The sequence below is a fragment of the Tenacibaculum sp. Cn5-46 genome, from assembly GCF_022347705.1.
GTDB lineage: Bacteria > Bacteroidota > Bacteroidia > Flavobacteriales > Flavobacteriaceae > Polaribacter > Polaribacter aiptasiae.
The window spans coordinates 346,029-403,699 of record NZ_JAKRGD010000002.1 but is presented as its reverse complement, the minus strand read 5'-3'; the positions used below and the strand labels follow the sequence as shown (position 1 = coordinate 403,699).

48 protein-coding genes (1 of these 48 only partly in view) are annotated in these 57,671 nt (G+C 30.1%); 23 read left to right on the top strand and 25 right to left on the bottom strand.

Annotation, left to right across the window (positions count from 1 at the left end; translation table 11 throughout):
• Positions 1-22: 22 nt before the first annotated feature.
• Positions 23-1,315 (bottom strand): tyrosine--tRNA ligase, encoded by a 1,293-nt coding sequence (tyrS, locus tag MHN29_RS05785; protein WP_235274300.1) that lies wholly within the window; start codon positions 1,313-1,315, stop codon positions 23-25.
• Between the two features lie 62 nt (positions 1,316-1,377).
• Here tyrS and MHN29_RS05780 point away from each other — a divergent pair, with 62 nt between their 5' ends.
• Positions 1,378-2,379, top strand: coding sequence for an NAD-dependent epimerase/dehydratase family protein (locus MHN29_RS05780; protein ID WP_235274301.1), 1,002 nt, complete (start codon positions 1,378-1,380; stop codon positions 2,377-2,379).
• Here the strand turns inward: MHN29_RS05780 and MHN29_RS05775 are convergent.
• The 3 genes from MHN29_RS05775 to MHN29_RS05765 are packed head-to-tail and all read right to left on the bottom strand — an operon-like array spanning position 2,369 to position 4,884.
• Positions 2,369-2,824: a DUF4296 domain-containing protein gene (locus MHN29_RS05775; RefSeq protein WP_235274302.1), complete on the bottom strand. Its 456-nt coding sequence runs from the start codon at positions 2,822-2,824 to the stop codon at positions 2,369-2,371. The two genes, MHN29_RS05780 and MHN29_RS05775, sit on opposite strands and share 11 nt — an antisense overlap.
• On the bottom strand, positions 2,825-4,159 hold the full coding sequence (locus MHN29_RS05770; RefSeq protein ID WP_235274303.1) for a dihydroorotase: 1,335 nt from the start codon (positions 4,157-4,159) through the stop codon (positions 2,825-2,827).
• 2 nt (positions 4,160-4,161) lie between these two features.
• Positions 4,162-4,884 (bottom strand): polyprenol monophosphomannose synthase, encoded by a 723-nt coding sequence (locus MHN29_RS05765; RefSeq protein WP_235274304.1) that lies wholly within the window; start codon positions 4,882-4,884, stop codon positions 4,162-4,164.
• A gap of 51 nt (positions 4,885-4,935) precedes the next feature.
• Here MHN29_RS05765 and MHN29_RS18335 point away from each other — a divergent pair, with 51 nt between their 5' ends.
• The 6 genes from MHN29_RS18335 to MHN29_RS05740 all read left to right on the top strand — a co-directional run bounded on the left by MHN29_RS18335 (position 4,936) and on the right by MHN29_RS05740 (position 13,459).
• Complete coding sequence (locus MHN29_RS18335) at positions 4,936-5,610, top strand: DUF4271 domain-containing protein (protein ID WP_370630565.1); 675 nt, start codon at positions 4,936-4,938, stop codon at positions 5,608-5,610.
• 12 nt (positions 5,611-5,622) lie between these two features.
• The gene (locus MHN29_RS05760) at positions 5,623-6,369 is read left to right on the top strand and encodes a uroporphyrinogen-III synthase (RefSeq protein WP_150898313.1); all 747 of its coding nucleotides are present in this window, start codon (positions 5,623-5,625) and stop codon (positions 6,367-6,369) included.
• Positions 6,370-6,492: 123 nt separating this feature from the next.
• A complete protein-coding gene (locus tag MHN29_RS05755) occupies positions 6,493-7,173 on the top strand; it encodes a DUF2064 domain-containing protein (RefSeq protein ID WP_235274305.1) in 681 nt (226 codons plus the stop codon).
• Positions 7,174-7,255: 82 nt separating this feature from the next.
• Positions 7,256-10,369 (top strand): carboxypeptidase regulatory-like domain-containing protein, encoded by a 3,114-nt coding sequence (locus MHN29_RS05750; RefSeq protein ID WP_235274306.1) that lies wholly within the window; start codon positions 7,256-7,258, stop codon positions 10,367-10,369.
• Between the two features lie 76 nt (positions 10,370-10,445).
• Positions 10,446-11,330, top strand: a complete 885-nt coding sequence (locus MHN29_RS05745; RefSeq protein ID WP_235274307.1) for a sterol desaturase family protein — start codon at positions 10,446-10,448, stop codon at positions 11,328-11,330.
• 41 nt (positions 11,331-11,371) lie between these two features.
• Positions 11,372-13,459, top strand: coding sequence for a S46 family peptidase (locus tag MHN29_RS05740; RefSeq protein WP_235274308.1), 2,088 nt, complete (start codon positions 11,372-11,374; stop codon positions 13,457-13,459).
• Between the two features lie 62 nt (positions 13,460-13,521).
• Here the strand turns inward: MHN29_RS05740 and MHN29_RS05735 are convergent, their stop codons facing one another.
• The 4 genes from MHN29_RS05735 to MHN29_RS05720 all read right to left on the bottom strand — a co-directional run bounded on the left by MHN29_RS05735 (position 13,522) and on the right by MHN29_RS05720 (position 17,402).
• The gene (locus tag MHN29_RS05735) at positions 13,522-14,784 is read right to left on the bottom strand and encodes an outer membrane protein assembly factor (RefSeq protein ID WP_235274309.1); all 1,263 of its coding nucleotides are present in this window, start codon (positions 14,782-14,784) and stop codon (positions 13,522-13,524) included.
• Positions 14,784-15,449: a hypothetical protein gene (locus MHN29_RS05730; RefSeq protein ID WP_235274310.1), complete on the bottom strand. Its 666-nt coding sequence runs from the start codon at positions 15,447-15,449 to the stop codon at positions 14,784-14,786. Before MHN29_RS05730 ends, MHN29_RS05735 begins: the two co-directional genes overlap by 1 nt.
• A 64-nt stretch (positions 15,450-15,513) precedes the next feature.
• The gene (locus tag MHN29_RS05725; RefSeq protein WP_235274311.1) at positions 15,514-16,509 is read right to left on the bottom strand and encodes a glycoside hydrolase; all 996 of its coding nucleotides are present in this window, start codon (positions 16,507-16,509) and stop codon (positions 15,514-15,516) included.
• Positions 16,510-16,529: 20 nt separating this feature from the next.
• The gene (locus tag MHN29_RS05720; RefSeq protein ID WP_235274312.1) at positions 16,530-17,402 is read right to left on the bottom strand and encodes a transporter; all 873 of its coding nucleotides are present in this window, start codon (positions 17,400-17,402) and stop codon (positions 16,530-16,532) included.
• A gap of 141 nt (positions 17,403-17,543) precedes the next feature.
• Here MHN29_RS05720 and MHN29_RS05715 point away from each other — a divergent pair, with 141 nt between their 5' ends.
• Genes MHN29_RS05715 through MHN29_RS05690 form a run of 6 tightly spaced genes read left to right on the top strand, consistent with a single transcriptional unit; the run spans position 17,544 to position 24,532 of the window.
• Positions 17,544-18,884: an NAD(P)/FAD-dependent oxidoreductase gene (locus tag MHN29_RS05715; protein WP_235274313.1), complete on the top strand. Its 1,341-nt coding sequence runs from the start codon at positions 17,544-17,546 to the stop codon at positions 18,882-18,884.
• Between the two features lie 6 nt (positions 18,885-18,890).
• Positions 18,891-20,513, top strand: coding sequence for a 4Fe-4S binding protein (locus MHN29_RS05710; RefSeq protein ID WP_235274314.1), 1,623 nt, complete (start codon positions 18,891-18,893; stop codon positions 20,511-20,513).
• The gene (locus MHN29_RS05705; protein WP_239176068.1) at positions 20,503-20,979 is read left to right on the top strand and encodes a toxin-antitoxin system YwqK family antitoxin; all 477 of its coding nucleotides are present in this window, start codon (positions 20,503-20,505) and stop codon (positions 20,977-20,979) included. The genes MHN29_RS05710 and MHN29_RS05705 overlap by 11 nt, the downstream gene beginning before the upstream one ends.
• A gap of 3 nt (positions 20,980-20,982) precedes the next feature.
• Complete coding sequence (locus MHN29_RS05700; protein WP_235274316.1) at positions 20,983-21,675, top strand: glycosyltransferase family 2 protein; 693 nt, start codon at positions 20,983-20,985, stop codon at positions 21,673-21,675.
• Positions 21,675-23,165 (top strand): cellulose synthase family protein, encoded by a 1,491-nt coding sequence (locus tag MHN29_RS05695; RefSeq protein ID WP_235274317.1) that lies wholly within the window; start codon positions 21,675-21,677, stop codon positions 23,163-23,165. The genes MHN29_RS05700 and MHN29_RS05695 overlap by 1 nt, the downstream gene beginning before the upstream one ends.
• Complete coding sequence (locus MHN29_RS05690; protein WP_235274318.1) at positions 23,165-24,532, top strand: mannosyltransferase; 1,368 nt, start codon at positions 23,165-23,167, stop codon at positions 24,530-24,532. Before MHN29_RS05695 ends, MHN29_RS05690 begins: the two co-directional genes overlap by 1 nt.
• A 91-nt stretch (positions 24,533-24,623) precedes the next feature.
• Here MHN29_RS05690 and MHN29_RS05685 read toward each other — a convergent pair whose 3' ends face one another.
• The 8 genes from MHN29_RS05685 to MHN29_RS05650 all read right to left on the bottom strand — a co-directional run bounded on the left by MHN29_RS05685 (position 24,624) and on the right by MHN29_RS05650 (position 37,750).
• Positions 24,624-25,205, bottom strand: coding sequence for an acyltransferase (locus tag MHN29_RS05685; RefSeq protein ID WP_235274319.1), 582 nt, complete (start codon positions 25,203-25,205; stop codon positions 24,624-24,626).
• Positions 25,206-25,251: 46 nt separating this feature from the next.
• Positions 25,252-25,998 (bottom strand): energy transducer TonB, encoded by a 747-nt coding sequence (locus tag MHN29_RS05680; protein ID WP_235274320.1) that lies wholly within the window; start codon positions 25,996-25,998, stop codon positions 25,252-25,254.
• Between the two features lie 108 nt (positions 25,999-26,106).
• Positions 26,107-26,829, bottom strand: a complete 723-nt coding sequence (locus tag MHN29_RS05675) for an energy transducer TonB (protein ID WP_235274321.1) — start codon at positions 26,827-26,829, stop codon at positions 26,107-26,109.
• A 63-nt stretch (positions 26,830-26,892) separates the two neighbouring features.
• Positions 26,893-27,270 carry a VanZ family protein gene (locus MHN29_RS05670; RefSeq protein ID WP_235274322.1) on the bottom strand — a complete coding sequence of 126 codons (378 nt, stop codon included), beginning with the start codon at positions 27,268-27,270 and terminating at the stop codon, positions 26,893-26,895.
• A complete protein-coding gene (gene gcvH / locus MHN29_RS05665; RefSeq protein ID WP_150898294.1) occupies positions 27,236-27,616 on the bottom strand; it encodes a glycine cleavage system protein GcvH in 381 nt (126 codons plus the stop codon). Before gcvH ends, MHN29_RS05670 begins: the two co-directional genes overlap by 35 nt.
• A 24-nt stretch (positions 27,617-27,640) precedes the next feature.
• On the bottom strand, positions 27,641-34,780 hold the full coding sequence (sprA, locus tag MHN29_RS05660) for a cell surface protein SprA (protein ID WP_235274323.1): 7,140 nt from the start codon (positions 34,778-34,780) through the stop codon (positions 27,641-27,643).
• A gap of 21 nt (positions 34,781-34,801) precedes the next feature.
• Complete coding sequence (gene ruvA, locus MHN29_RS05655) at positions 34,802-35,383, bottom strand: Holliday junction branch migration protein RuvA (RefSeq protein ID WP_235274324.1); 582 nt, start codon at positions 35,381-35,383, stop codon at positions 34,802-34,804.
• An 84-nt stretch (positions 35,384-35,467) separates the two neighbouring features.
• Positions 35,468-37,750, bottom strand: a complete 2,283-nt coding sequence (locus MHN29_RS05650) for an NADP-dependent malic enzyme (RefSeq protein ID WP_150898291.1) — start codon at positions 37,748-37,750, stop codon at positions 35,468-35,470.
• 142 nt (positions 37,751-37,892) lie between these two features.
• Between MHN29_RS05650 and MHN29_RS05645 the strand changes: the two genes are divergently transcribed.
• Positions 37,893-38,525, top strand: coding sequence for a PAS domain-containing protein (locus tag MHN29_RS05645; protein ID WP_150898290.1), 633 nt, complete (start codon positions 37,893-37,895; stop codon positions 38,523-38,525).
• A 105-nt stretch (positions 38,526-38,630) separates the two neighbouring features.
• On the top strand, positions 38,631-39,269 hold the full coding sequence (locus MHN29_RS05640; RefSeq protein ID WP_235274325.1) for a PAS domain-containing protein: 639 nt from the start codon (positions 38,631-38,633) through the stop codon (positions 39,267-39,269).
• 44 nt (positions 39,270-39,313) lie between these two features.
• On the opposite strand, the gene queG is transcribed toward MHN29_RS05640, so the two are convergent.
• Entirely contained in the window at positions 39,314-40,240 is a 927-nt protein-coding gene (queG, locus tag MHN29_RS05635; RefSeq protein ID WP_235274326.1) for a tRNA epoxyqueuosine(34) reductase QueG, read from the bottom strand.
• A gap of 118 nt (positions 40,241-40,358) precedes the next feature.
• Here queG and MHN29_RS05630 point away from each other — a divergent pair, with 118 nt between their 5' ends.
• The 3 genes from MHN29_RS05630 to MHN29_RS05620 all read left to right on the top strand — a co-directional run bounded on the left by MHN29_RS05630 (position 40,359) and on the right by MHN29_RS05620 (position 45,799).
• Entirely contained in the window at positions 40,359-42,947 is a 2,589-nt protein-coding gene (locus MHN29_RS05630; RefSeq protein ID WP_235274327.1) for an AsmA family protein, read from the top strand.
• Between the two features lie 134 nt (positions 42,948-43,081).
• Positions 43,082-45,547: a DUF5686 and carboxypeptidase regulatory-like domain-containing protein gene (locus tag MHN29_RS05625; protein ID WP_235274328.1), complete on the top strand. Its 2,466-nt coding sequence runs from the start codon at positions 43,082-43,084 to the stop codon at positions 45,545-45,547.
• Positions 45,548-45,556: 9 nt separating this feature from the next.
• On the top strand, positions 45,557-45,799 hold the full coding sequence (locus MHN29_RS05620) for a MoaD/ThiS family protein (protein ID WP_235274329.1): 243 nt from the start codon (positions 45,557-45,559) through the stop codon (positions 45,797-45,799).
• Positions 45,800-45,809: 10 nt separating this feature from the next.
• Here the strand turns inward: MHN29_RS05620 and MHN29_RS05615 are convergent, their stop codons facing one another.
• The 3 genes from MHN29_RS05615 to recO are packed head-to-tail and all read right to left on the bottom strand — an operon-like array spanning position 45,810 to position 49,287.
• Complete coding sequence (locus MHN29_RS05615) at positions 45,810-46,085, bottom strand: DUF3817 domain-containing protein (protein ID WP_235274330.1); 276 nt, start codon at positions 46,083-46,085, stop codon at positions 45,810-45,812.
• Between the two features lie 10 nt (positions 46,086-46,095).
• Entirely contained in the window at positions 46,096-48,561 is a 2,466-nt protein-coding gene (locus MHN29_RS05610; protein WP_235274331.1) for a TonB-dependent receptor domain-containing protein, read from the bottom strand.
• 3 nt (positions 48,562-48,564) lie between these two features.
• Entirely contained in the window at positions 48,565-49,287 is a 723-nt protein-coding gene (recO, locus tag MHN29_RS05605; protein ID WP_235274332.1) for a DNA repair protein RecO, read from the bottom strand.
• A gap of 100 nt (positions 49,288-49,387) precedes the next feature.
• On the opposite strand from recO, the gene MHN29_RS05600 reads away from it, so the two are divergent.
• Positions 49,388-49,861 (top strand): CYTH domain-containing protein, encoded by a 474-nt coding sequence (locus tag MHN29_RS05600; protein WP_150898281.1) that lies wholly within the window; start codon positions 49,388-49,390, stop codon positions 49,859-49,861.
• 24 nt (positions 49,862-49,885) lie between these two features.
• Here the strand turns inward: MHN29_RS05600 and MHN29_RS05595 are convergent, their stop codons facing one another.
• Both MHN29_RS05595 and MHN29_RS05590 read right to left on the bottom strand, forming a co-directional pair.
• A complete protein-coding gene (locus MHN29_RS05595; RefSeq protein WP_235274333.1) occupies positions 49,886-50,527 on the bottom strand; it encodes a hemolysin III family protein in 642 nt (213 codons plus the stop codon).
• Positions 50,499-51,293: a 1-acyl-sn-glycerol-3-phosphate acyltransferase gene (locus MHN29_RS05590; RefSeq protein WP_235274334.1), complete on the bottom strand. Its 795-nt coding sequence runs from the start codon at positions 51,291-51,293 to the stop codon at positions 50,499-50,501. The genes MHN29_RS05595 and MHN29_RS05590 overlap by 29 nt, the downstream gene beginning before the upstream one ends.
• 95 nt (positions 51,294-51,388) lie before the next feature.
• Between MHN29_RS05590 and trpS the strand changes: the two genes are divergently transcribed.
• Complete coding sequence (gene trpS, locus MHN29_RS05585; RefSeq protein WP_150898279.1) at positions 51,389-52,357, top strand: tryptophan--tRNA ligase; 969 nt, start codon at positions 51,389-51,391, stop codon at positions 52,355-52,357.
• A gap of 10 nt (positions 52,358-52,367) precedes the next feature.
• Positions 52,368-52,673: a DUF6370 family protein gene (locus tag MHN29_RS05580; RefSeq protein WP_235274335.1), complete on the top strand. Its 306-nt coding sequence runs from the start codon at positions 52,368-52,370 to the stop codon at positions 52,671-52,673.
• Between the two features lie 71 nt (positions 52,674-52,744).
• Here the strand turns inward: MHN29_RS05580 and MHN29_RS05575 are convergent, their stop codons facing one another.
• From MHN29_RS05575 to MHN29_RS05565, 3 genes are all read right to left on the bottom strand, one after another.
• Positions 52,745-53,785 carry an NADP(H)-dependent aldo-keto reductase gene (locus MHN29_RS05575; RefSeq protein ID WP_235274336.1) on the bottom strand — a complete coding sequence of 347 codons (1,041 nt, stop codon included), beginning with the start codon at positions 53,783-53,785 and terminating at the stop codon, positions 52,745-52,747.
• A 140-nt stretch (positions 53,786-53,925) separates the two neighbouring features.
• Positions 53,926-55,113 (bottom strand): phosphoglycerate kinase, encoded by a 1,188-nt coding sequence (gene pgk, locus MHN29_RS05570; protein ID WP_235274337.1) that lies wholly within the window; start codon positions 55,111-55,113, stop codon positions 53,926-53,928.
• Positions 55,114-55,122: 9 nt separating this feature from the next.
• Positions 55,123-56,670, bottom strand: coding sequence for a hypothetical protein (locus MHN29_RS05565; RefSeq protein ID WP_235274338.1), 1,548 nt, complete (start codon positions 56,668-56,670; stop codon positions 55,123-55,125).
• Between the two features lie 76 nt (positions 56,671-56,746).
• Between MHN29_RS05565 and MHN29_RS05560 the strand changes: the two genes are divergently transcribed.
• Positions 56,747-57,169, top strand: a complete 423-nt coding sequence (locus tag MHN29_RS05560; protein WP_235274339.1) for a molybdenum cofactor biosynthesis protein MoaE — start codon at positions 56,747-56,749, stop codon at positions 57,167-57,169.
• A gap of 9 nt (positions 57,170-57,178) precedes the next feature.
• Positions 57,179-57,671: the 5' portion of a GNAT family N-acetyltransferase gene (locus MHN29_RS05555; RefSeq protein WP_235274340.1), read on the top strand. It continues 41 nt past the right edge of the window; the window shows 493 of its 534 coding nt (coding positions 1-493); its start codon is at positions 57,179-57,181; its stop codon lies beyond the right edge, outside the window.

The window sequence follows — 57,671 nt, the reverse complement described above, 5'->3', positions numbered from 1 at the left end:
TAATGTAAAAATAGCTTCTTAATTAAGCTACTTTTAATAAGAAATAACTCTTTTTTCCACGTTGTAATAATACATACTTATCAGCAATTAAATCATTTGCTGTAATTACGTAATCGTCTTTTACTTTTTCTTTATTAACAGAAACTGCATTTTCTTTTAAAGCTCTACGTGCATCTCCATTAGATTTTAAAAAGCTTGTTTTTCCTGCTAAAGCATCAATCATAGATAATCCTTCTGAAATATCTGACTTAGATACTTCTGCTTGTGGTACTCCATCAAAAACATCTAAAAATGTTTGCTCATCTAATGATTTTAAATCTTCTGCAGTAGACTTTCCAAATAAAATATTAGAAGCCGCTATTGCCTTATCATATTCTTCTCGTCCATGAACTAATACAGTAACTTCTTCTCCTAATCGTTTTTGTAAAATACGTACGTGTGGCGCTTCTTTATGTTCTTCAACTAAAGCATCTATTGTTTCTTTATCTAAGAATGTAAATATCTTAATATACTTTTCAGCATCTTCATCTGATGTATTTAACCAGTATTGGTAAAATTTGTAAGCTGAAGTTCTTTTAGCATCTAACCATACATTTCCTCCTTCAGATTTTCCAAATTTAGAACCATCAGACTTTGTAATTAATGGACATGTAATTGCATATCCTTTTCCTCCACCAATTCTTCTAATTAACTCTGTTCCCGTAGTAATATTACCCCACTGATCAGAACCTCCCATTTGTAAAGTTGCTGAATTTTCTCTGTAAAGGTGTAAGAAATCATATCCTTGTACCATTTGGTAAGTAAACTCTGTAAAAGACATTCCTTCTTTAGATTCTGAACCAATTCGGTTTTTTACAGAATCCTTAGCCATCATATAATTTACTGTAATGTGCTTACCAACATCACGAATAAACTCTAAAAATGAAATCTCTTTCATCCAATCATAATTGTTTACTAAGATAGCAGCATTATCGGCATCAGATTCGAAATCTAAGAAATGTTGTAGTTGTGCTTTTACACATTCTTGATTATGACGTAATGTTTTTTCATCTAATAAATTACGCTCTGATGATTTTCCTGAAGGATCACCAATCATACCTGTTGCTCCACCAACTAAAGCAATTGGTCTATGCCCACATCTCTGATAATGTGCCAATAACATTATAGGAACTAAGTTACCTATGTGAAGTGAATCTGCTGTTGGATCAAAACCAACATAAGCACTACGCATTTCCTCTAGTAAATGCTCTTCTGTTCCAGGCATGCTATCGTGTAACATTCCTCTCCATTTTAACTCTTCAATAAAATTTTTCATCGTCATAAATTTATCAGTCAGCAAAGATAACTTTATCAACCAAAAAAAGCTAAATTCGCTTTATGATTTTAGTTACTGGGGGAACTGGGCTTGTTGGCTCACATTTATTATTCAATTTAGTTCAAAAAGAAAAAGCTATAAGAGCTATATACAGAACTAATGAGAAAAGAGAGTATGTAAAAAAAATATTCTCTTATTATACCGATGATGTTGATCAATTCTTTTCTAAAATAGAATGGGTAATTTCAGATATTACTGATGTTTTTTCACTTGAATCCGTTTTCAAAGGTATAACTGAAGTATATCATTGTGCTGCATTGGTTTCTTTTGACCCAAAAGATTATAGAAAAATGCGTCAAGTTAATATTGATGGTACTGCCAATATGATTAATTTTTCTATTGAGAATAATATTGAAAAATTTTGTTTTGTAAGCTCTATTGCTGCTGTAGGTGATTCTATAAATGGTAAACCTATTAATGAAGAAAATGAGTGGTCGGACAGTAGTGATAATAATGATTACTCTATTACAAAATATGGTGCTGAAATGGAGGTTTGGAGAGGTAGTCAAGAAGGATTAGATGTGGTAATTGTAAACCCAGGTGTTATTTTAGGAAGTGGATTTTGGAGTGAAGGTTCTAGCAAATTATTCTCACAAGTTTATAATGGCTTTAAATTTTACACTGAAGGGGTTACTGGTTTCGTACACGTAGAAGACGTTGTAAAAACTATGATACTATTAATGGAATCTAATATTAAAAACGAACGTTTTATTTTAGTTTCAGAAAACAAATCGTTTAAAGATATTTTATTTTCTATTGCTGATGGATTTAATAAAAAAAGACCATCTATAAAAAGCAGTAAATTATTGATGGCTATTATTTGGAGACTTGATTGGCTATTAACCAAATTAACTGGAAAAAAACCTTTATTAACTAAGAATTCAGCTAAATCGTCACTTAATAAATCTTATTATACTTCTCTAAAAATTGAAGAAGCATTAAATTTTAAATTTGCTAAAATTGATTCAGCTATTTTAAAAATTTGTAAAGACTTTATTCTTTAATTTCTTTACTTATTTTTTTATTCTTAGATAGTTTTTCGTTTTTCTCCTCTAATTTTAATGACATCTTTTTTTGAGGCTTAGTTTTATTATTCAATGAATCTTGAATTCGTCGTTTCTTTAAAATTGACTTCTGAATAGAATCTATTCTCAACTTTACTTTTCCAAGAATAACTGTATACTCTTCGATTTTAGAAGTATAGTAATCATTACTTTTATCAAATCGAGTACTATCTATCTTATACTTCTCATACACCAGAAAAACATAATTTTTTTCCTTTTTTAAAAACTTATTCTTAACGTTTTTAGCTGATGAAGCGATATACATATCGGTTAACAAGGAAATCATAGAATCCTTAGGTATTAAATCTTTAGGCTTTTTGTAAATAGTATTACTAGTACAAGAAGCTAAAAATAAAAGAACTGTTATGTATAAAATTTTTTTCATTTATTTATTGAATTCTAATCGAGCTCCTTTTATCTGCTCATCAAAAACACCGTTATCGTACATTAAGTTTCCATTGACAAAGGTATGAGTTATTTTATTTGAAAACTCGGTTCCTTCAAATGGAGACCATCCACATTTGTATAGTATATTCTCTTTAGAAACCGTCCATTTTTCGTTATCAACTAGCACTAAATCAGCATAGAATCCTTCCTTTATAAAACCTCTTTTATAAACTTTAAAAAGTTTTGCCGGATTATGACACATTTTCTCAACAGCCTTTTCTATAGGTAGTACTCCTTCTTTTACTTTCTCTAAAATTGCTAAAACCGCATGCTGAACTAGAGGTCCTCCACTTGGTGCTTTCGTATATACATTATCTTTTTCTTCTAAAGTATGAGGAGCATGATCTGTAGCTATTACATCAATTCTATCATCCAATAATGCTTTCCATAACCCATCTTTATCTTTTTGAGTTTTTACCGCTGGATTCCATTTTATATGCGTTCCTTTTTTATCATAATCAGCATCTGTAAACCATAAATGGTGCACACAAACTTCTGCTGTAATTTGTTTTTCTTCTAAAGGAATATCATTTCTAAATAAATGAGTTTCCTTTTCAGTTGATAAATGAAAAATATGTAAACGTGCTCCTGTTTTCTTTGCTAGTTCTATAGCTTTTGAAGAAGAAAGGTAACAAGCTTCTTCACTTCTAATTATAGGATGATATTTTATAGGAATATCTTCTCCGTATTTTTCTTTATACTCAGCAGTATTTTTTCTTATTGTAGCCTCATCTTCACAATGCACAGATATTAGCATATCAGTTGAAGAAAAAATCTTTTCTAAGACTTCTTCATTATCTACTAACATATTTCCTGTAGATGAACCCAAAAATAATTTAATTCCTGCTACATTTTGAGAATCCGTTTTTAACAACTCTTCTAAATTATCGTTTGTTCCTCCAAACATAAAAGAGTAATTAGCATATGAAGTTTTTGATGCTATCTGAAACTTTTCTTCTAATAATTCTTGAGTAGTTGCTTGTGGCACTGTATTAGGCATTTCTATAAAAGAAGTGATTCCTCCAGCAATTGCAGCCTTACTTTCTGTTCCAATATTTGCTTTATGCGTTAAACCAGGCTCACGGAAATGCACCTGATCATCTATCATACCTGGAATTAAATATTTTCCTTCAGCGTTGATTACCTCAGCATCGGACGTATTAACAATTTCCTCAGAAATTTGTTTTATATAATTTCCTTCTATTAAAACATCTCCTTTGAAAACCTTGTTTTCGTTAACTATGTTTGCGTTTTTAATTAGATATGATTGCATAATTATTTTGGTAATCCTTTTAACCTCATTTTTATAACACCAAATAGAGCTTCTGATATAATCCCTCCACTCATTTTTGATTCTCCTAAAGTTCTATCAGTAAAGATAACTGATACTTCTTTTATTTTAAATTTATGTTTCCACGCTTTAAACTTCATTTCTATTTGAAAAGCATATCCAACAAACTTAATTTTATCTAACTGAATTGTTTCTAATACTTTTCTTTTCCAACATACAAAACCTGCAGTTGTATCATGTACTGGAATTCGAGTAATAAAACGAACATATTTAGATGCAAAATACGATAATAATACTCTACTCATTGGCCAGTTAACCACATTTACCCCAATAGAATAACGTGAACCAATAGAAACATCAGCACCATCAACAGCACAAGCTTTATACAACCTATTCAAATCTTTTGGATTATGAGAAAAATCGGCGTCCATTTCTATAATATAATCGTAGCCTTTTTTTATAGCCCATTTAAATCCATGAATATAAGCAGTACCTAAACCATTTTTCCCTGTTCTTTTTTCAATATAAAGCCTCTCTGCAAACTCTTCTTGCAAACCCTCAACTATATTTGATGTTCCATCAGGTGAATTATCGTCAACAATTAAAATATCGAATTCTTTCTCTTGGTTAAAAGTTTCTCGAATTATTGCTTCTATATTTTCTTTTTCGTTGTATGTAGGAATTATAACTAAAGCGTCTGACTTCATGTAATTTTCATCTAAATCTGGGCAAATATACACTAAATAATCACTAATTTTGTGTTAATTAAATACGATAAAAAACAAATAATATTGCAAGCTATTGAACGTACAATAACCAATGATAACTGGATTACTCTAGTAATTCTTTTTGTTATTATCTTATTAGCTATAATGAAATTAATTAAGCCCAATAAGCTATTAGGATATGCTTTGGCTTTTTTTACTCCTGGTTTTTTTCAAAAAAAAGTTCAGAATAATGTTTCTATATATTCACCTTTTCATTTGTTATTGTTTTCTTTTTCTTCTATTGTAATATCATTATTTCTATTTTTTGTATTTACTCCAAAAATTTATGATCAAAGCTTTTTAAATTACCTAATATTACTCTCTATTATTAGTCTTTATTTCTTTATTAGAAGATTACTAGACTTTACTTTTTCTAACATTTTAGGTTTATCATTAGTCACAAAATATTTCTTATACACGAAATCTGGTTACCTTTACACACTAAGTTTATGGCTATTTCCTGCTATAATTCTCTATCAATATGCCTTTAAGGAAAACTTATATTTACTCAGTTTTTTCCTTATTTTATTTGCTTTCAGAGGCTTTTTAATTTTACTTAATAACAAAAGATTAGTTATAAGTAAGTTGTTCTATTTTATTTTGTATTTTTGCGTCCTTGAAATAGCACCGCTATTAATTCTTTATAAAACAACAACAACTACGTAAAGAGAAAGTTATATGAAAGTTAAAACTATTTTAGTGTCTCAACCTGCTCCTAAGACAGAAACCTCTCCTTATTTTGACTTAGCTGAAAAACAAAAAGTAAAAATTGATTTCCGCTCGTTTATTCATGTAGAAGGAATTTCTGTAAAAGAAGTAAGAGCTCAAAAAATTGATTTAAACAATTATACAGCAATTATTTTGACAAGTAGAAATGCTGTAGATCATTACTTTAGAATAGCTGAAGAAATGCGTTTTACTGTTCCTGATGATATGAAGTATTTCTGTCAATCAGAAGCTGTTGCATATTATTTACAAAAATATGTAGTATACAGAAAGCGTAAAATTTATGTAGGTAATAGAACATTTCCTGAATTAACTAAGTTAATTAAGAAACATAAAGATGAGAAATTCTTATTACCTTCTTCTGATAAATTAAAGCCGTTAATTCCTACCGAATTAGATAAATTAGGTGTTGATTGGAAACGTGCTGATTTATACAAAACTGTTGTAAGTGACTTATCTGACTTAGAAAATGTTTTTTATGACATCTTAGTATTCTTTAGTCCTTCTGGTATTGATAGTTTATTTAAAAACTTCCCTAACTTCAAACAGAATGACACAAGAATAGCTGTTTTTGGTAATACAACTATTAAAGCTGTTAAGGATAGAGGATTGCGTGTAGACATTGCTGCACCAACTCCAGAAACTCCTTCTATGACTATGGCTTTAGATAAATATATTAAAGAAGTTAACAAAAAGTAAAACTACTTTAACTAGCATAAAAAAAAACCATCAAGAAAATTTGATGGTTTTTTTTATGAATTACTGTAAAGAACCTACCTTTTACTCGACTATTAAAGTCTTGTAAAAACAGAGTTTCTTTAAATGATTCATTATCAAAAACAAACTGCAATTTTATTATTTGCTTATTCTCCCGAGAAAGAAGCGAATCATAAGGTTTTTGAAAAAAGTAAGAAGCTCTTTCAACAATTAAATCAAAAAACATTTGAAAAAGCACAAAAAACTGGAACTGACGTTTTAGTAATTACCGAAAAGCAACAAATAGGTTCAAGTTTCGGTGAACGATTTGCAAATGCTATTCAAACTGTTTTTAATAAAGGTTACTCACAAATAATTACCATAGGTAATGATAGTCCAAATTTAGAGACTTCACACCTTTTAAAAGCTTTACACAATTTAGAAAACAGAAATGCTACTTTAGGACCTTCTTATGACGGAGGAACTTATTTAATTGCCTTAAATAAAGAACAGTTTTCTTTAGAAGCATTCAAAAAAATAACTTGGAATACCCATAAAGTATTTTCTGAGTTAAAAAATTATTTTGTTAAGCGAAACATCAATATTACACAACTTGCTTACTTAGCAGATATTGACTCAAAAAAAGACATTTACTTTTTTATAGATCAATTTAAAAACTCTTTTTCTGTTCTAAGAGAGCTTATTGAGTTAACTACCAACAAAGTCATCTCATTTCTTGAGAATCTTTATACATCTAAAAGTTATTCTTATTCTTTTTTTAATAAAGGTTCACCAATTACTCTTTAATTATCATACTTACATTGAAGTTTTTCTTAAAAGGAACTCTTCTCTACATCAATTCAATAATTAAAGTCAATACTTAATTCACGTGAAAACTAAAATTAATGTAATTATACTGTTGCTTTTAACAGTAAGCATTTATGCACAAGAAACAACTGGTAATTTAGAAGGAAAAATAGTTGACAATACCAATGAAGCAATTCCTTTTGCCACTGTAATAATAAAAGATACTGAAACCAATTTTATATACGGAACCACCTCTCAAGAAACAGGTCATTATGTAATTGCTAATATCCCTCCAGGAAATCAATATATTGTGGAAGTTAGCTTTGTTGGGTTTAACACTTACAAATTAAACAATGTAACTATTAACTTAGGGAAAACCACTCTATTAGACATCGAACTAAAAGAAGAAAGCACTGCATTAGAAGAAGTAGTAATTACTGGTACTTCTTCAAGAAAAAATGGTACTGTTATAAATGCTCAAAAATTACTAAAAACACCAACTATTAGTAGAAGTGTACAAGATTTAACTAGAAACTTACCAGAAGCAAACTTAAACTCTTTTGGAGGGGCTAGTAATCGTTTCAACAACTTTAATATTGATGGTATTGCAAGTAATGATGTAGTTGGATTTCAAGAACCTGCTAGTGGTGCTGCTGGCTCTTCTGCAAATGGAACTCCTGGAAGTTTATCTCGCAGCCAACCTATTAGCTTTGGGGCTATTAAAGAGTTGTCTGTAAAAACTTCTCCTTTTGATGTTAGTGTTGGAAATTTTACAGGAGCCAATATTAATGTTGTTACCAAAAACGGTACAAACACTACTAAAACAGAAGTTTATGGTTATGGGAACAATCAACTTTTGGTAGGGTCTTATGCAGACGGAATTAAACAAGATGTAAATAGTTTTTACGATATTCAATTAGGTGCTGGTATTGGAGGTGCTCTAAAAAAAGACAAACTATTTTATTATGTAAATGTAGAACAAGCATTAAGTAAAACCCCTTTAATTGGAGCTCCAGGAACTAATGGTTCTAATATTAATAAACAAACTGTAATTGATATTGCTAACAAACTTCAAAATGATTACAACTACAATCCTGGTGCTTTTGAAAGCAGCGATATAAAAACTGCTTCTACTAAAATTTTTGCTCGTTTAGATTATAATATTTCTAAGAAACATAAACTTACTTTTAGAAACAATTTTGTAAAAAGTTTTGCTGATAATTTAGAATGGAATCAAGCTGTTTTCAACTTTGGTAATCAAGGATATCGACATAATAGTATTTTGAACAGTACTACTTTTGAATTAAATTCAACTTTATCTGAAAATACTTCTAACATACTAACCATTGGTTATACCAAAGTAAAAGAAGACAGAAGTTATGATGGAAGAGTGTTTCCTCATATAGAAATTACGGATACTTCTAACAGAATTTTTGCTGGAACCTATAGAGAAGCATCTATTTACAATACAAACTTGAACACCTTTCAGCTAACAGATAAGTTTACTTATTATAAAAACAACCATACTATTACTGGTGGATTGTTATTACAATACAACGATATCGATTACGGTTTCTTAACCGCTTGGAATGGGCGTTGGGCCTATAAATCTGTTGATGATTTTTTAAATGATAGACCTTCAAGAATTCGTGGTGTATACCATGTAACAAATAATTCTTTCGATTTTGTAAACAATCGTCCTTCAGCAACAATTGATGTATTAACCTCAGCTATTTACGTACAGGATAAAATTCGTTTAAACGATAAATTAACTGTTAACTTTGGTTTACGTTTAGACAATCAATTACTATTAGACGAACTTCCCTTAAGCCCTTTAGTAAAAAACACTCCTGAGTTTAGTCAGTTTACCAATAAAATTAGTGCTAAACCACATGTAAATCCTAGATTTAATTTTAAATATGTTTTAGATGAAGACAGAAAATATACTATAGAAGGGGGAAGTGGATTATTTACAGGACGTATTCCATATTTATGGTTTGCATATGCTGAATACATTTCTGGAACCGATTATTTTAATGTAGATATTAGACCTGGTGGAAACACAGTTCAATTAGTAGAAAATTTAGGTTCATTAGCTGCTCAACAACCTGGATTAACAGAAATTAATTTAATTGATAATGATTTCGAATTACCTAGAGAATGGAAAACACGTTTAAGCTTTGAAGCTAAACTTCCTAAAAATTTCCGATTTACAACTCAAGCAACTTATACAGAAGTTTTAAAAGGTATTTACTTTCAATCTATCAATCGTCGTTTAGATTTCAGTAATTATTCTGGAGCAGATACTCGTCAATTTTACAACGGAACTAGAGTAAACAATAACTTCACTAATGTTTTTTTACTTAGTAATACCAACAGAGGTTATCGATATAATTTAACTTTTGGATTACACAAAGAAGACAAAAACTACAATGGTTTTATTGGGTATACTTATGGGAAAAGCAAAGATATTTCAAGTACTGTAAGAAATTCTTCAGCAGCAAATTTTGAATGGAATCAAGCTATTAATTCTCATAATCCTAATTTATCATTTTCTAACTTCGATTTACGTCATAAATTAGTATCCTCTCAAGGTTATAATTTCAATTTTAAAAACCAACATCAACTACAAGCTTCTTTACTATATACAGGAACTTCTGGTAGTCCATATTCAATAGTATATCAAGGAGATGTAAATAGAGATGGTTCGTCTCGAAACGACTTAGTATATATACCTGCAAACCAAAGTGAAATTAATTTACAAGACATTACTGATGGAACAGGGAATGTAATTGTTTCTTCTCAAGAGCAATGGAATCGATTAAATAACTTTATAAACAACAACGAATATTTACGAAATAATCGCGGTTCTTATGCGGAACGAAATGGAGCAAGAACACCATGGAATCATCAATTAGATGCAAAATTTTTATATAACATACCATTTAAAAACAACAACAACTTACAAGTTAGTTTAGATATTTTTAATGTATTGAACTTACTAAATAAAGATTGGGGTCGATTGGTTTATGTACCAAACGTAGTAAACTCTAGTTTTAACTTATTAGAGTTTAAAGGTGTGCAAAACAATCAACCAGTATATCAATTTACTATTGACGAAAATGCAAAACCTTGGGTTACCGATGCTATTAATTCACGTTGGAAAGCTCAATTAGGATTGAAATATCAATTCTAGTATTTGTAACTCTTGTAACAATTTAAAAACGTTTATTTCAGTAACTTTGAAATAAACGTTTCTTTTAAAACAGAATATGGATAAATATTTAGACATCATAAAAAACTCTTATTCCAATTACTGGAACTATATTAAACAATCTGTTTTAATGGAACTAAATTGGGAGAATTATTTCTATGGCTTAATTCTAATTTCATTAATTGTTTGGGCTTTAGAAATTATCTTTCCTTGGCGTAAAAACCAACCTCTTTTTAGAAAAGATTTTTGGCTAGATACATTTTACATGTTCTTTAATTTCTTTTTATTAAATCTTATTGTTTTAATTGCCTTGTCTAATACTTCTGCTGAATTATTTAATGACATTCTTGGCTTGGTAGGACTTTCTATTGACAACTTCCAATTATTCGATATCAATACATTTCCTTACTGGGCTAGATTACTTGTGTTTTTTATAGTAATTGATTTTGTACAATGGTTTACACATACACTCTTGCACAAGTATGAGTTTTTATGGAACTTTCATAAAGTGCATCATTCTGTAAAACAAATGGGATTTGCGGCTCATTTACGTTATCATTGGATGGAACCTGTTGTATACAATTCTATGAAATATATTCCACTAGCTATTATGGGTGGATTTACAGCTCAAGATGTAGCCATAATTCATTTCTTTAACATTATGATTGGACATTTAAATCATGCAAATATTAATTGGGATTATGGTTGGTTGAAATATATTTTAAATAACCCAAGAATGCATATTTGGCACCACGCCAAAGAACTACCAGAAAACAGAAGAACAGGAGTAAACTTTGGGATTACCTTAAGTATTTGGGATTATATTTTCAAAACCAATTATATACCTCATGATGGACGTGATATTGAAATAGGTTTTGAAGGTGAAGAAGACTTCCCTAAAGACTTTATTGGTCAAGAAATATACCCTCTTAACAAAAAATAATTTACGTCTTTGTATCTTTATCGAATTAAAATTAACATTCGATGAAATATATAAAAATTCTATTCCTTTTTATTGTTGTTCAGGTTTCTGCTCAACAAGGTGGAATGTGGATTCCTTCTCTCTTAAAGGGAATGAACGAACAAGAAATGAAATCTTTAGGTGGTAAATTATCTGCCAAAGATATTTATAACGTAAACAAATCTAGTTTAAAAGATGCTATAGGACACTTTAACGGTGGCTGTACTAGTGAAGTAATTTCTCCTAAAGGATTAATTCTTACAAACCATCACTGTGGTTTTGGACAAATCCAATCACATTCATCATTAGAAAACGATTATTTGAAAGATGGTTTTTGGGCAATGAATGAAAAAGAAGAATTGCCTAACGAAGGTTTATATGTTGAATTTATTGTACGTATCGATGATGTAACTAAACAAGCTTTGGCTGGAGTTACAGATGCAATGACTGAGCGTGAAAAACAATCTACTATTGATAAAAACATCAACAATCTTAAGAAAACAGCAAAAAAGAAAGACTGGCAAAATGTAAAAGTTCGTCCTTTTTATAAAGGAAATCAATACTTCTTATTTGTTACTGAAAAATTTGAAGATGTTCGTTTAGTTGGAGCTCCACCAAGTAGTATTGGTAAATTTGGAAGTGACACTGATAACTGGGTTTTCCCACGTCACACTGGAGATTTTTCATTATTCAGAATTTATGCTGATAAAAATAACCGTCCTGCTAAATACAGTAAAGACAACGTTCCTTACAAACCAAAACACTATTTACCTGTTTCTTTAGACGGTGTTGAAGAAGGTGATTTTACAATGGTATTTGGTTTTCCTGGTCGTACTAATGAATATTTACCAGCTGTAGCAATTCAGCATATTACACAAGAATTTAACCCTAGTAACATTGCTATTAGAGAAGCAGCTTTAAAAGAAATAGATGCACAAATGAAAGCCAGTGATGCTGTTAGAATTAAATATGCATCTAAACAAGCACGTATTGCAAATGCTTGGAAAAAATGGATTGGTGAAAACTTAGGTATCAAAAAAAGTAATGCTATTGCACAACGTAAAGCTTTTGAAGAAACCTTTAAAAAAGCTTTAAAAGAAAAAGGACTAGAAGATAAGTATGGTAAAATTTTACCTGAATTTGAAAAATTATATAAGGATTTTGCTGCTATCAATATTAAAAGAAGAAATTTTATTGAAGTATTTTTAGTTACCAATGAACTAATGCAAATGGCTTTTAGAGCTTATCAATTAGAGCAAGTTGCTTTAAATAAACCTGAAAATTTTGAAAAAGCTAAAAAAGGATATATTGCTCGTTTGAAAAGAATTCATAAAAATTACGATGTAAACGTAGATAAAGGTGTTTTTAAAAATGTAATGCCATTATATTCTAAAAACGTTGATGCTACGATATATAACAAAACTAGTTTTACGGATTTAGACAAAGCCTTAAAATTATTGGAAGGTGATGCTAAACAAGTAGTTGAGAATTTAAATAAAGATGCAGCATATATATATGCTAAACCAATGGTTCAGGAATTTTACACTAAAATAAACCCTGAGTACCAGCATAAAAACCAACCAATTACTGCTTTACAAAAACAATATATGAAAGCCTTAATGGAAGCTCTTCCTAATGCACGTTATTTTCCAGATGCTAATAGCACTTTGAGAGTAACTTATGGACAAGTAAGAGGGTATTCGCCAAGAGATGCTGTGTATTACAACCCAGTAAGCTATCTAGATGGTGTAATAGAAAAATATGTTCCTGGTGATTATGAATTTGATGTTCCTAAAAAGCTACGTGACTTATATGACGCTAAAGACTATGGACAGTATGCCGATAAGAACGGAAAAGTTCCTGTATGTTTCTTAGGAACAAACCACACAACTGGAGGAAATTCTGGAAGTCCAGCAATTGATGCTGAAGGAAACCTAGTTGGTTTAAATTTTGATCGTGTATGGGAAGGAACTATGAGTGACATTAATTACGACCCTGAAATTTGTAGAAATATCATGGTTGACCTTCGTTATGTATTATTCATAGTTGATAAATATGCAGGAGCGAAACATCTAATTGACGAAATGAAATTAGTTCACCCTAAGAAGTAATTTTTAATAAAAACAAATATATAAAAGTGAAGTTCTTAATTGAATTTCACTTTTTTTGTTTGTTAGAAATATTGTCCTATCCCAAAAACAAAACCTTTAGAAGCATTTTTGGTAAGTCCAACACCATAATCTATTCTAAACACAGCATTAAATACTTTTTTATTTATAAATCTCAATCCAACACCAGAATAAACTCTAACATTTTCCGATTTTAAAAAGTCATTTAAACTACCTCCAGGGTTTCTCCAAGTACCAAAATCATTAAAAACATTACCTTGTAACACAAGCCAATTATTTTCATATAAGGTATGTCTATATTCTGTATTCCATACAATACTTCCCGTTCCTCTATCAACTAAAATTCCCACTCCACGTAAATTCACATTATTATCTAAGGCAAATGGGGCAAACGGGCTTTTTACATTTGACGATAATCCTATACGTAATCTATTTGCCCAATTTCCTTTTTTTCCAATTCTCTTGTAGTAGAATAAGTCGTTCCAAAAAATTAAAAAATCTTCTTGATACTCATTTTCAGAAATTACATACTGACCGTATAATTGATTTTTAAAACCACTTATGTATTGATAATAATAATCTAAAACATCATATGTATAGATTGTTTTAAACAACCATTTATTCACATTCAATTGTAAAGGAACATTTGGCGCTGTATCACCTGATAAATAATCATATTTCTCTTTAAAATAGTTTACACCAAATTGTAAATTATTTTTGAAATCCATCTGGTACAAACCTAAAACTTCATAAGACGTGTTTTGATACTTATAATTAGCTGTTTTATCATCAAAATATAAAGGCTCTTCACTTATCCAGTTTTGATGATTTAGAGCAAGTCCCCACTTATTAGAAAATAGTGTGGGTGCTCGAAAGTTGATTCCATAAGAATTGAATCCATTATTCTGATAAAAACCTCCAAAAGCTATATTTCTACCTAAAAAATTATACTCATACAATCCTATTTTATAGGCCGTTTTTCTATTGGTTGTTGTCCAAAGATTAAACTCTGGTATTATTGTAAAATTCTCTTCTACATTAATAAAAACATTGTATTTATTATCGTGAGAATAAAAGACTTGAAAATAAGCATGTGATATTGCAGGTAATCTTTTTAGTCGAATCATATCATTAACTAATAAAACCGAGTCGACCTTAGTATTTACCTTTGTTTCTATTATTTTTTTAATCTCTGATATTTTGGTTTTTCTAGCTCCTTTAACTTTTATATCCACAATAATTTTTTCTTGTGAAAAAGTGACAAGACTATAAAATATTACAATTAAAAAAAATAGTTTCTTTTTCATTATTCTGCTTTAATTTTTTTTTGAATCACTAAATTCACCCAATTATCTTCACTAACTCCCATCATTGTAAATCCATAATCTTTTCCTTTAATTAAACTAGGTGGTGTATTTCTTGTTACATTTAAAACTACATTAGATAGATTATAATATTGAAAACATTTTTCATACGTATAAGTACCTGATAATAGGTTATTTTCGGCATCTGTGATTACTTGAAAGTAAATAGCATTTTCTTTTACCATTCCATCTATCCATGAAAACTTAGGCATTAAATTTTGTGAAGTATTTAAAGTAACCATATCTGTCCATTCAGTAGGTTTTGTTATGTTTTTTAATCGGATTGGGTTGGACTTATGAAATTTTCCTTCAGTTTTATAAGTTACTATACACCATTTTTCAGTTGATGAAGTTTTCAAAAATCTACCTAAATATCCATTAAAAACATCTTCCTTAGGCAACTCTTTTTCTTTATAAAGTGAAAAATTATTTTTATCGTCTTCAACATTAGTTGTTTCAAAATATTTAATCTCTGTAGCTCCTACTTCTGGATAATAAAATATATACGATATATTATTTTCTGATTCTTTACTAGCTGCACAAGCAATTACTTCATCCACCGATAAACTAGAGTTTAGATTAAGATAATCTTGTAGCGTTACAGGCATAAGTTCCTCATTATTCTCTGAGCAAGAGAAAAAAACAAATGAGAAAAATAGTAAGAATAAAAACTTATTGCGCATATAATTTTCTAATTAATTCTTCTGTAGGTTTATTCTGAGGCGTAAATCGGTTATTATTTTTACCTCCAACTTCTTTATGTTTATGAAACCATTTCCAAATAAAACCTCCTGCAAACCAATCTTCTTTCCAAAATTGATTGTACAATGCTTGTGTTGCATTCTTTTGGTTTTCTAAATTTATTTCACCTTCAACCCTATGAGCTTCCCATGGCTTCTTTCCTGCATAATTTATACTTCTATAACCATACTCTGTAAATAAAACAGGTTTATTTACCTTCTCCCTAACTCTCAAAATCTCTTTCTTATGTGGTTCCCATCCTTTTTCAAATTCTTCCAAAGTTGGTGATTTCTTTTCGCTTAAAGGAAAATATGCATCAATACCTATATAATCTATATCTTCCCAAAATGGTACTCTTTTAAACTCATCCCAATTGGCAGCATAGGTTAACTTTCCTTTATATACTTTTCTTACTTCTTTAATTAACTTATTCCAGAATTCTGGTCTATTAATTACAAATTTTTCCAACTCAGTACCAATACAAAAAACATCAGCTTTTAATCGTTGCGCTGTTTTTGCATATGTTAAAATAAACTCTAAATATGAAGCTTCCAAAGCCTTCCAATTTTCTTCAGAATTCATTTTTATATAACCTGTAAACTCACCTCTCCAAACCCAAATTTGAGGTTTTATCATTAAACTAATTCCTTTTTTCTGAAATTCTTTTGCATATTGAATTATACCTTCTTCTGTTTCACCAAACCACTGTCTTTTAGTATTATGAATTACTTCAGGAGAAGACAAATCTTTTATAAAACCAAAAGGCATCAGCGCTACATAATTCGCTGATGCCTTTATCAAAGGGGATACATGTTCGTGACTAATTTTTTCTGGGGATGCCACAAAACTAATTCCATTTATTTTCTTTGTTTGGCTCTTACAAGACAAACATATGAGGCATACTAAAAGGAGCTTATAAATTTTCATAACTCCTAAATTACTCTTTTTTAAAATAATGCACGTAAACCTAAATTAAAACTTTGCCCTAAACCATTATTATTTCCTCTAACGAAGTTACTATACAACACTTCTAAGTTTAACACTTTAGATAACTGATATTTTCCTCCAAAACCTAGAGCTGTATAATCTTGAGTAAAATCACCAAAACGCTCAGCATGCTGAACAAATCCTAAAACTGTTGACTTACCACTTGGGAAATAACTTAAAAACACTCCAGGAACTAATAAAAATGTATTATTAGCAAAACTTTGATCATCTCCAAAATTATACTCAGTATTTAACTCAGTAAATAATTGCCAGTTTCCACTAGCAAAAGTATAATCATAAAAAAATCTATTTTGAAAAGACCATGCTGTTTGGTCTAAAAATATACCATTTTCAGTTTCATTGCTAACTAATGGAATATGGATAGCCGATTGAATAGAAAAATTTGCAACATTTTTCAAAGGTTGAAATTTAACAGATGGTGCTATCGAAGTAATACCTTTTCTATCAGTATTTGTATCTTCTAAACTAAATACAGATAAAGCTTGCCTTCCTCCAATGGTATTAGAACGAAACTCTACGATTGCTCCAATATTAATTCTGTTATTATCTGAAATACCTGTAAAAGCTTCGATTGTTGAAGTGAAAAAATTATCTCTTGCTTTATTTACACTGTTTCCATTAGCATCAGCAAACTTAGTTTCAGTATAAAGATTATTAAACCACTTAATATCCCATTGACCTTTATTCAATAATTTTGAAGGAGTGTAGGTTTGAATATTTGACTTATCATTTTCTTTTTCTTCTTCTTGGGCATAAGAACTAAACCCTATAAATAGAAATACTAGAAGAATACTTTTAAAATTATTTTTCATGGTGATTATTTTTCAATTACCACCTATGTCGATAAAAAGTAAAACGTCTTACAAAGTTCCTTTATTTAAATTCATTCTAAATTTATTTCGCTCATTAAGTTATTAACTTTAACAACGACATAACTCGCAAATCAACTTTTTATGGAACACGTTGTTATTATTGGTAATGGAATATCTGGTGTAACTGCCGCTAGGCACATTCGAAAACTATCTGATAAAAAAATTACTATTGTATCTACAGAGACCGATTATTTTTTTTCTCGTACAGCCCTAATGTACATATATATGGGACACATGAAGTTTGAACATACTCAACCTTATGAGCCTTGGTTTTGGAAAAAAAATAGAATTAACTTAAAAAAAGGTTATGTCTCAGAAATCAATACTGATAAAAAAGAACTTTTTTTTGCTGAAGGTGATACACTTGCATACGATAAACTAATTATAGCTACTGGCTCTAAACCAAATAAATTTGGTTGGCCAGGACAGGATTTAGATGGTGTTATGGGAATGTATCATAAACAAGATTTAGAAAATCTGGAAAAATACGCACCTGATAATAAAACATGTAAAAGAGCTGTAATTGTTGGTGGAGGATTAATAGGTATTGAATTAGCTGAAATGCTACATAGTAGAAATATTCCTGTTACGTTTTTAGTCCGTGAAGAAAGTTTTTGGAATGGAGTTTTGCCTGCACAAGAATCGGCAATGATTAACCAAGAAATTTTAGATAATCATATTGACCTTCGTTTAGGTGTAAATCTAAAAGAAATTAAATCTGATGAAAACGGAAAAGTAAAATCGGTTATAATAGCTGAAACAGGAGAAGAAATAACCTGTAATGTAGTTGGTTTAACAGCCGGAGTTTCTCCTAATATCGATTTTATCAAAGATTCTGATATTGAAACTGGTAGAGGTGTAAAAGTAAACCGCTATTTAGAAACTAACATTAAAGATATTTATGCTATTGGTGATTGTGCAGAACAAAACGAAGCCATAGGACAAAGACGTCCAATTGAAGCTGTTTGGTATACTGGAAGAATGATGGGAGAAACAGTAGCACAAACGATATGCGATAACAGAATTCAATATAAACCTGGACATTGGTTCAACTCAGCAAAATTTATTGATATTGAATATCAAACTTATGGATGGGTTTGGGCACAACCTAAAGAAAATGAAGCTCGTTTTTACTGGGAACATAAAGATGGTAAAAAATGTATCCATATCAACTATGATAAAAACACTCATGAATTTATAGGAATAAACAATTTTGGTATTAGAATGCGTCATGAGTTTTTCGATAAAGTTCTAACAGAAAAACGTTCGATAGAATACGTATTAGAACATTTAGCAGATGCTAATTTCGATCCAGAATTCTACAAACTTCACGAACCAGAAATTGTAGCAAAATTTAACAAAGAAAACAATACAAACATCCAACTAAAAAAGAAAAGCTGGAAACGAATTTTTAGCGCGTAATAAAATATGAAAGCAATAAAATATATTGGATTAGTCCTTTTTTTAATTGGGTTATCTATTTTCACGGGAACTATTTTTACTGGAGGATTCAATTTAACTTCTAGCGAATTAGATAGTTTTATTAAGAACCAAAATTATAAAAGTGAAGTAATTAAAGAAGAACTTAGCAAAGCAGTTGTGACTTCTGAAGAATTAAATGTTTTTGATTTTTCTAGTCGTGTTCGTAATGCTTATAAAGCTTCTAACGATCATTATGATGCATTAATTGCTAAATATGATGCTGAAAAAAATTGGGACAAAAAAGGAGAACAATATCAATATAGAATCTCTGGAAAACCACATACTTTAAGCTATAACTTAGCTAAAATTGCAGGAAAAGGTTACATTAAAGAAAATGCTGGCTTAATTTGGTGGCTTACTTTTGGGTTAGGAATTATTGGTGCTTTATTATTTATTTTACCAAATTATATTTTACTAGGAAGACCTGGAATTAAAAATAACGGTATTTACTTAGAATCAAGTACTAACAGAGGTGCTATTGCATGGTTGGTATTAGTATATCTAGTTGCTTTTTATTTACTGTTATACTTTATGCCTGACTATGTTGTAAATTGGACATATATTTTAGATCCTATTAGTAAAGCTTTAAATGGCGGTGCTGCTTCACAGTGGTTTGTTTATGGTTTCCTATACTGTGTTATTATGATAGTTATGGCTGCTAGAATGTATATTAAATACAGACATAATAAATATCAAATAATAAGAACTACTTCAGTTTTATTCTTTCAAATTGTTTTTGCCTTCCTAATTCCTGAGATTATGACGAGCTTAAACATGCCTGGATATGATTTTAAAAATGCTTTTCCTTTAGACTATGATTTCTTTTTTGATTGGAATTTAAATAGTTTAAAAAACAGTGGTGCTATAGGTTTATTCATCTTAGTTTGGGGAATTGTTTTAACATTAATTATTGTGCCTGTAATGGTATATTTCTTTGGAAAAAGATGGTACTGTTCATGGGTTTGTGGTTGTGGTGGTTTAGCTGAAACTTTAGGTGACCCTTATAGACAACACTCTGACAAAAGTTTAAACGCATGGAAGTTAGAGCGCTGGTTAATTCATTCAGTTTTAGTTTTCTCTTTAGTTATGACTATTGTTACGTTATACTGTTATTTTTCTGGAACACAATCTTTTTTAGGTATCAAATCAGAATGGATAAAAGACACTTATAGCTTCTTAATTGGATCTTGGTTTGCAGGTGTAATTGGTACTGGTTTCTATCCTATATTCGGAAACAGAGTATGGTGTCGTTTTGGTTGTCCATTAGCTGCTTATTTAGGTTTAGTTCAACGTTTTAAATCACGTTTTAGAATTACTACCAATGGAGGGCAATGTATTTCTTGTGGAAACTGTTCTACTTATTGTGAACAAGGAATTGATGTAAGAGCATACGCACAAAAAGGAGAAAATATAGTTAGGTCTAGTTGTGTTGGATGTGGTGTTTGTTCAGCTGTTTGTCCACGTGGAGTATTAAAATTAGAAAATGGTCCGGAAAAAGGAAGAATAAACCCTACTGATGTACTATTAGGTAACGATGTTGATTTAATGAAATTAGTGAATGAAAAGTAAAGTACTTTTATTTTTCTTACTTTGCTATGCAACCATGTTTTCGCAAAGCAAGTATCATAAAGCATATTACGATAATGGTACTTTGAAAGAAGAAGGTTGGATAGAGAACGATCAGAAAACAAAGTATTGGAAATTTTATTATAAAAATGGCGTGCTTAAAAAAGAAGGGCGTTTCAAGAATAATATAAAAGTAAAATATTGGTACTTTTACCGAAAAAATTCTTCTAAAGAAAAGGAAGGTCATTTTGTTAAAGGAAAACGCAATAAATGGTGGTTGTTTTATGATAAAAATGGGCAGGTTAATCATAAATGTCAATTAAAAAACAATCAAAAGAACGGATATTGTTTGCTCTATAAAAAACAAAAATTAGTAAAAGCTGTTAAATTTAAAAACGGCAAAAAAATTAAAGAATGGTCTGACTTTTCTTCCTTTAAAGAAGAAAATAGTTTAAATGATTTAAAATAATTAATGAATCAAAATATTAAGGTTATTATTCCTGCTTACAACGAGCAAGATTCTATTGCAAATGTAATTAACGATATCCCCCCTTTTGTAAATGAAATAATAGTTGTTAGTAATAATTCTACTGATAACACTGAAATAAACGCAAAAAATTCTGGAGCTACTGTATTAAAGGAAAGTAGAAGAGGCTATGGCTATGCTTGTTTAAAAGGTATGGATTATGTTGCCAATCAAGATACAAAACCAGATATAATTGTTTTTTTAGATGGTGATTATTCTGATTACCCTCAACAATTAACAGAACTAATTAGCCCTATAATAAATGATGACATAGATTTTGTAATTGGAGCACGTGTAAAACGACTACGAGAACAAGGTTCTATGACCCCTCAACAAGTTTTTGGCAATTGGTTAGCTACCTTTTTAATGAAACTATTTTTTAACGCTAAGTTTACAGACCTAGGACCATTTAGAGCCATAAAATATAATAAATTACTAGCTCTAAATATGGAAGACAAAACATACGGTTGGACTGTTGAAATGCAATTAAAAGCATTAAAACAAAAAATGACTTATGTTGAAGTCCCTATGAAATATAGAAATAGAATCGGCGTTTCAAAAGTTTCAGGAACCGTAAAAGGTAGTATCTTAGCCGGCATAAAAATTTTAGGTTGGATATTTAAATATAGCTTTAAATAATGATTTTAGAATACGTTATAATTGCAATATATACTATTTCATTAGTACTAATATTACTATACGCTTTAGCTCAATTAAATTTACTTTTTAATTATTTAAAAGCTCAAAGAAAAGAAGATACTTCTCCTAAATTTGACTTTTCTAATGAGGAAGAAATCCCTTACGTAACAATACAACTTCCTGTATACAATGAACTGTATGTTATGGAGCGCTTGTTAGATAACATAGCTAAACTAAAATATCCTAGTGATAAATTAGAAATTCAAGTTTTAGATGATTCTACTGATGAATCTGTTATTAGTACAGGAAAACACATTGAAGAATTACAAAAAAAAGGATTAGACATTCAGCATATTAGAAGAGAAAACCGTCAAGGTTTTAAGGCTGGTGCTTTAAAAGAAGGTTTAAAAATAGCTAAAGGAGAATTCATCGCTATTTTTGATGCTGACTTTTTACCTCAAGAAAATTGGTTATTACAAACTGTACCTTATTTTAAAAATCCAGAAATTGGTGTTGTACAAACTAGGTGGGGGCATATTAATAGAAACTATTCTACACTTACTAAAATTCAAGCTTTTGCTTTAGATGCTCATTTTACTTTAGAGCAAGTAGGTAGAAATAGCCAAGGACATTTTATTAATTTTAATGGTACTGCTGGTATTTGGCGTAAAGAGTGTATTTATGATGCTGGTAATTGGGAAGGTGATACTTTAACTGAAGACTTAGACTTAAGTTATAGAGCTCAATTAAAAAAATGGAAATTTAAATACCTAGAAAATGTTGAAACTCCTGCAGAATTACCTGTTATAATTAGTGCAGCTAGATCTCAACAATTTAGATGGAATAAAGGTGGCGCTGAAAACTTCCAGAAAATGTTAAAGAGAATTATTACCAATAAAAATATTTCTCTTAAAACAAAAGTTCACGGAATGCTACACTTATTAAATAGTTCTATGTTTACTTGTATTTTCTTAGTAGCTATTTTAAGTATTCCTATGTTATATATAAAAAATGAATATGCACATTTAAAGGTTTACTTTATTGTAATGAGTTTCTTTATTGTAAGCACCTTAATTTTCTTTGTTTGCTATTGGTTTATGTATAAGCGAACCTATGGAGGTGGGTTTTTAAATTTTATCAAATACATTGGAGCTTTCTTTTCTTTTTTCTCTATTGCTATGGGCTTCTCATTGCACAATACAATTGCTGTTTTAGAAGGGCATATAGGTAAAAAAAGTGAATTTATTAGAACTCCTAAATTCAATATAAAATCATTAAAAGATAGTTGGAAAAACAACAAGTACATTCGTAAAAGACCTTCAATGAATGTAGTTATAGAAGGATTATTAGCTATTTATTTTGCATTTGGAATGTACAGTGCCTTTATTGTTGGTGATCAAGGAGGTGATTTTGGTTTATTTCCATTTCACTTTATGCTATTTTTTGGTTTTGGTTATGTGTTTTTTAAATCTATTTTTTCAAAAGCCTAATGCTTCTTGAAAGAAAATATAGTACTCTAAGTCTAACTTTTGTTAGTCTTTTACTTTATTTTTTCTTTGCATACTTTTTAGAAAGAACTGAATTTTCTAAACTACTTTTTTTGTGGTTTTCATTATTTACTACTTCATATTTTTTATGGAAAAACAGTAAAAACAATTTTCTTTTCTTAGCAGGAATATCCATTCTATTTAGATTGGTCTTTCTTTTTGCTATCCCTAATTTATCTCAAGATTTTTATCGTTTCATTTGGGATGGAAGAATGATTTTAGAAGGTTTAAACCCATATTTATCATTACCTGAAACTTTTATCGAACAGCATAAATACCCAATTAATCAAGCTTTAGATTTATATCAAGGAATGGGAAGTATGAATGGAAGTCATTATACAAACTATCCTCCAATAAATCAATTATGTTTCTTAATCGCTGCAATCCTAGCTAATAAAAGCATTATTGGTAGTGCAACTGTAATGAGAGTTATTATCATTTTAGCTGATGTTGGTATAATTTACTTTGGAAAAAAGTTATTAGAAGATCTAAAACTTTCTACTCATAACATCTTTCTATATGCTTTAAACCCATTTATCATAATTGAGATGACAGGTAATTTACACTTTGAACCTGTTATGCTATTTTTTATGGTTTGGAGTTTATATATGTTATATCAAAAAAAATGGATTTGGGCTGCTATTTTATTAGCTTGTTCTGTTTCAGTTAAGTTAATTCCATTACTTTTTTTACCTTTATTCTATCAAACATTTGTTACAAAAGATTTAAAAATTAAAGGTTTCTTAAGGTTACTTGCTTTTTATACAATTGTTATTATAACTATTTTATTACTCTTTTTACCTTTTTATTCATCACAGTTAATTTCAAATTATTCTAACTCTGTAGGGCTTTGGTTTCGTAATTTTGAATTTAATGCTAGTTTTTATTACATAGCAAGGGAAATTGGATATTTGTTTAGAGGTTATAATGAAATAGCCGTAATAGGTAAAATAATGCCTATTTTAACTATTATATTTTTAATTGGAGTTACTTTCTTCAGAAAAAATAAATCTATCTTAGAGCTTATAACTGCAATGTTATTTGGTTTATCCTTCTATTATTTTACAACAACAACTTTGCATCCTTGGTATTTAGCAACCTTAATAATCCTGTCTATTTTTACCAAATATCGTTTTCCTATCATTTGGAGTATAGCAATTATCTTCAGTTACCAAGCTTACTCAAACGCACCTTGGAAAGAAAACCTATGGTTTGTTGGTTTAGAATATGTGATCGTATATAGCTATTTGTTATGGGAATTATTCATAAAAAAACCCACTCATAAAATTGAGTGGGAAAAATTGCTATGAAAAAGAAAAAGAAAGTGGTTTTATAACCACTGCTCAAATATAAATAACATTTTCTTTACAACAAAAACTTTTTAAAAAAAATTGATCTATATCAAATTTTAAAAACTTTATTGTTTTCTAGCTTATATTTTTCTTTGCTTTCTATACAAATGGCTTCACCTTTTTCATCAAATTCTAATCGATGGCCATATTCACTTATCCAACCTATTTGTTTTGATGGATTTCCTACTACCAATGCATAAGGTAACACTTCTTTAGTCACAACTGCACCAGCTCCAATAAAAGCATATTCTCCAATATTGTTTCCACAAACAATTGTTGCATTTGCTCCTATACTTGCTCCTTTCTTAACAACTGTTTCTAAATACTGATCTTGTCTTTTTATAGCGCTTCTTGGATTTATTACATTCGTAAAGACCATTGAGGGACCTAGAAAAACATCATCTTCACAAATTACTCCTGTATAAATAGAAACATTATTTTGAACTTTAACGTTACTTCCTAATTTCACCTTTGGAGAAATCACAACATTTTGTCCAATATTACAATTCTTTCCAATGATACAGTCAGGCATTATATGACTGAAGTGCCAAATTTTAGTTCCTATACCAATAGCACTCCCAGCATCTATTACTGCTGTTTCGTGTGCAAAAAATGAGTTTGTTATATCCATATTAACAAAAATAAAAAACTCAACCTAAATGGTTGAGTTTTTCTTCTTATTCTACCTTAAATGTAATAGGTAAAGTATACTTCACTTTTACAGGCTTATTATTTTGCTTACCTGGAGTAAATTGTGGTATTTTATTCACCACCTTATTAGTTTCTTTTTCTAACCTTTTATGAGGAGCTCTAATTTTTATATCTGATATTTTACCACTTTTATCAATTACAAATTGTGTAAATATTTTATACTTCCCCGAACTCAAACCAACATCTTGTGCAATCTCTGCATTAAAATACCTTTGTATATGCCTCTGTATTTTTCTTTCAAAACATATTCTATTCTCTTCTTCTGATAAGCCTTCACAACCTTTAAAAACAGGTCTATTTTGGACACTATTTATAGACATTGTTTTTTCAATTGGCTCATCTACTTTTGAAATAACATTTGTAGGCTTAGAAACTACTACTGGAGTATTTTCTACTGGCAAATCAATAACTGTTTCTTGAGTGTTTGTTACATTCTCTACAACTACTGGCTTGCTGATAACTCTTTTTACAATTTGTTTCTTTTGAGGTTTTACAATTGTCTTTGGTTTCTTTTTTACAATTATTTCTTTTTGAAAAGTAAAAACTGGATCTGTAAACTCATAATACGGTTCGCTTACTACAGCCATATCTTTTTCCGTTTCATATTCTAGAGTGATAAAAACCACAAATAAGGTTAATACTAATCCTAACTGCATAAATATTGCAGAAAATTTCTCTAATTGCTTTCTTGGTTTCTTCTTTTGTGTTTTCATAGTAATAAAATTTTTAAATTGTTATTATATATGAAACAAGAAACATGCCAATAAAAAAAGAGCAATCCAAAATTGGATTGCTCTTTTTATTTTTTGTAAATACTAAAACTATTCTACATTAAATGTAATAGGTAAAGTATAACCAACTCTTACTGGTCTACCTCTTTGTCTACCAGGCTTCATTTTTGGTATTTTTTTAGCTATACGAATAGCTTCTTTTTTTAATCTAGGGTGTGGTGCTCTAGCATTAATACTAGTAATAGAACCATCTTTGTCAATTTTAAATTGAACATAAATTCTCTTCTTACCAGGTGCTAATCCTAATTCGTTTGCTAATTCAGCATCGAAATAACGTTGAACGTGCTTAGTTAATTTTTTATTTAAACAAGCTTTCTTTTGAGCTTTGGTTCCTTTACATCCAGGAAAAACTGGTACTTCTTCAATAATAGAAAAAGGTACATCTTCTACCACTTCTTCTTCTTCCTCAACCTCAACAATCTCTTCAACCTCTACTGCTTCAGACTCATCAGTTTCAGTAGACTCAATAATAGTTTCTTCAACTTCTTTTTCGTCTTCTACAACCTCAATCTTCTCAGGAGCTGGTGGTGGTGGAGTATTTGGTTTTGGTTTTGGTGGTTCAATTTGAAGTTCTATAGTTTCTTCTTCAATATCAGAAGCCATGTTTGCTGAACCTAAATCTCCATATGTTTTATCATATGTTTTATTTTCAATCGCAACATATGTTACAAATAAAGCTAAAACCAAACCTAACTGCATAAACAGCTTGCTATAATTTTCTAAGTTTGATTTTGGATTTTTCTTAATTTCCATCCTAAATGTTTTTAACAGTTCGCTAATTTAATTAATTTATTTCAACTTTTACAAGCTAAATCTTTAAATAGCCTCATTTTTCTTAAAAAAAAGAAAGTAAATAATGTAAGCTATTAAAATACCCGTCGTATTTGCAATAATATCTAAAACATCCCCTGAACGGTAGGATGTCATTGTAACTTGAAGAGCCTCAATAATTATGCCGTAAAAAACACATGCAAAAACAATAATTAAATCATTAATTTTTGTCTTTTTCAATGCTAATAACCAAAAAAAACTTAAAACAAAATAAGCTATAAGATGCTCGTATTTATCTAAATTATTTATTTTGATTGGCTGAGGACCTATCTTTATTAAACTAAGAATAGCAATACTTGCAGTTACAAATATTGCTATTTTTATAAAATTATCCTTTAATAAGTTCTTGATAATCTTCAGCACTTAATAAACTTGCTATTTGAGAATCGTCTGATAATTTAACTTTTATCATCCAACCGTTACCGTAAGGATCAGAATTTACCATTTCAGGCTCGTCTTCTAATGCTTCGTTAAACTCAATTACTTCACCAGATAATGGCATAAAAAGGTCAGATACTGTTTTTACAGCTTCTACTGATCCGAAAACTTCTTCTACTTCTAATGTATCGTCTAAAGTATCAACGTCAACGTATACAATATCACCTAATTCACCTTGTGCAAAATCAGTAATCCCAATTGTAGCTACACCGTCTTCTATTTTTACCCACTCGTGGTCTTTTGTGTATTTTAATTCTGTTGGAATGTTCATTATTTTATTTTTATTGTGTTTGTTTTACTTTCCTAAATTATAAATTATATTAATTCCAGCATTGATTGATTGTCTTGGAAAAGTAGTTGAAACAGCATATTGGAATGTTTGATGGTTATAATAGAATGAAGCTGTTAAATTGCTACTTAAATTATAATCGGCCATAAACTTTAAACCAAATAATTTTTCTCCTCCTGTTATTTGACTATTTTCTTCATCTACACTTCGTATTAACGTTAAATTATCTCTTAACGAAATGTCTGCTCTTAAATTAATATCTCCTTTTAATGTTTCTTTTTTTCCTGTAAATCGAGTTACAAATTTAACATCTCTAATCTTATATCCAAATCCAACAACATATTCTGTTCCTTTTATATCAGTTAATGTGTTATTGTTGAAATTTAATGTTAAACTTCTATCTTTTCTTACTTCTCCTTTAAATGAGAATGAATTCTTCATTCTAAAATCAACTTTTACAAGTGGAGAGAATTCATCTATTAAAGTTGCCGACGAAAGTAATAGTTCTGGTTGATAATTACCAGAAGTATTTGTATTAGTTGGCGAAGAAGCATCATATTGCAAGTTATTAGTATAATTTCCTATAGTATAAGATGATTTGTACCCATGTGATAACGTAAATGAAGAAAATGTTTTCTTAAACCATTTATACTTCATAAATCCATTATAACGCAATCTCCAGTTTGGTATTGGTATGTTTTTAAATATTCCTGTACTTACTGAATTTGGACTCGTACCTGAGTATGCTGCAAGGAAAGCAGGCAACATTGCTTGTTGTCCATTAACTTTATATCCTGCACCAGGCGTATTTGGCAATCCAGTTTCGTTAGATAACCTATCTGCTATGATACTTCTATGATCTAAGAAGTTTTGATATAAAGTTTCATTATCTGTAAATACAGTTCCTAACATAAAGTGACTAATACTATAATCTCCTGTTTCAAAAGCTTTTATATTAGGATCTTGATGAAAACCTCCACTTCCATCAGAAATTATATCTAATTGTTGGTTTAATCTAGTAGTTTGAATTCTTCTACCTGTAAAATCTATAGTTAGGTTTTTAACTGGCTTTACCGAAATATTATAATCTAACTTTTTATAACTATTCTTCCCATAATTCTTATTATAGTAAGGTTGATTTGGATCGTTTTGACTTGTTCTTGTTACTAACCACCCGTTTTCTATAGCCGTATTTAAAATATCTGTTTGACTTCCAAACACAAACCCTAAAGTTGGTGCCAAACCACCTCCATAAGAATTTCTTCCTAAGAAACCTACAGATGGTTTATAACCTTGTAATAAGGTTCCATTGTTTTGTGAGTAACTAATTTTAGCTCTTTTTACTGAAGTTAAAACATCATATAATCCTTTCATTGCTTTCTGACCAAAAGAAGCATTCTTTTTCAACTTTGCTTTTGGAGCTGTGGTTTTTGCTCCCAATGCTACACTTCCTTTTTTAGTTGGTCTTTTCTTTGTCCCTTTTAATAATAACTTATCTAATTTTAAAGTTTTATAAAAGCGTCCAAAGTCTATATTCGTATTTAAATTGTGTGTGTTCGCATTTTGAATCATATTACCTACTACATCTACATAACTTACACTTTGACCATTTGGTAAATCTAAATTACTTTGAGCACTAGCTTTCCAATCGAAATCGGCAGTATAACCGTAATCGGCAGTAACAAAACTTAAATAAGGTAATTTATTAATAGGTAACTTATAAGTTGCATTTAATTTTTGGTGATAATTATCTGGTCTACCAACATTAAAAAACTGATCATAAATTTCTAAGTTCTCATCTTCACCAAAACTATCATATATATAGTTATTGGCAGCATTGAAATTTAATTGTAAAGATTTTGTCAAATCAAATCCTATAGTATAATCCCAATTAAATAAAAACCTACGTTGTATTAATTCTGGCTGTGCAGATAAACCAATATTTTGCACTAGGTTTCTTGATTGTTGTGAATTATAATTTCTATTAATTCTAGAGTTAACTGCAATATTTTTTGGTACAGGATTGATGTTTAAATCCTTAATAAATCGTAAATATCTACTTTTAAAAATTTTAGAACTTTTAAATGGCTCAATAACAAAAGGCTTGAAAGTAAAGTTATAGCTTGCTCCAGCCATAACATTTCTATTTATATACTTTTCAATGTTATAGTCTTTATGAAACTCTTCACTATGTGAATATGAAACAGAAAAGTTTTCTACATCGTAAAACTTTGGTTTCTTTTTACTTTCTGGATTCTTATTCTTTTTTACATTGATAAAACTAATACTTTGCCTACGTGTATAATCTTGAGCATTCTTACTATTAGGATTTTTATCTAATGCATCTTTTAACTCAACATCTTGAAATTGTGGATCATATTTCGGATCTCTAAACTCTTCTCCATAACTATAACTCATAGGTATTTGCATATTCCATTTTTTAGGCATCATTTTACCTAATTGAATATTTGTTGCAACACTATATTGTTTTGTTTCTTCTATACTTCTTTGCTGAACTCGATCTTCAACATTACCAAAGCCAATTGTAGACATTCTTCCTGCTAATGAAAGATTCATTACATCAGCAAGATTAGCATCTGCATTTACAACTGCAGCCCATCCTCCTTTGTTATCAAAACCTACAGCACGTAATTCGTTAAACCACACCTCTATAGATTTATTATCTGTAACTTCAGTGTTCTTAACTCCTAACATTACTGTTCTTATTTGAGCTAATGTTGGATTACCTCTTACAAAAATTTTCAATCCATTAGAACTAGTTGAAGAAAACACATCTGTTATACTTTGCCCTAAAGGTCTTTGTATTTTTAAATTAGCTAACTCCTGTAATGGTATTTCTAAATCATTTACTTCAGGCCAAACTTCTTCTGGCACTGGTGTTGTACCTGGTGTTTGTTTACTATACACTAAAGGCTTATGAACTTCGTAATAATTATCATTTAAGTCTGTACCTAAACGAATAACTGCTACAGTATTTGTAGGTTCATTTTGAACTGCTACTCCATCAGGATCTTCAGCATGTAAAAACATACGTAGCTTTTTATACCTACGCATATCTATACTAATATTTTTATAAATAGTTCTTATTTGATCAGCTGGTAAATCGGTAACTTTTAAAGTTACTGACTGTTCATTTTGACGTTGAATTCTATTTGTTCCTTGTAGTTGTTCTCTAAGAATACCTGGAGGAAGTGCATATTTTTCTTGGTTTTGCTCTATACTCACTACTCCAACTTCAAACTTATTTAACTCCGTAGCATCTAATTCAACTGGAGTTGTAGTACTTGGTAATACTTTTGTATATCGACGCCAGTCTCCTCTTACCAATTCTAATTCTCCAAAACGTAAAACTATTGGCATTTTAAACTGAGTAAGGAACATTCTAATAAAACGAATACTATTAAAATCTGTAATACCGTTTATTTTCTGAGCATCTGTTACATTTCTAATTGGAATTCTAAATTGATACCAAGTTGTAGTTCTTGTAGATCCATTTGCTAATGTTACTGGCTCGCTCTTCGAATCGATAATATGATTTTTCCCTACTTGTAAATCACTTTTATTAAATGATACTTCATATTCAAAATAACTATTCACAGGATTCATCGTTTGATCCTTGTTAATATCTTCTACATCTGGATATGTTGTAGATGAAGTAGGAAATGCCTCTGTAGATTGGCTTGCTGTTGGTGAATTTCCTTGTGTTCCATTATAGTTTTTATAACGTGATAAAACTGAAGGATTTGTTGCCTCTATAGCTCCACCTCTAAAAAATTGGAAGTTATCACCCGCTGGATCATCTAACGATGCAAATGCTGGATACAATGCTTTTTCTTCTGCATCTGTTAATCCATCTAATCCTATATCTTGATTTACTCTTGCTTCATTACTAGAATCAAAAGCATATAATATAGATGGATTTATTGGTGTATTACCCCAAACTGTAGTATTTACATTATTTCCAGGGACTTTATTACCGTCAGCTGGTAAACCATTTTCATATTGCTTTCTACCATCTTTTAAGATATCTTCAGATACACTTCCTAAATTGATAAATAACTTACCCACTTGATTAATTGGGTCTTGTGGATTTATTCCTGCTGGTAATCCTTCTTCTTGATTAATTGAGTAATTCTCATATGGATCCATTACCCAAAACTGAATATACTCAACATTTGCTTGTTCAAAATTATTGGTGGTTAAAGCTCGCATAATTCCACCCCAACGCTCTTCTGGAGTTACAGAATTTGCATTTTGATTATAGTTATAAGGACCTCTTTCAGATGGATAATAAGCTAAATCTAAAGTACGAACTAAGTTTTGTTGCGTAATATCTAAATCTGTATTTGGAAATAATTCATTGTAACGTATTTGACGTACCTCATTTCTTGATAATTCATTCTCATCAATATTTCCTGGTCTATTACCACTTCCGTAAAAAAGCTGATCAATATTATACCATGCTAACTTACCTCTTTTATAGTTATAAGATATATCATTTACTCCACCATCAAAACCTTGCGATTCTGGTGTACTTGCTAAAAACCACTGTTGTGGAGAACTTAAATTAATTGGTATTTGTGATGCTTCAAAGTCATCTAAATAAGACGTTGCTGTTCCATCTACATTAATTCCACTAGGAGACCCAGGCAATAAATAAGCCATATCTGCTCTTACCGATACATTAGATGGTGCATCAGTTTCTACAAATGGTAGTTTGTTTGCTAATTTTGTTAAATAAGGAACCTCTGCTGAATAATCTAAGTTTAAACCTAACATTACATTATCAATAGGCTCTCCTCCAAAATTTACTTTTGGTGTAATTGGCCTTTCACTTACATTTAAGAAAGTACCTCCTAATATAAATTTTTCTGAAAAACGGTGCTCTACATCAATTCCTATGAACGTTTTTCTTTGCTGATTAAAGAATGTATTATTTTCTACTGTAGCATTAATTGGTGTTCCTGAAGCTTCTAATCCTGGATCTAAAATCTGAACACGCCCTAACTGATAATCTACTACATAATCAATTCCTTCAACTAACTGTCGTCCTCCTGCTGTAACACGTACCGAACCTCTAGGAACATTGAAGGCTCCTAATGATATCCCTCTGCTTGTTTCTGATTTAAAATATCCTTTTAAAAAGAATTTATCTTTATTTTGATATTCGTTTTTTGCTTGAATCTTTGTTGTTAAATATAACTCTTCAAATAAGTATTTGTCTTGATCTGTTGTATTCGTTAACTCATCCCTCAAATCAATACCAAACGGTTCTGGTTCTGGGAATAATACATATCCTCTTTCTGAGTTTACAGTAATTCCTTCCACATAATCGAAGAAACCATCTCCATTAGGAACTGCATATTGACTTTGGTCTAGTTTATCTAAATTTAAGATTCGCAGTAGAGGTTTATCTGTAATACCTGGTGTCTGAGCATTTTGCAGTGTATTTTGTAAAGTACCCGTTTCATCGTCTCGGTATAATAATTCAAAACGGAAACCATCTCTTTGTAATGGGAATGCTCCTAAAGCATACACGTTTTTCATCATTAAACGCCAAGTAGGGAATGCTTCTGCTGGTACACCTGAAGTCCCTCCTGTACCAGGTCGAACCGTATTTAGGATTTCACTACGTAATAATTTTACTACTAAGTTTGAAGGTGCTACAACTCCATCGTTTGAAAATTCTCCTACTTTAAAAACAGTTTCACCATTAGATGCTCCAACAACAGTATACTCAAACGCTACAGCTAAAACCTCTCCATCATTTAATCTTCTATTTAAAGAAATGAATCCTAATTGAGGATGTAATCTAAACTCGTTAGCTTGTAATTTACGTGCATTTTGTAAGTACGAATAGTTAAATCCTTGTTGTGGAGTTATTCCTATACCTGTAATTGCATTATCTACTGTTGCTACATCTCTAATACCTCCTACAGTAGTTGCTAATAATGGATTTAAATTATTAACACCATTATATGGTAATATTTTAGAATTAACTGATACTGCTCCTGGAATTGCATTAATTTCTGTTGGATTTACCTCATTTGCATCACTAGACTCTCCTAAATCGGCAAGAGCAACTATACTACGGTAATCATTTACATTTTGAGTTCTATTGGTTATCCAAACCTCAACTCTTGTAATATTTATTGGACTACTTACTAATGGATAATTATTTAATGCCTCCTTGTAGTTTTCTCTAAAATATTGAGATAAGAAAAAGTGTCGATCATTATCATAATCTGATGCTCTTAATTCAAAAGGTTCAATCGTTGCTCCTCCTTCTGCTACGACTGTTTTTGATTGTGAATTTTGTTGTGAAAATGCTGCTGTTATATATGTTTTTCCAAATTGCAGCTCTGTTTTTACACCAAATAAAGACTGTGCTCCATTTATTAATGAGTTTTTAATTGGCATACTAATATTACCCGCTTCAATATTTCTTATAATATCATCCTCAGTAGGAGTATATTCTAATTTTATAATATTTTGAAAATCGAAAGTAGATTGTGTATCGTAGTTGGCAGTCACTTTTAAACGTTTCCCAACTTTTGCTTGTAAGCTTGCGCTAATTTGTTGATCAAAATCAAAAGTAAAACTACTTTGATTTTCTATAGATATTTGTGGATTTTCATTTTTCTGATAAACTCCTCCTAATTTTATATTTACCTGACCTGAAGGGATAACCTCAACAGTATTTCCTCCAAAAACAGATTCAAAAAATTTAGAATTTACATAATATTTAGGTAATAAGTTTTTTCTAGCATTTTTATTTCCTTTTTTCTTTGGATTAGTAGCATCTACTTTTTCTTTAAAATAATCTTTTATATCATTCTTTAAAAGGTACTTATCATACTCTTCGGGAGTCATAAAAATTGGAGTTCCAACATAGTAATCTCCAATTTTCTCTACTAACACAAACTTGTTTATTGCTTTATCGTAGGTTACAATTTTCTCTACTGGATTATTTAAATACAATGCTCCGTTTTTAGTATATCCAAAATTATACTTTAACGGTACTACTGTATCTTTTTTTACATTATTTGTACTATTCCCCGGAGTATTTTGCGAAAACGAAACAACACTTACTAAAAGAGTAAGTGTTGCCAGTAATCTATTCATAACCTTTTTTTCCAACCTTGTTTATAAGTTTTTCAACGCCTGCTTTATAAGCTTTTCAACACTAGCATCAGGCGTTTCTTTTAATATATTTCCAACTACTTTATCAGCTTGTTTACGGGCAAAGCCAAGAACCTCTAATGCAGATAACGCTTCTTCTTTATTTGTATTGTTTTGCACAACAGAAACTTCATCTAAATCGAACGTTTTTAATATTTTGTCTTTCAAATCTACAATAACACGCTGAGCCGTTTTTGCACCAATACCTTTTACTGATTGAATCAGTTTTACGTTTTCTGATGCTATAGCTTGCTGTATTTCTTCTGATGTCATTGACGACAACATTGTTCTTGCTGTACTAGGACCTACTCCTGATACAGATGTTAACAATCGAAAGACTTCACGTTCAATTTTATTAGAGAACCCATATAAAGTATGAGCATCTTCTCTCACCGATAAATGAGTATACAATAATACGTTTTCATCATCTGGTAAAGATGAGTATGTATTTAAAGAAATATGCATTAGGTACCCAACTCCATTACAGTCTACTACTGCATATGTTGGATTTTTCTCAACAAGTTTCCCCTTAATTTGTGTAATCATTCAGCTGATTTTCTAGTTGCCTAAAATAAATAAAAATATTTCTTTTTGAAAACCTTATTTATCAAGACTTTAAACTTTTATTAATTATTTATTCTGCTTTCTTGCCTTATTTTGAGCATCAACAACAGCTACTGCTGCCATATTAACCATTTCATCTACACTAGCTCCTAATTGTAAAATATGAACTGGTTTACTCATCCCTAATAAAATAGGTCCTATTGACTCTACTCCATCAACTTGCTTCATTAATTTATAAGTAATGTTTGCTGACTCTAAATTAGGAAATATTAAAATATTAGCTCTTTTACCATTTAGTTTAGAAAACGGAAATTCTTTTGCTAATAACTCTGGGTTTAAAGCAAAATCTGCTTGTAATTCTCCATCTACAATTACATTTGGATTATGACGGTGAATGTACGAAACAGCCTCTCTAATTTTTACAGAAGTTTCAGATATTGATGAACCAAAATTAGAAAAGCCTAGCATTGCTATGTGTGGTTTCATACCAAACATTTTTGCTAACACTGATGTTAACTGACTAATTTTTGATAAATCTTTTGCTGTCGGATTAATATTTATCGTTGTATCTGCTAAGAACATTGGTCCTTGCTTTGTTAGCATCATATTAGTTGCTGCTACACGAGTAACACCTTTGTCTTTTTCTATTAAAGTTAACATTGGTTTTACTACCGAAGAATATGACCTTGAATATCCAGTAATTAAAGCATCTGCTTCTCCAGTATTCACCATCATTGCTGCAAAATAATTACGCTCACGCATCCATTTTTTTGCTTCTAATAATGTAACTCCTTTACGTTGTCTAGTTTTCCAGAAAGCTTCAGCATAACGATCCCTTCTTTCTTTTTCTACATCAGTTTTAGGATCAATAATAAGAACATCGGCATCAAATCCTAATTCTTTTTTCAATTCTAAAATAACTTCCTTTCTTCCTAATAAAATAGGGATACCTATTTTTTCATCATGAACTCTTTGTGCTGCTTTTAACACATCTAAATGATCTGCCTCAGCAAAAACAACTTTCTTAGGATCTTTCTTAGCTCTGTTATGTAATAAACGGATTTCTTTACTTCCTGTTCCTGAACGATCCATTAACTCATCACGATATTTATCCCAATCTGTTATTGGTTCTTGAGCTACTCCAGATTCTATTGCTGCTTTGGCAATTGCTGGTGGAATTTCATAGATTAATCTTGGATCAAATGGTTTTGGAATAATATAATCTCTACCAAACGACAAACTTACTTCATCGTATACAATATTAACTTGTTCTGGTACTGACTTTTTAGCTAAGTCTGCTAAAGCATGTACAGCAGCCATCTTCATTTCTTCATTAATTTTAGTTGCCCTAACATCTAAAGCTCCTCTAAAAATAAATGGAAATCCAAGTACGTTATTAACTTGATTAGGATGGTCTGATCTACCAGTAGCCATTATTATATCGTCTCTAGTTTCAACTGCTAAGTCGTAAGCTATTTCTGGTTCCGGATTTGCCATTGCAAATACAATAGGGTCTTTTGCCATTGATAATAACATCTCTGGAGATACTACATTTCCTTTTGACAACCCTATAAAAACATCAGCATTATGCATTGCTTCCTCTAAAGTATTTACATCTTTATCAGTTGCAAACTCTTCTTTTTGTGGAGTTAAATTATCTCTATCTTTTCTAATAACTCCTTTACTATCGCACATTACAACGTTTTCTCTTTTAGCTCCTAATGCTAAATATAAGCGTGTACATGAAATTGCGGCTGCTCCTGCTCCATTTACAACTATCTGGATATCTGAAATATCTTTCTTGATAATTTCTAAAGCATTTTTCAATGCTGCTGCAGATATAATCGCAGTTCCATGCTGATCATCGTGCATTACAGGAATGTCTAATTCCTCTTTTAATCTTCTTTCTATTTCAAAGGCTTCAGGAGCTTTGATATCTTCTAAGTTAATTCCTCCAAAAGTTGGAGCAATAGCTTTAACTGTTTCTACAAATTTATCTACGTCTGTTGCATCAACTTCGATATCAAAAACATCGATGTCGGCAAAAATCTTAAATAGTAAACCTTTTCCCTCCATTACAGGTTTAGACGCCTCTGGCCCTATATCTCCTAAACCTAAAACCGCTGTTCCGTTAGAAATAACAGCTACAAGGTTACTTTTTGCTGTGTATTTGTAAACGTTGTTTTTATCTTTTGCTATTTCTAAACAAGGTTCTGCTACTCCTGGCGAATAAGCTAAAGACAAATCGTGCTGTGTAGCATACTTTTTAGTAGGTACTACTGCTATTTTCCCCGGTTTTGGTTTTGCATGATATAGTAAAGCTTCGCGCCTTTTTCTAGAATCACTCATAGGTTTGATATTGTTTGTTTGAACCTACAAATATACGTTTTTGTTATTTAGTAAAAATAATTTCTAACATGATAAAAATCATGTTTGTCGTTTAATTTTCAATTTAATTTTGCAGTATTATTCAATCTAAATTTTCAAAACTATGAATACTCCCCCACGACAAATAATCGACGAAGAAGTAAAATGGGACAAAACCAAAACCATTGTAAGTAAAACCGATACATATGGTACCATTTTATATGCTAACGATGTTTTTGCTAACACATGTGAATACAGTCCTATTGAATTAATTGGCGAACCACACAATATTATTAGACACCCCGATATGCCTAAAGTTGCATTTAAAGCATTGTGGGATGCCTTAAAAAGAGAAGAAAACTACCACGCCATTGTAAAAAACCTAACCAGAACAGGAAGATATTATTGGGTTATAACTGATTTTGTTATTGACAAAAATGATGATGGAGAAGTTACTGGATATACCGCAAGGAGAAAAGCTGTTCCTGATAGTGTTGTAAAGAAAATTGAACCTTTATACAAAACACTATTAGACATAGAAAATATGAAAGGTGAAAAAGCAAGTGAATTATATTTTGAAGCTTACCTAAAAGAAGAGGTTGGTAAAAGCTATGATGAGTTTGTTGTAGATTTATTTGAACAAGAGAAATCTAAAGAACAAAAAGCAATCGCAGATAGTCAAAAAGTAGAAGAGGAAGAAGAAACAAGCAAACTAAAAAAAGGATTAAATTGGTTTTTCTTCGGTGATTTCCTTTAATCTTTAAACTTTTCACAATAGTAAAAAACAGTAACTTTTTATCTAAAATTTAAGGTTACTGTTCTGTTAGTTTTATTATTTTTGTTTAGACTAAATTAGTGTTAAATGACAAAAATATCCCTCAGGCCAACAACCATTATTGATGAAGAAGTCAAATGGAACAAAAACGAAATTATTATTAGTAAAACCGACCTTCACGGAACAATTTTATACATGAACGATACTTTTGAAGAAGTTTCTGAATACAATAAAATTGAACTAATAGGTGAACCACACAATATTATTAGACATCCCGACATGCCTAAAGTTGCATTCAAAGTTTTATGGGATTCTTTAAAGAAAGGTGAAAACTTTCATGCTATTGTAAAAAACCTAACTAGAACCGGGAGGTATTACTGGGTAATTACCGACTTTACTATTGACAAAGATGATAATGGTAAAATGACTGGTTACACAGGCCGTAGAAAAGCCGTACCAGAAAGTGTTATTAAAAAGATTGAACCTCTTTACAAAACCCTTTTAGATATTGAAAAAATAAAAGGTGAAAAGGCAAGTGAATTATATTTTGATGCTTACTTAAAGGAAGAAGGTAAAACCTATGATGAATTTGTTGTAGACTTATTTGAGCAAGAGTCTTTAAAAGAAAAGAAAAACAATCAAGCACAAACACAAAACGAAGCAGAAGAACAACCAAGTAAAATTAAAAAAAGTTTAAACTGGTTTTTCTTTGGTGATTTTCTCTAAGAGAAATGAGAGCTATCTGAATTTCATATTCAGGTAGCTTTTATTTATTCACTCAAAAAAGAAATATTCCTTGTTAATCCCGAAAATTTAGTCCTTTTCACCGCAGACTTTTTAAACACCTTACTAAACGTTTCTTGAGTTAATTCTTGCCAGTCTCTTTGCGTCATTTCTAACAAGTCCCCCTGTGGTGCAAATAAAGGTTCTGAATGTGGCTTTGAAAAACGATTCCACGGACACACATCCTGACAAACATCACAACCAAACATCCAATCTTCATTCATTCCTTTAAACTCATTAGGAATAGCATCTTTTAATTCAATTGTAAAATAGGAAATACATTTACTTCCATCTACAGTGTTATTTGGTAAAATTGCTTGAGTTGGACAAGCATCTATACAACGAGTACACTTTCCACAATGATCTGTTTGAAAAGCATGATCGTATTCAAGCTCTAAATCAATTATTAATTCTGCCAAGAAGAAAAATGAGCCTTGTTGTTTTTGAATTAATAATGTATGCTTTCCATTCCATCCCAAACCAGCTTTTTCTGCCCAAGCTCTTTCTAAAACTGGAGCTGAATCAACAAAACAACGACCTGAAACTTCTCCAATTTCATCATTAATTAAAGATAACAACTCTCTAAGTTTTTCTTTAATTACATGATGATAATCCTGACCATAGGCATATTTAGAAATCTTGTAACTATCATCATTCTGAACCTTTTCTGGGAAATAATTGTATGACAATGATATAACTGATTTAGCTCCTTCAACTAACAACCTAGGGTCTAAACGTTTATCAAAGTGGTTTTCCATATAACGCATTTCCCCATGATTATTATTATTTAACCACTCTTCTAAGCGTGGAGCTTCCTCTTCTAAAAAATCGGCTTTAGCAATACCACAAGCCAAAAAACCCAATCGTTTTGCCTGTTCTTTTATAAATTTGGAATATTGCTCTTTGTGGTTCAAAACACTTATTTTATGGCGCAAAATTAACAAAAGTTTTATTTTATTATTTTATTCACTTTTGTTTAACAAATAAATGCAGACCTTTGTTCGTTAGTATATAAAATCAACCTTTTTAATCATGAAAAAGATTTATAAAATAGTTTTAGGAGTTGTAATAGCAATCTTTGTTATTCTTGTAAGCATTCCTTTATTGTTCCAAGACAAGATAATTGGTTTGGTTAAACAAACCGTAAACAATAATGTTAATGCTAAAGTTGATTTTAGTGATGCTAATCTAAGTTTAATTAGAAATTTCCCTAATATTTCAGTTCAACTTTCAAACACAACAGTTATAAATAACAAACCTTTTGAAGGCGATACTTTATTATATGCAAACGATATTCGTTTAAACTTAAGATTAACTGAACTTTTTAAAAGTAGTACAGATCAACTGAATATAAAATCTTTTTCTATTGATAATGCAAAAGTGAATGTTTTGGTTGATAAAAATGGAAATGCAAACTATGACATTTCTAAGCCTAAAGAAGTAACGCAAGAAACAACTACAGAAAACACTAGTTCTTCTAATTTTGGACTTTCTATTGATTCTTATAGTATTTCAAATGCAACCATTAAGTATACTGATAAGAAAGGAAAAATGCATCTTAGCTTAAATGATTTTAATCATTCTGGAAGTGGTGATTTTTCTCAGTCTAATATGGAATTAGATACCAAAACATCTACTCTAATTTCTTTTGGTATGGATGGTACTTCATATGCTAAAAATCAGAAAATACAATTAGATGCTATTTTGGGAATGGATTTGGTTAATCAGAAATTTTCATTCTTAAAAAATGAAGCAAAACTGAATAACTTACCTTTAATTTTTGATGGTTATGTTCAAATAAATAAGAACAATCAAGAAGTTGATATTAACTTTAAAACTCCTTCATCTGATTTTAAAAACTTTTTAGGTCTAATTCCTGAAGCATACACTAAAAATATTGCCAACGTTACCACTTCTGGTAATTTTAGCGTTAACGGAAAAGTTAATGGTATTATTGATAACTCTAATATTCCTAAATTAGACATTATTCTTTCATCAAAAAATGCATCATTTAAGTATCCGGATTTACCTAAAACTGTAAGAAACATCAATATTGACGCACAAATAAAAAACACTACAGGTAAAACGCAAAATACGTATGTAAACATCGAAGGCTTATCATTTAAAATTGATGAAGACACTTTTTCTGGAAAAGGTAGTATACATAATTTAACTACAAATCCGCTTATAAATGCAACTTTAAACGGGACATTAAACTTAGCTAACATAAACAAGGCTTACCCTGTAGATTTAAAAAATGAGTTAAGAGGTATTTTAAAAGCTAACTTACATACCAAATTTGATTTAGATGCAATTCAAAAAAGTAACTTGAATAGAATTAAGAACAATGGACATATTGAAGTAAGTGATTTTGTGTTTTCTTCTAAAGATATTGTTAACCCTATTAATATAAAAAACACCAAAGTAGATTTTACTCCAACGACAATTTCTTTAACGAAGTTTGACGCAAATACAGGTAAAAGCGATATTAATGCAACTGGTAAAATTCAAAATCTATTAGGTTTTTTACTTTCAAATAAAAAATTACAAGGTGATTTTAAAGTGAATTCAAACTCTTTTTATGTTAGTGACTTCATGCAAGAAAACACTAATCCAACAGAAAAGAAAGAAGACACCCCGAAAGAAGAAAAGCCAACAGAATCTTTAAAAATCCCTGCTTTTTTAGATTGCAAAATATTTGCTGATGCTAAAACAGTATATTACGATAATTTAAAACTACGAAATGTAAAAGGTACTTTATTATTGAAAGATGAAAAAGCTACTTTACAAAATGTAAATGCTGGTATTTTTAATGGTAAAATAGCCTTAAATGGTGAAGTGAACACACAGAAAAAACAACCAACTTTTGATGTAAAACTAGGAATCAAATCATTTGATATTGCTCAATCATTTAATAGTTTAGATTTACTACAATCGCTAAGTCCAATTGCGGGTGCTATGAATGGTAAATTAAATTCAGACATTAATTTATCTGGAGATTTAAATACTGATTTCACTCCGAATTTAACTTCAATTTCTGGTAAAGCCTTAGCTGAATTGTTAACTACTAAGATTAATCCTGAAAAAACAAAAGCTTTAAGTTTATTAAACGATAAATTATCTTTTATCGATTTAACTAAATTAGACTTAACTGATATTAAAACTCATTTATCATTTAAAAAGGGGCAAGTAGAAGTATCTCCTTTTAAATTAAAATATAAGGATATTGGTATTAATGTTGGCGGTACTCATGGTTTTGATCAAACAATGAATTACAATGTAACGTTTGATGTTCCTGCAAAATATTTAGGAAGTGATGTTCAAGGAATATTATCAAAACTTAGTGCAAAAGATCAAAATATTACAGTTCCAGTTACAGCAAACCTAACAGGTAGTATGACTAGCCCTACGATAAAAACAGATTTATCTTCTTCTGTTACTAAATTAACTCAAGAGTTAGTACAAAGACAAAAGGAAAGTCTTGTTAAAAATACTTTAGGTAATTTATTAGGCAATAAAAAGAAAGACTCAACTAACAAAACAGATAAAACTGTTAAAAAGGTAACTGATGTTTTAGGTGGTTTATTTGGGAAGAAAAAAAAGAAAAAGGGAGGTAATTAAAAACTCAGGCAACTGTTTTAAAAATATTAACGTCTATAACTTTAATAATTCTTTGTCAATTATTTAACAGCTTATAAACATAAATCGAAATTTGCAACTTATATGTTTGTTTGGAATTTCAATAAAACCCAACTATGAAAAAAACAATTACGCTACTGTTTTTAACACTTACTAGTATTTCTTTTTCCCAAATTAGAGGAAAAGTAACCAGTAATACTAACAAACCTTTATCTTTTGTTAGTGTATATTTAGAAAATTCTATTACTGGAACAACTACAAATGATAATGGTGATTATGAATTAGCCATTAAAAAAAAAGGAGAACATACTATTGTTTTTCAAATCTTAGGATACAAAACAGTTAAAAAGAAAGTTAACATTAGCTCTTTTCCCTATAGTTTAGATGTTAAACTTTCAGAAGAAGAAGTTGCTTTAGATGAAGTATTGATTTCTTCTAAAGAAAACCCTGCTAATAGAATTATTAGAAATGCTATTGCTAGCAAAAGCAAGAACACAGATAAATTTGGGCAATACAAAGCCGATTTTTATTCTCGTGGATTATTTAAAGTTAAAAACCTTCCTAAAAAATTCTTAGGTCAAGAAATTGGCGATATGGGAGGTGGTTTAGATTCTACCCGAAGTGGTATAGTTTATTTATCTGAAACCATTTCTAAAATTTCGTTTCAAAAAAAGCCTAAAAACTTCAAAGAGCATATTATAGCCTCTAAAGTTTCTGGTAGTGATAATGGAATTAGCTTTAATCAAGCTGAAGAAGTTGATTTTAACTTTTATGAAAACTCATTTAACTTAGCCGATGCTCAAATGGTTTCCCCAATTGCTAATGGCGCTTTTGGTTATTACAACTACAAATTAGCTGGAACTTTTTATGATAAAAATGGTATTTTAATTAGTAAAATTCAATTATTACCTAAAAGAAAAAACGATCGAGTTTTTAGCGGTCACATCTATATCGTTGAAGATGATTGGGCTATTTATGGAGCCGATGTTGTTGTTACTGGTGCACAAGTAAGTATGCCAATGATTGACACTTTAAAAATTAAACAAAATTATAATTATTCTAATAAAAATAAAGCCTGGGTTCCAGTAACTCAAACTATAGATTTTAAAGCAGGAATGTTTGGCTTTAATTTTAACGGACGTTTTTCTGCTGCATATTCTAACTATAATTTTGAACCTAATTTTTCTAACAAGTATTTTGGAAGTGAAATATTATCTTTTGCTGAAAATGCTACAGAAAAAGATACTCTTTACTGGAATAAAATACGTCCTGTAGCCTTAACTAGTGAAGAAACAGCTGACTACAAATTAAAAGATAGTATTAAAACTAAACGAAAATCTAAAAAATATTTAGATTCAGTAGACACTAAACAAAATAAGTTTAAAATCTTTAACATTCTTTCTGGTTATTCTTATAATAATACCTATAAGAAATGGGGACTTCATTTTTCTTCTCCTATAGAAAACATAAGTTTTAATACTGTTCAAGGATGGAATTCATCTATGGGTATTAGTTATTATAAAACATTGAACAAAAAAGGTAAAAACTTTGGTGCTGGCGCAAACATTAATTATGGTATTTCTGATAAAAAAATAAGACCTACTGGTTATTTTTATTACAAATGGAACAATACTACTCGACCAATATTAAATATTTCTGGAGGTAGAACAATTGCCCAGTTTAATGCAAAAAGACCTATTTCTAGATTTTGGAACACTATTAGTTCAGTGCTTTTTGAAAGAAATTACATGAAAATTTATGAAAAAGACTTTGCTAGAGTTTCTTTTTCACAAGAAGTTGTCAATGGGTTACGTATGTCTACTTCATTAGAATATGCAAACAGAAAGCCATTATTTAACACTACAGATTATGTAATGTTTCCAAAAAGTAATGTAGAATACACGTCTAACAATCCACAAGACCCGACTAATTTTACCTCTTCATTTACACCACATAAAATATGGTCGTTTACTCTTGGTGCAAATATTCAGTTTGGTCAAAAATACTTGTCATATCCTAATGGAAAGTATAATGTAAGTAGTAGAAAATACCCTTCACTATTTATTGGTTACAAAAAGAATTTTGGAGCGGATAACTCTGAATGGAATTCAGATGTTATCTATTCACAATTAAATCAAAGAGTTTCTCTTGGAAACTGGGGAGAATTTAAATATAAAGCTAAAGGAGGCATCTTTTTAGAGAAGAAAGATATTCCTTTCATAGATTATACTCACTTTAACGGAAATCGTTTGTTAGTAGCTCCAAATAGCAATTATTTAAACAACTTCTATATGTTACCATACTATCAATTAAGTACAAATGATAAATATGGTGAATTGCATGGAGAATACAATTTTAAAGGTGCTTTATTAAGTAAAGTTCCTCTTCTTAACAAACTTAATTTTCATTTAGTTACTGGAGCCAAAGGACTGTTCACTGGAGGTAACAAGCCATATTCTGAATATTCAGTAGGTTTAGATAATATTGGGTTTGGAAAATGGCGTTTTTTACGTGTAGACTTTGCTAGATCTAACTTTAATGGACGCAATGAAAATAGAGTAGTATTCGGAATTAAATTGTAATTTCGTAGTATGAATATTAATGTACTACTTTTTGGTATTGCAACTGACTTAATAGGAAGTTCTTCTTTACAGATAGAACTTCCTATTAACTGTTCAGTAACCACTTTTAAAGAGATTCTTGTCAGAAAAAATGAATCATTAAAAGAAATGAGCACCTATGCTGTAGCTATTAATGAAAGCTATGCTTCTGACGAAACAATTATAAAAGAATCTGATATAGTTGCTATTATCCCACCTGTAAGTGGAGGATAACTTTTAAAAACTACTCTTTTTTAAGATATTTTCCTACGAAGAAAGTTCCAAAAGGTAAAATAGATAATAAGCATACTGTACCAAAAGTTTTACCTTTCCAGTCTAACTCATATTTTAGCATTATTGCCATGATTATGTAGGCTACAAATAGTAATCCATGAGGCATTCCTAACATTTTTACATATGCTGGATTATCTTGTAAATATTTAATTGGGGTTGCAATGAAAAGTAATAAAATATAAGATACCCCTTCTAATAAACTTACAATTTTAAATATGTTAATCATATTTATTTTTTTAAAAACTTGTTGTTAACGATAAAGAAAAATTACGTCCTGGAGCAGAAATTCCAGAAGCAAACTCTTTATAATGAACATCAAATAGGTTAGTGATTTGTGTTTGAATTGAAATATTCGTGTTCAATTGATATTTTCCAAAAACTCCAACAGTCATCCAAGCAGGAGTTCCATAATATTTATTTTCAGCTAAAGAAGCATTTTCATCAACTACTGGTGTTTGTACATGATTGTCAATCCCTTCTTCAGTATTATATGTATCTATTCCTTTTTTAGCATTAAAAATAAGATTTGCTCCTCCTTCAAAATTAGCTTTTGAATAGTTTATCTCAAACCTACCAAATAACGGCGGTATTGAAGATAAAGGCATGTTTGTATCGTATGTTTCTCCTTTGGTATAAGTTAAAGAGCCTGAGGTATTCCAATTTTTAAATAACTTACCTTGATAACTTAATGTAGCTCCTGTGACATAAGCTCTTCCTTTGTTAACATTGGCAACAATATTACCATCGTCACCATCGTAAGTTATTGTTTGATTTCCAGGGATTAATTCGAAAGCTTCTCTATATATGTAATTATTCAGTAAAGTATAATATACGTTCGCACCAATTCTAAATTTTTTATCATTAAAATACTTTTGAGCTCCCACCTCAATATTATAAGCGTGTTCTGGTCTTAAATTTACATTGGGTACAGTTACATTTCCATTTTTTTCTCCCACCTTACCTACATCATCAATATTTGGCGATCTAAAACCTGATGAAAGTACAGTATTTAATTGCCAAGTATTTGTTGGTTTGTAAACATAACCAATAGTTGCTGTTAGGGCTGTGTTATTTAAACCAATATCATTATTTGGTAACACTATAAACGTTTCACTATCCCATTTAGCTTGCAGGTTTGTATTTGTTAATCTAACCCCTGTATTTAATGTAGAATTGCTTGAAATATCTTGTCGGTAATCTACATATATAGCAGAGCTAAAATAACTACTTCCTCCATCTGGATATCTAGACTGTACTGGAAAACTTCCATTAAAACCTACAACTTTATTACCATCAACTCTTAAAATTCTTCCATAAGAATTAGATTGTACATCGTTGTATGTTACTTCAAATCCATAGCCTAAATTTCTTTTTTTAGCTAACGAAACAGAAAAGTCTCCATTTAAACTAAAAACATCCACATCTTCTTCTCTGTATGTTCTTTCTAATGTTCCAAATTTTCTTTGAATACGGCTTTCTTGAATATTTTGATAGGCTAGAGTAATAACACCATTCTCAATCCACTTTTTCTTCGGGTTAATTTCTAATTGTGAAGACGCCAAAAACCTGTTTTGTGGTCCATAATTCCATTCTGCAAACTTTAGTGTTCCATTTTTTAATTCGGTTAATCTATCAAAACGAGGAACATCTGTAGATGTTGAATATTGAATGTTAAATTTTAAATCAGTATTTCTAGATAATGGTACGTAAAACTTTTGTAATACATCTGTTTGACTAAACCCTGTATTTCTTTGAATGTTTGGATTTGGGTTAACGGTTGGATTCTCACTATAATTTCCATTCATATTGTCCGAATAGAAAAATACTTTTCCCCAGTCGTCAAATCCATGAGAACGATTTTTTCCCATTCTTAAATCGCCAAATGTGCTATGTGTAACACTTGTTAAAGAAGCCCATTTTTTAAATTGTAATTCAACAGAAAGAGCATTAGTTACCTCATTATTTACTGAACTGTATCTTAAAAAAGCATCTCCTTTAATTTGATTTTCATCAGAAATTCTCGGTGTTTTTGTATAATAATGTATTACCCCTCCTAGTGCATCAGATCCGTATATTACCGATGATGGTCCAAAAACAACTTCTGTTTTATCTAATAAATTAGGGCTAACTGTAATTGAGTTTTGTAAATGTCCTTTACGATAAATAGCATTATTCATTCGAACTCCATCTACCACAAGTAAAACACGGTTACTTTCCATACCTCTTAAAACCGGACTACCTCCTCCAAATTGAGATTTTTGAACTTTAATTCCAGGTACATTTGCTAATAAATCTGCTGATGTTTGGGGAGATACTTTTTTAATTTCTTTGGAAGATATTAAAGCTATTTGTTCCGCTATTCTATTTGCTTTTTCTTGCTTCTTAAATACAGAAACAACTACTTCATCTAATTGTTCTGATTGTTTTGATAAGAAAACTTGATATCTGTTTTTTTCTAAATTAGACTTTTTCTCCTGAAATTTAGCGTAAACCACATGAGATAAAATTAATATCTCATTTTTCTTAAATTCTGAAATATTTACTTTTCCTTCTTCATCACTTACTCCCGACTTTGTTTTACTTTTATTAAATACAGCCACTCCTTCAATTGGCTTACCTGTTTCGGCATCAATTACAGTAAGGTTTTGCGAAAAAACTGATCCTATTATCAGTAAAAAATATACAGTTATAATTTGCTTCATATATCAACTAAACACCGTTTCTAAAACGTCTAAAGATTTAGGTTTTTTAAACCCTTCCAAATGTAATTCAAAATATTGAATTATTATTCTCAGTATTATTTGTCTTTCGTTTTTATTGTACGAAATTGAATCTATTGCATCAAAATTTATGCCTAAAAGACTTTTAAAAAGAATTAATTCTTTACCTGTGATTACTAGTTTTTCATAAGTTGTATCTGTAAATCTTCCTTCTAGCAAACTAAAACCTAATTTTTCTTTATCAGCTAGATCTGGATAAAACCCAAGAAACTTTGATAAATTCAGTATAAAAAGTAAATGAAAATTTGAAATATTATCATGAGTATCTAGCCAAATAAGCCCCGTTTCTATATACTTATATAAAACCTCATTTTTTTCTTCTTCTTGAATAATACTAGATAATACTTCTGATAAAAACATTACAATAGTTTGTTTAACAACCGATGTATAAATATTTTCATAAGAATAAATAACTCGAGCTTCTCTTATAGAGTTTAATGAATTTTTATTGCTATGGTTTGCTGTTAGCTCTAACTGTGTTAATGGTTGAAAATAAGCTGGTTTTAACTTCCCTCTTTTAGAACTTAAAACTCCTCTAATAATGTAAGAACTTACTCCTTCTTCTAAAGTAAAGCATTTTACAATTAAGCTTGTATCACCATATTTAAGAGTACTCAAAACAATGGCTTTTGTAGTAATCATTGCCATTAATTAACAATTTTTATAATTGATTTTTAAAACCGTCATCAAAGGTATTTAATATTAATTACAAAAATGATACTTTCGTATAAATTTGATTCAATTTCTTATGACTTTTGAAATAGAAAGAAAGTTTCTTGTAAACTCTAACATTTATAAACAATTAGCATACAAAAAGAGCTATATAAAACAAGGATTCTTAAATTCGAAAAAAGAGCGTGTTGTAAGAGTTCGAATTAAAAACGACTCTGGTTTTTTAACTATTAAAGGGCCTTCTAATAAAAATGGAACTACTCGATTTGAATGGGAAAAAGAAATTACCAGAACTGAAGCTGAAAATTTATTAGAATTATGTGAAGAAGGTATCATTGAAAAATACCGATACTTAGTAAAGGTAAACCAACATACTTTTGAAGTTGATGAGTTTTTAGGAACTAATGAAGGCTTATTAGTTGCTGAAGTTGAACTTAATAATGAAAACGAAAACTTTACCAAACCTGAATGGTTAGGCAAGGAAGTTACTGGAATAGTTGAATACTATAATTCTAATCTCAGTAAGAATCCATTTTGCAACTGGAAATAAATCAATTATTCTAGCCTTTAATTTTTACATGTAAAAAAATATGGTCAAAAAATGACTAAAGCTTCCTAAAAGCACAAATACATGAAAAATTGCGTGGTTATATTTTATTTTCCCTATCGAATAAAATAGTGCTCCTACTGTGTAAAAGATACCTCCTGCCATTAAATAAAACAATCCTTCTGAGGATAAATTTTCCATTAAAGGTTTAATTAAGAAAACGACTTGCCATCCCATTATTAAATATAATGCTGTAGATAGCTTATCAAACTTACCTGTAAAAAATAACTTTAAAACAACTCCTGTTAAAGCAAATAACCAAACAAAAACAAATAAATACCATCCGGTTTCTTCAGGCAAAACAATTAAACAAAAAGGAGTGTAGCTACCCGCTATTAAAACATAAATAGCAGCATGGTCAAAAATATTTAATCTTCTCCTTAACCTAGGTTCTTTTGTAACATGATAAAAAGTAGATGCCGCATATAAAATTATTAAACTTATACCATAAATAATAAAGCTTGACACTTCCCAAAAACTAGTATATGTAATAGACTTTGATATTAAAAATGGAAAAACTAGAAAACTTAATAGTAATCCAAACCCGTGAGTTAAAACATTTAGTTTCTCTTCTTTTTCGCTATAACGGTGATTTAAATTCTCGCTCATTATTTGGTCTATTTGTGTCTTTCATATACAACTCATCATTAGTCAATTCATTGTACATAATATCAAAAGTACTCTTTTTAAGAGTATCCTTATCATCCATTGTAAGTCCTTTTGTTTTTATAAACTCACATTGTTTAATTCTAAAAGTTCCAGGAGCTCCTTTGAAAAAGTCCCATGAAAACAATCGCTTACAATCTAAATATAATTGAGGTACTATAGGTATCTGATGCTCTATAGCTAAACTAAATGCTCCATTTTTAAATGGCGCTAAAGTTATATTCTCAGTAGGCACCATTCCTTCTGGAAAAATTGCAATACTTGTTCCGTTTTTAAGTCTTCTTTTTGCTTGTTCATATACTCGCTTTCTACTCTCTGCATCACTTCTATCAACCATAATTACCACTTTTTTGTAGAAAAACCCAAAGATTGGAATTTTTACTAATTCTTTCTTTCCTACAAATACAATTGGATTTTTACTCATTGCACACATTACCCATCCATCTAATAACGACGCATGATTTGCGCAAAACATATAGCTTTGGTCTCTTTTTATTTCTTCTTTTTTATCAATTTTTAATCGGAAACCCATTCCATAAATCAGAAGAAAAGACCAAGCTCTAATTAGTTTCCAAAATACTGGGTAATATTTTTCACTAGAAGTTAATATGAGTAAAAAAGGCGACATTACTACTACTGAAACTAAAATCAACACATAAAACCATAAGCGCCAAATCAATCGAAAAGGAAATAGTAAATATTTAATCATAACTGCGAATGTAGTAATTTCTTTTGTTTGATGATTTTTAACCTTATTTTTGCTAGCATTATTTAATAATTACACAAAACATTTCAAGAAGAAATATGTCAAGAGTTTTAACTGGAGTACAAAGTACAGGAACCCCACATTTAGGGAATTTATTAGGAGCTATTTTACCTGCCATTGAAATGGCTAACGATCCTAAAAATGAATCGTTTTTATTTATTGCCGATATGCATTCTTTAACACAAATTAAAGATGGTGAGCAATTACGTGAAAACACCTACAGTACTGCTGCTACTTGGCTTGCTTGTGGAATTGATATTTCTAAAACAGTTTTTTATCGTCAAAGTGATATTCCTGAGGTTACCGAGTTAACTTGGTATTTAAGTTGTTATTTCCCATACCAACGTTTAACCTTAGCACACAGTTTTAAAGATAAAGCTGACAGATTATCGGATGTAAACGCTGGATTATTTACTTACCCAATGTTAATGGCTGCCGACATTTTATTATACGATGCTGAAGTTGTTCCTGTTGGTAAAGATCAATTACAGCATTTAGAAATGACACGTGATGTAGCTAGTAGACTAAATAATATTATTGGTGATACTTTGGTTTTACCTCAAGCTAAAATTAATGAGAACACTAAACTAGTTCCTGGTACCGATGGTGAAAAAATGAGTAAATCTAGAGATAACTTTATCGATATCTTTTTACCTGAAAAGAAGTTACGTAAACAAATTATGGGTATTAAAACAGATAGTTTAGCTCTTGAAGACCCTAAAGATCCTGATACTGATAATGTTTTTGCCTTATATAAATTATTAGCTTCTGATGAGCAAATTGCTGAAATGCGTGCTAACTACGAAGGAGGAAACTACGGATATGGTCATGCAAAACAGGCTTTGTATGAGTTAATTCTTGAAAAATTCTCAGATGTTCGTGCGAAATATTACCACTATATGGAAAATCGTAACGAAATTGATGAAGCTTTAGCTATTGGTGCTGAAAAAGCTCGTGCAATTGCAAAAGATGTTTTAAAGAGAGTACGTGATAAAGTAGGTTACTAAAAAATTAATTATGAAATCTCTTTTTACTTTTAGTAGTATACTTTTATTACTTTCATGTACGCAACCAAAGGAAAAAACTTTTGTTGCAGAAGCTTCTTGTGGACAATGTCAGTTTGAGCTAAAAACCCAACGTGGATGTGATTTAGCCATAAAAATGGATGGCAAAGCTTATTTTGTTGAAGGTGCTCATATTGACGATTATGGTGATGCACACGATGAAAATATTGGTTTTTGTAATGCAATTAGAAAGGTAGAAGTTACTGGTAAATTAGAAAACGAAAAATTTAAAGTTAGTTCTTTTAAAATAGTAGAATAACTTTATATAATATCATAAAAACAAAAACCGAAGTGATTTACTTCGGTTTTTTGTTTTTATATTTCATCTGATTAAGGTGCTGGGTTCGGAATAACGGCGTGTACCGCTTCAATTTCTCCTAAAATCTCTTTGCTTAAATCAATATTAATAGAATTAATGTTTTCTTTTAATTGGCTCATTTTTGTTGCACCAATAATATTACTCGTTACAAATGGTAACTGATTGATATATGCCAATGATAATTCAGAAAGTGTTAATCCATGTTTTACAGCTATTTTCTGATATTCTTCCACTGCTTTTAAAGAACCTTCAGACATATATCTTGCTATAAATCTTGGAAACAAAGTTCCTCTTGCTCCTTCTGGTGTTTGTCCATTTAAATATTTACCAGATAATACTCCTTGTGCTAATGGTGAATACGCTAACAATCCTATATTTTCTCTCATAGATACTTCAGACATTCCATACTCGTAACCTCTATGGATTAATGAATATGAATTTTGAATTGTAACCATTCTCGGTAGTTCTTTTTCTTCTGCTGTTTGCAAATACTTCATGGTTCCCCAAGGCGTCTCATTTGACAACCCTACTTGCTTAATTTTACCTTCTTTTACTAGGTCATTTAAAGTTTCTAAAATCTCTAAATGGTTTTCTGCTTCTTTTGTTGAAGTTTCATAAGGATAATCGCGAACACCAAAACAATTTACACCTCTATCTGGCCAATGTAATTGATATAAGTCTATATAATCTGTTTGCAGCCTTTTTAAGCTCCCTTCTACAGCTTCTTTTATATTTTCTCTTCCAAATCTTCCTTCACGAATATGAGCCGTATAAGCACCGCCTCCTGCTATTTTTGAAGCCAATACTACTTTGTCTCTGTTTCCTGTTTTTTTAAACCAAGACCCAATAATTTTTTCTGTAGCTCCATAGGTTTCAGGAGTTGCTGGAACTGAATATAATTCAGCAGTATCAAAAAAATTCACTCCTTGTTCTAAGGCATAATCCATTTGTTCGTGTCCATCAGCCTCTGTATTCTGATTTCCCCAAGTCATTGTTCCTAAACATATTTTAGAAACTTTTATATCTGTATTTGGTAATGTTGTATACTTCATAAGTTAATTCTCAAATATTATCCTTGTAAAAATACAAGGTTTTTATAATCTTTTCTTCTTAAAATTAACACAAAAAAATCCCGCTAATTGCGGGATTCTTATTTAATTATCTAACTAAAAATTCTGTTTCTCTATTTATTCTATTTCAAAATAGCTTCAATTCCTGGTAAAGTTTGTCCTTCTAACATTTCTAACATAGCTCCTCCTCCTGTAGACACATAACTTACTTTATCTCCAAAACCAAACTGCTTAACTGCTGCTACCGAGTCTCCTCCTCCTACTAAAGAGAATGCACCATTCGCTGTTGCTTCTGCAATTGCATTTCCAAGTGCTACTGTACCTGTTGCAAATTTTTCCATTTCAAAAACTCCTAATGGTCCATTCCATAAAATAGTTTTTGATTTTGCTATTACTTCTGCAAACTTTTCTGATGTTTTTGGCCCACAATCTAATCCCATCCATCCTTCAGGAATTTTAGTTGTATCTACTTCTTGAGTATTGGCATCATTTGAAAAAGCATCCGCAATTACTGCATCTACTGGTAAATGTATTTCTGTATTATTGGCTTTCGCTTTTTCTAATATTTCTAAAGCTAAATCTAACTTATCATCTTCTACTAACGAGTTTCCGATAGTTCCTCCTAAAGCTTTAATAAAAGTGAATGTCATTCCTCCTCCCACAATAATGTGATCTACTTTTTCAATAATATTTTCAATCACACCTATTTTAGACGATACTTTAGCTCCCCCTAAAATTGCTGTTACTGGTTTTTCTGAATTGTTTAAAACCTTATCAATACTTTCAATTTCGGTAGCTAATAAATTTCCAAAACATTTATTCTCTGGAAAAAACTGTGCTATTACTGCGGTAGATGCATGTGCTCTGTGAGCAGTTCCAAAAGCATCGTTTACATATACATCCCCTAATTTAGATAATTGCTCAGCAAAAGCAACATCTCCTGCTTTTTCTTCTGAATAAAAACGTAAATTTTCTAGTAATAAAATCTCCCCATTTTTTAAATCAGCAACCGCAGCTGATACTTTATCACCAACACAATCATCAACAAACTTAACTTGTACTCCTATTACTTCGGTTACTTTGTCTACAATATGACGTAATGAAAATTTATCTTCCTTTCCTTTTGGTCTTCCTAAATGTGACATTAACACACAGCTTCCTCCATCTTCTAAAATCTTTATAATCGTTTTCTTAGCTGCTTGTATTCTGGTATCATCAGTTACCTCAAAACTATCATTTAAAGGAACATTAAAATCTACTCGTATTAATGCTTTTTTATTTTCGAAATTAAAATCGTTAAGTGTTTTCATTACTTAAATTTAGTTGATTGTTATTTTTAAAAATTGTCTTTTCTTTCTTCTTTCACCGTATAAAATTAACTCATTATCTGAAACTTGTTCTATATATCGGCAATTAAAAGGAGCTACTTCTTCTTTATTTGCTAATAAGGTTTTGTAAATAAAGTTTCCATCGGCATCAAATTTAACAATATATAAATTGGTATTATTCCTTGTTGCCTTCCATAAAAAGCTTTCTCTAAATTTTATTCTACCTCCTGATAACTCTCCCATTTTCTTATGAGCGTTTAAAATAAGATACTCATTATTATTATATTGTGCTGTACCGAAAGACATTAATGGATTTGAAAAATATCCTGATGTTTGTGCTTTATTGATATTTCTAGCCCATAATAAATCCCCTTCATCACTTAATTTCAATGTAATTATATCGTCAAAATTGTATGATATTCTTGTATATCCACCAAACCGATTGTAAACATATGTTGTTGTTATAAAAAATTCTTCTGCAGTAATAATCATTCCTCCTCCATCTGGATAAGAAACGCTTTTAAACCTAATATTACTCAACTCTTTATCTTTCGATTTCCCATATTTATCCATTAAAAATTGCTCGGTAAATGGAGAAAATTTAGAGTTTTCTATATTCAGGTTTTCTGGATCAATAATAAAAGAACATACTCCTTTAAACCTAAACTCATTTCTATCTGAATAAAAACCTATACAACTTAGTTTATTTTCTGGTGTAAAATCTAATTCCAATGTTGCTACAAAATGATCTTCTACAGACAATTTTGTTGAAATTACATTGTTTTCTGTGATTTTAAATAACTCATAATGATAATTCCCTCCTTTTTTCTTTTTCTTCTTTTTAGGATATACTTTCCCTAAAACAGATACTTCTCCTTCATCCGACACTTTTACATCTTGAAGTTTAAATTGCTTGTCTTTGTATGGTAACTCAAACTCCTTCTCCCAAAGTTGATTAAAATCTTCATCAAAAACTAAGATACTATGATGTTCATTTTTTTTATCAGAAGAATCTATATTAAACACATTATATTTACCTGATTTTGAAAAAGATAAATTACCTTCAAAATCCCTATCTATTTTAGATCCTGAAAAAATAGATGCAAAAAATGATGGATACCTATCTGTAGTAACTTCGAAAATTTTTCTTTTGGTAAAATTAAGTTCTTCTTTTACTGAGGTATATAAAAAAGCTTCTATCTTTTTTTCTTTCTTATTTCTATAATACTCAATAAAGCCTAGAATATCTCCATTTAAAAAACTTGCAGATACTCCTCGTCTTTTTTCTATTTTATGTTCAAATGATTTTATCTTTTTAAAATCATTATCAAAAACATCTATATAAAAGTACTTTTCATTTTCTGAAGTTTTAAGTACATATAACTTATTAGACTCGTCTTTGAAAATAGTTCTTAAAATATTTGATTGTTTTTCTTTTTGAACGTCACTTTTAAATAAAGTAACATCTATTGGACTTTCTTGTGCCTTTATTTTTAATGAAATAAGAATAAAAAATACTAAAAAAAGTGTTTTTTTCATTGCAATTATGTTTTGATAAATTTAGTTGTCGAAAATACTATATTTTAGCAATACATTTAACCTTATTTTAATCAATATGGAAAACACTTCTGTTCTAATAAAATCAGAAAAATTAAATCTACAAGAATGTTACAATTTTGTTACTGATCCTTCTTGTGGTGGTATCGCTGTTTTTGTTGGAACTGTACGAAATGCTACTCAAAACAAAAGTGTTACTCAGCTAGATTTTTCAACATATAAACCCATGGCTATTAAGGAAATGCGAAAAATTGCCGATATAGCTTTGGATAAATTCCCTATTAAGAAAATTGCTATCCATCATGCCGAAGGTTTATTACAAATAGAAGATATCCCTGTTATTATTACAGTTTCTTCTCCTCATAGAAAAGCTGCTTTCGATGCTTGTCAATTTGCTATCGACACTTTAAAAGAAACTGTACCTATTTGGAAAAAAGAATACTTTGAAGATGGTGAAGTTTGGGTAAATGCTCATCCATAACTCTTTTTTATGATACAGTACAAAACAACATCAAGCGTTGAAGAACTAAAGCAAATTATAGCTTTACAATTTAGTAATTTACCTCAAAACTTAACTGATATTGAGAAGAAGGAGCAAGGTTTTGTAACTGTACAACATTCTATTGAGCTTTTAACACAAATGCATGATATCCATCCTCATATTATTGCTAAACATGGGGAACAAGTTATTGGATATGCTTTATCCATGTCTAAAATATTTAGGAAAGAAATTCCTGTTTTAGTTCCTATGTTTAATGAAATTGATAAATCTTCTAAAAAAGAGGATAACTATATTTTGATGGGACAAGTTTGTATTGATAAAAATTACAGAGGCAAGGGTATTTTCAGAAACTTATACGAAGAAATGAAAAATGCATTTTCTAATACCTATGATGCTATTATTACTGAAATTGATGCTAAGAATATTCGGTCTTTAAACGCGCACAAGGCTATTGGATTTAAAGAGTTAACTATTTATAAAT

Coding starts and splice junctions, on each gene's coding strand:
- tyrS (WP_235274300.1), bottom strand. CDS start 1,315: ATGAAAAATTTTATTGAAGAGTTAAAATGGAGAGGAATGTTACACGAT.
- MHN29_RS05780 (WP_235274301.1), top strand. CDS start 1,378: ATGATTTTAGTTACTGGGGGAACTGGGCTTGTTGGCTCACATTTATTA.
- MHN29_RS05775 (WP_235274302.1), bottom strand. CDS start 2,824: ATGAAAAAAATTTTATACATAACAGTTCTTTTATTTTTAGCTTCTTGT.
- MHN29_RS05770 (WP_235274303.1), bottom strand. CDS start 4,159: ATGCAATCATATCTAATTAAAAACGCAAACATAGTTAACGAAAACAAG.
- MHN29_RS05765 (WP_235274304.1), bottom strand. CDS start 4,884: ATGAAGTCAGACGCTTTAGTTATAATTCCTACATACAACGAAAAAGAA.
- MHN29_RS05760 (WP_150898313.1), top strand. CDS start 5,623: ATGAAAGTTAAAACTATTTTAGTGTCTCAACCTGCTCCTAAGACAGAA.
- MHN29_RS05755 (WP_235274305.1), top strand. CDS start 6,493: ATGATTCATTATCAAAAACAAACTGCAATTTTATTATTTGCTTATTCT.
- MHN29_RS05745 (WP_235274307.1), top strand. CDS start 10,446: ATGGATAAATATTTAGACATCATAAAAAACTCTTATTCCAATTACTGG.
- MHN29_RS05740 (WP_235274308.1), top strand. CDS start 11,372: ATGAAATATATAAAAATTCTATTCCTTTTTATTGTTGTTCAGGTTTCT.
- MHN29_RS05735 (WP_235274309.1), bottom strand. CDS start 14,784: ATGAAAAAGAAACTATTTTTTTTAATTGTAATATTTTATAGTCTTGTC.
- MHN29_RS05730 (WP_235274310.1), bottom strand. CDS start 15,449: ATGCCTGTAACGCTACAAGATTATCTTAATCTAAACTCTAGTTTATCG.
- MHN29_RS05725 (WP_235274311.1), bottom strand. CDS start 16,509: ATGAAAATTTATAAGCTCCTTTTAGTATGCCTCATATGTTTGTCTTGT.
- MHN29_RS05720 (WP_235274312.1), bottom strand. CDS start 17,402: ATGAAAAATAATTTTAAAAGTATTCTTCTAGTATTTCTATTTATAGGG.
- MHN29_RS05715 (WP_235274313.1), top strand. CDS start 17,544: ATGGAACACGTTGTTATTATTGGTAATGGAATATCTGGTGTAACTGCC.
- MHN29_RS05710 (WP_235274314.1), top strand. CDS start 18,891: ATGAAAGCAATAAAATATATTGGATTAGTCCTTTTTTTAATTGGGTTA.
- MHN29_RS05705 (WP_239176068.1), top strand. CDS start 20,503: ATGAAAAGTAAAGTACTTTTATTTTTCTTACTTTGCTATGCAACCATG.
- MHN29_RS05700 (WP_235274316.1), top strand. CDS start 20,983: ATGAATCAAAATATTAAGGTTATTATTCCTGCTTACAACGAGCAAGAT.
- MHN29_RS05695 (WP_235274317.1), top strand. CDS start 21,675: ATGATTTTAGAATACGTTATAATTGCAATATATACTATTTCATTAGTA.
- MHN29_RS05690 (WP_235274318.1), top strand. CDS start 23,165: ATGCTTCTTGAAAGAAAATATAGTACTCTAAGTCTAACTTTTGTTAGT.
- MHN29_RS05685 (WP_235274319.1), bottom strand. CDS start 25,205: ATGGATATAACAAACTCATTTTTTGCACACGAAACAGCAGTAATAGAT.
- MHN29_RS05680 (WP_235274320.1), bottom strand. CDS start 25,998: ATGAAAACACAAAAGAAGAAACCAAGAAAGCAATTAGAGAAATTTTCT.
- MHN29_RS05675 (WP_235274321.1), bottom strand. CDS start 26,829: ATGGAAATTAAGAAAAATCCAAAATCAAACTTAGAAAATTATAGCAAG.
- gcvH (WP_150898294.1), bottom strand. CDS start 27,616: ATGAACATTCCAACAGAATTAAAATACACAAAAGACCACGAGTGGGTA.
- sprA (WP_235274323.1), bottom strand. CDS start 34,780: ATGAATAGATTACTGGCAACACTTACTCTTTTAGTAAGTGTTGTTTCG.
- ruvA (WP_235274324.1), bottom strand. CDS start 35,383: ATGATTACACAAATTAAGGGGAAACTTGTTGAGAAAAATCCAACATAT.
- MHN29_RS05650 (WP_150898291.1), bottom strand. CDS start 37,750: ATGAGTGATTCTAGAAAAAGGCGCGAAGCTTTACTATATCATGCAAAA.
- MHN29_RS05645 (WP_150898290.1), top strand. CDS start 37,893: ATGAATACTCCCCCACGACAAATAATCGACGAAGAAGTAAAATGGGAC.
- MHN29_RS05640 (WP_235274325.1), top strand. CDS start 38,631: ATGACAAAAATATCCCTCAGGCCAACAACCATTATTGATGAAGAAGTC.
- MHN29_RS05630 (WP_235274327.1), top strand. CDS start 40,359: ATGAAAAAGATTTATAAAATAGTTTTAGGAGTTGTAATAGCAATCTTT.
- MHN29_RS05625 (WP_235274328.1), top strand. CDS start 43,082: ATGAAAAAAACAATTACGCTACTGTTTTTAACACTTACTAGTATTTCT.
- MHN29_RS05620 (WP_235274329.1), top strand. CDS start 45,557: ATGAATATTAATGTACTACTTTTTGGTATTGCAACTGACTTAATAGGA.
- MHN29_RS05615 (WP_235274330.1), bottom strand. CDS start 46,085: ATGATTAACATATTTAAAATTGTAAGTTTATTAGAAGGGGTATCTTAT.
- MHN29_RS05610 (WP_235274331.1), bottom strand. CDS start 48,561: ATGAAGCAAATTATAACTGTATATTTTTTACTGATAATAGGATCAGTT.
- recO (WP_235274332.1), bottom strand. CDS start 49,287: ATGGCAATGATTACTACAAAAGCCATTGTTTTGAGTACTCTTAAATAT.
- MHN29_RS05600 (WP_150898281.1), top strand. CDS start 49,388: ATGACTTTTGAAATAGAAAGAAAGTTTCTTGTAAACTCTAACATTTAT.
- MHN29_RS05595 (WP_235274333.1), bottom strand. CDS start 50,527: ATGAGCGAGAATTTAAATCACCGTTATAGCGAAAAAGAAGAGAAACTA.
- MHN29_RS05590 (WP_235274334.1), bottom strand. CDS start 51,293: ATGATTAAATATTTACTATTTCCTTTTCGATTGATTTGGCGCTTATGG.
- trpS (WP_150898279.1), top strand. CDS start 51,389: ATGTCAAGAGTTTTAACTGGAGTACAAAGTACAGGAACCCCACATTTA.
- MHN29_RS05580 (WP_235274335.1), top strand. CDS start 52,368: ATGAAATCTCTTTTTACTTTTAGTAGTATACTTTTATTACTTTCATGT.
- MHN29_RS05575 (WP_235274336.1), bottom strand. CDS start 53,785: ATGAAGTATACAACATTACCAAATACAGATATAAAAGTTTCTAAAATA.
- pgk (WP_235274337.1), bottom strand. CDS start 55,113: ATGAAAACACTTAACGATTTTAATTTCGAAAATAAAAAAGCATTAATA.
- MHN29_RS05565 (WP_235274338.1), bottom strand. CDS start 56,670: ATGAAAAAAACACTTTTTTTAGTATTTTTTATTCTTATTTCATTAAAA.
- MHN29_RS05560 (WP_235274339.1), top strand. CDS start 56,747: ATGGAAAACACTTCTGTTCTAATAAAATCAGAAAAATTAAATCTACAA.